This window comes from Solimonas terrae (genome assembly GCF_011067135.1).
In the GTDB taxonomy this organism is placed as follows: Bacteria; Pseudomonadota; Gammaproteobacteria; order Nevskiales; family Nevskiaceae; genus Solimonas; species Solimonas terrae.
Genome location: NZ_JAAMOW010000007.1, coordinates 113648 through 171318, shown reverse-complemented (window position 1 = coordinate 171318; position 57671 = coordinate 113648). Strand labels below are relative to the sequence as shown.

Annotated in this window: 52 protein-coding genes (2 of these 52 running past the window's edge); 38 read left to right on the top strand and 14 right to left on the bottom strand. The window is 62.8% G+C overall.

Annotation, left to right across the window (positions count from 1 at the left end; translation table 11 throughout):
• The 3 genes in view from G7Y85_RS14200 to G7Y85_RS14190 are tightly spaced (at most 39 nt apart) and all read left to right on the top strand, a layout consistent with a single transcriptional unit that may run on beyond the window.
• Nucleotides 1–532, top strand: partial view of a bifunctional 3-(3-hydroxy-phenyl)propionate/3-hydroxycinnamic acid hydroxylase gene (locus tag G7Y85_RS14200; protein WP_166258389.1) — the 3' end only. Its footprint begins 1076 nt before the window's first position; 532 of the gene's 1608 nt are visible here — the last part of the coding sequence; its start codon lies off the left edge, out of view; its stop codon occupies nucleotides 530–532.
• A 39-nt stretch (nucleotides 533–571) separates the two neighbouring features.
• Entirely contained in the window at nucleotides 572–1459 is an 888-nt protein-coding gene (locus tag G7Y85_RS14195) for a fumarylacetoacetate hydrolase family protein (protein WP_166258386.1), read from the top strand.
• Nucleotides 1460–1476: 17 nt separating this feature from the next.
• Nucleotides 1477–3462: an acetoacetate--CoA ligase gene (locus tag G7Y85_RS14190; RefSeq protein ID WP_366514976.1), complete on the top strand. Its 1986-nt coding sequence runs from the start codon at nucleotides 1477–1479 to the stop codon at nucleotides 3460–3462.
• 94 nt (nucleotides 3463–3556) lie between these two features.
• Here the strand turns inward: G7Y85_RS14190 and G7Y85_RS14185 are convergent, their stop codons facing one another.
• Nucleotides 3557–4138 (bottom strand): nuclear transport factor 2 family protein, encoded by a 582-nt coding sequence (locus tag G7Y85_RS14185; RefSeq protein WP_166258380.1) that lies wholly within the window; start codon nucleotides 4136–4138, stop codon nucleotides 3557–3559.
• A gap of 342 nt (nucleotides 4139–4480) precedes the next feature.
• On the opposite strand from G7Y85_RS14185, the gene G7Y85_RS14180 reads away from it, so the two are divergent.
• The 25 genes from G7Y85_RS14180 (at nucleotide 4481) to G7Y85_RS14060 (ending at nucleotide 33751) form a co-directional block, all read left to right on the top strand.
• Complete coding sequence (locus G7Y85_RS14180) at nucleotides 4481–5644, top strand: VOC family protein (protein WP_166258377.1); 1164 nt, start codon at nucleotides 4481–4483, stop codon at nucleotides 5642–5644.
• A 179-nt stretch (nucleotides 5645–5823) separates the two neighbouring features.
• Nucleotides 5824–6072, top strand: coding sequence for a response regulator transcription factor (locus tag G7Y85_RS20670; protein ID WP_166258374.1), 249 nt, complete (start codon nucleotides 5824–5826; stop codon nucleotides 6070–6072).
• A 148-nt stretch (nucleotides 6073–6220) separates the two neighbouring features.
• Nucleotides 6221–7126 carry a LysR family transcriptional regulator gene (locus tag G7Y85_RS14170; RefSeq protein WP_166258371.1) on the top strand — a complete coding sequence of 302 codons (906 nt, stop codon included), beginning with the start codon at nucleotides 6221–6223 and terminating at the stop codon, nucleotides 7124–7126.
• Between the two features lie 18 nt (nucleotides 7127–7144).
• Nucleotides 7145–7390 (top strand): EexN family lipoprotein, encoded by a 246-nt coding sequence (locus G7Y85_RS14165; protein ID WP_166258368.1) that lies wholly within the window; start codon nucleotides 7145–7147, stop codon nucleotides 7388–7390.
• Between the two features lie 187 nt (nucleotides 7391–7577).
• A complete protein-coding gene (locus G7Y85_RS14160; protein WP_166258365.1) occupies nucleotides 7578–9560 on the top strand; it encodes a conjugal transfer protein TraG in 1983 nt (660 codons plus the stop codon).
• On the top strand, nucleotides 9557–10018 hold the full coding sequence (locus G7Y85_RS14155; protein WP_166258362.1) for a CopG family transcriptional regulator: 462 nt from the start codon (nucleotides 9557–9559) through the stop codon (nucleotides 10016–10018). Before G7Y85_RS14160 ends, G7Y85_RS14155 begins: the two co-directional genes overlap by 4 nt.
• 32 nt (nucleotides 10019–10050) lie before the next feature.
• Entirely contained in the window at nucleotides 10051–11022 is a 972-nt protein-coding gene (gene trbB / locus G7Y85_RS14150; protein WP_166258873.1) for a P-type conjugative transfer ATPase TrbB, read from the top strand.
• Nucleotides 11019–11345 (top strand): TrbC/VirB2 family type IV secretion system protein, encoded by a 327-nt coding sequence (locus G7Y85_RS14145; RefSeq protein ID WP_166258359.1) that lies wholly within the window; start codon nucleotides 11019–11021, stop codon nucleotides 11343–11345. Before trbB ends, G7Y85_RS14145 begins: the two co-directional genes overlap by 4 nt.
• Nucleotides 11342–11608 (top strand): VirB3 family type IV secretion system protein, encoded by a 267-nt coding sequence (locus G7Y85_RS14140; protein WP_166258356.1) that lies wholly within the window; start codon nucleotides 11342–11344, stop codon nucleotides 11606–11608. The genes G7Y85_RS14145 and G7Y85_RS14140 overlap by 4 nt, the downstream gene beginning before the upstream one ends.
• 3 nt (nucleotides 11609–11611) lie before the next feature.
• Nucleotides 11612–14038: a conjugal transfer protein TrbE gene (gene trbE / locus G7Y85_RS14135; protein ID WP_166258353.1), complete on the top strand. Its 2427-nt coding sequence runs from the start codon at nucleotides 11612–11614 to the stop codon at nucleotides 14036–14038.
• The gene (gene trbJ, locus G7Y85_RS14130; RefSeq protein WP_166258350.1) at nucleotides 14035–14757 is read left to right on the top strand and encodes a P-type conjugative transfer protein TrbJ; all 723 of its coding nucleotides are present in this window, start codon (nucleotides 14035–14037) and stop codon (nucleotides 14755–14757) included. Before trbE ends, trbJ begins: the two co-directional genes overlap by 4 nt.
• 12 nt (nucleotides 14758–14769) lie before the next feature.
• Nucleotides 14770–16086: a P-type conjugative transfer protein TrbL gene (gene trbL / locus G7Y85_RS14125; protein WP_166258347.1), complete on the top strand. Its 1317-nt coding sequence runs from the start codon at nucleotides 14770–14772 to the stop codon at nucleotides 16084–16086.
• 11 nt (nucleotides 16087–16097) lie between these two features.
• On the top strand, nucleotides 16098–16805 hold the full coding sequence (gene trbF, locus G7Y85_RS14120) for a conjugal transfer protein TrbF (protein ID WP_166258344.1): 708 nt from the start codon (nucleotides 16098–16100) through the stop codon (nucleotides 16803–16805).
• Nucleotides 16802–17791, top strand: coding sequence for a P-type conjugative transfer protein TrbG (gene trbG / locus G7Y85_RS14115; RefSeq protein WP_166258341.1), 990 nt, complete (start codon nucleotides 16802–16804; stop codon nucleotides 17789–17791). The genes trbF and trbG overlap by 4 nt, the downstream gene beginning before the upstream one ends.
• Nucleotides 17788–19053, top strand: a complete 1266-nt coding sequence (locus G7Y85_RS14110; RefSeq protein WP_166258338.1) for a TraB/TrbI/VirB10 family type IV secretion system protein — start codon at nucleotides 17788–17790, stop codon at nucleotides 19051–19053. The genes trbG and G7Y85_RS14110 overlap by 4 nt, the downstream gene beginning before the upstream one ends.
• A complete protein-coding gene (locus tag G7Y85_RS14105; protein WP_166258335.1) occupies nucleotides 19050–19304 on the top strand; it encodes a DUF2274 domain-containing protein in 255 nt (84 codons plus the stop codon). The genes G7Y85_RS14110 and G7Y85_RS14105 overlap by 4 nt, the downstream gene beginning before the upstream one ends.
• Before the next feature lie 162 nt (nucleotides 19305–19466).
• Nucleotides 19467–20594 carry a cysteine desulfurase family protein gene (locus G7Y85_RS14100; protein ID WP_166258332.1) on the top strand — a complete coding sequence of 376 codons (1128 nt, stop codon included), beginning with the start codon at nucleotides 19467–19469 and terminating at the stop codon, nucleotides 20592–20594.
• Between the two features lie 39 nt (nucleotides 20595–20633).
• The gene (locus G7Y85_RS14095; RefSeq protein WP_166258329.1) at nucleotides 20634–21566 is read left to right on the top strand and encodes a DUF4007 family protein; all 933 of its coding nucleotides are present in this window, start codon (nucleotides 20634–20636) and stop codon (nucleotides 21564–21566) included.
• Nucleotides 21563–24868, top strand: a complete 3306-nt coding sequence (locus G7Y85_RS14090; RefSeq protein WP_166258326.1) for a mitochondrial porin family protein — start codon at nucleotides 21563–21565, stop codon at nucleotides 24866–24868. The genes G7Y85_RS14095 and G7Y85_RS14090 overlap by 4 nt, the downstream gene beginning before the upstream one ends.
• A complete protein-coding gene (locus tag G7Y85_RS14085; RefSeq protein ID WP_166258323.1) occupies nucleotides 24865–25704 on the top strand; it encodes a phosphoadenosine phosphosulfate reductase family protein in 840 nt (279 codons plus the stop codon). Before G7Y85_RS14090 ends, G7Y85_RS14085 begins: the two co-directional genes overlap by 4 nt.
• A gap of 37 nt (nucleotides 25705–25741) precedes the next feature.
• A complete protein-coding gene (locus G7Y85_RS14080; protein ID WP_166258320.1) occupies nucleotides 25742–28150 on the top strand; it encodes a sensor histidine kinase in 2409 nt (802 codons plus the stop codon).
• Nucleotides 28147–30174: a hypothetical protein gene (locus G7Y85_RS14075; RefSeq protein ID WP_166258317.1), complete on the top strand. Its 2028-nt coding sequence runs from the start codon at nucleotides 28147–28149 to the stop codon at nucleotides 30172–30174. The genes G7Y85_RS14080 and G7Y85_RS14075 overlap by 4 nt, the downstream gene beginning before the upstream one ends.
• Before the next feature lie 162 nt (nucleotides 30175–30336).
• Nucleotides 30337–31905 carry a recombinase family protein gene (locus tag G7Y85_RS14070; RefSeq protein WP_436286638.1) on the top strand — a complete coding sequence of 523 codons (1569 nt, stop codon included), beginning with the start codon at nucleotides 30337–30339 and terminating at the stop codon, nucleotides 31903–31905.
• Nucleotides 31902–32807: a plasmid partitioning protein RepB C-terminal domain-containing protein gene (locus G7Y85_RS14065; RefSeq protein ID WP_166258311.1), complete on the top strand. Its 906-nt coding sequence runs from the start codon at nucleotides 31902–31904 to the stop codon at nucleotides 32805–32807. The genes G7Y85_RS14070 and G7Y85_RS14065 overlap by 4 nt, the downstream gene beginning before the upstream one ends.
• On the top strand, nucleotides 32804–33751 hold the full coding sequence (locus tag G7Y85_RS14060; protein WP_166258306.1) for a plasmid partitioning protein RepB C-terminal domain-containing protein: 948 nt from the start codon (nucleotides 32804–32806) through the stop codon (nucleotides 33749–33751). Before G7Y85_RS14065 ends, G7Y85_RS14060 begins: the two co-directional genes overlap by 4 nt.
• Before the next feature lie 165 nt (nucleotides 33752–33916).
• Here G7Y85_RS14060 and G7Y85_RS14055 read toward each other — a convergent pair whose 3' ends face one another.
• From G7Y85_RS14055 to G7Y85_RS14045, 3 genes are read right to left on the bottom strand one after another with little or no spacing between them, the layout of a single operon-like run.
• The gene (locus tag G7Y85_RS14055) at nucleotides 33917–34258 is read right to left on the bottom strand and encodes an addiction module antidote protein (RefSeq protein WP_166258303.1); all 342 of its coding nucleotides are present in this window, start codon (nucleotides 34256–34258) and stop codon (nucleotides 33917–33919) included.
• A complete protein-coding gene (locus G7Y85_RS14050) occupies nucleotides 34255–34578 on the bottom strand; it encodes a type II toxin-antitoxin system RelE/ParE family toxin (protein WP_166258300.1) in 324 nt (107 codons plus the stop codon). The genes G7Y85_RS14055 and G7Y85_RS14050 overlap by 4 nt, the downstream gene beginning before the upstream one ends.
• Nucleotides 34579–34631: 53 nt before the next feature.
• Nucleotides 34632–35921, bottom strand: coding sequence for a tyrosine-type recombinase/integrase (locus G7Y85_RS14045; protein WP_166258297.1), 1290 nt, complete (start codon nucleotides 35919–35921; stop codon nucleotides 34632–34634).
• A 473-nt stretch (nucleotides 35922–36394) separates the two neighbouring features.
• Here G7Y85_RS14045 and G7Y85_RS14040 point away from each other — a divergent pair, with 473 nt between their 5' ends.
• The 7 genes from G7Y85_RS14040 (at nucleotide 36395) to G7Y85_RS14010 (ending at nucleotide 44678) form a co-directional block, all read left to right on the top strand.
• Nucleotides 36395–38725, top strand: a complete 2331-nt coding sequence (locus G7Y85_RS14040; RefSeq protein ID WP_436286639.1) for an alkaline phosphatase family protein — start codon at nucleotides 36395–36397, stop codon at nucleotides 38723–38725.
• A gap of 119 nt (nucleotides 38726–38844) precedes the next feature.
• Nucleotides 38845–40242, top strand: a complete 1398-nt coding sequence (locus G7Y85_RS14035; RefSeq protein WP_166258291.1) for a cytochrome-c peroxidase — start codon at nucleotides 38845–38847, stop codon at nucleotides 40240–40242.
• Nucleotides 40243–40275: 33 nt separating this feature from the next.
• Nucleotides 40276–40908 (top strand): hypothetical protein, encoded by a 633-nt coding sequence (locus tag G7Y85_RS14030; protein ID WP_166258288.1) that lies wholly within the window; start codon nucleotides 40276–40278, stop codon nucleotides 40906–40908.
• Between the two features lie 74 nt (nucleotides 40909–40982).
• On the top strand, nucleotides 40983–41624 hold the full coding sequence (locus tag G7Y85_RS14025) for a hypothetical protein (protein ID WP_166258285.1): 642 nt from the start codon (nucleotides 40983–40985) through the stop codon (nucleotides 41622–41624).
• Nucleotides 41625–41628: 4 nt separating this feature from the next.
• A complete protein-coding gene (locus G7Y85_RS14020) occupies nucleotides 41629–42501 on the top strand; it encodes a 2OG-Fe(II) oxygenase (protein ID WP_166258280.1) in 873 nt (290 codons plus the stop codon).
• A 102-nt stretch (nucleotides 42502–42603) separates the two neighbouring features.
• On the top strand, nucleotides 42604–43347 hold the full coding sequence (locus G7Y85_RS14015; RefSeq protein ID WP_166258277.1) for a response regulator transcription factor: 744 nt from the start codon (nucleotides 42604–42606) through the stop codon (nucleotides 43345–43347).
• A complete protein-coding gene (locus G7Y85_RS14010; protein WP_166258274.1) occupies nucleotides 43344–44678 on the top strand; it encodes a sensor histidine kinase in 1335 nt (444 codons plus the stop codon). The genes G7Y85_RS14015 and G7Y85_RS14010 overlap by 4 nt, the downstream gene beginning before the upstream one ends.
• Before the next feature lie 8 nt (nucleotides 44679–44686).
• Here G7Y85_RS14010 and G7Y85_RS14005 read toward each other — a convergent pair whose 3' ends face one another.
• From G7Y85_RS14005 to G7Y85_RS13970, 8 genes are all read right to left on the bottom strand, one after another.
• Complete coding sequence (locus G7Y85_RS14005; RefSeq protein WP_166258271.1) at nucleotides 44687–45556, bottom strand: efflux RND transporter periplasmic adaptor subunit; 870 nt, start codon at nucleotides 45554–45556, stop codon at nucleotides 44687–44689.
• Between the two features lie 26 nt (nucleotides 45557–45582).
• Nucleotides 45583–45783 (bottom strand): DUF1656 domain-containing protein, encoded by a 201-nt coding sequence (locus G7Y85_RS14000; RefSeq protein WP_166258268.1) that lies wholly within the window; start codon nucleotides 45781–45783, stop codon nucleotides 45583–45585.
• A complete protein-coding gene (locus G7Y85_RS13995) occupies nucleotides 45773–47899 on the bottom strand; it encodes an FUSC family protein (RefSeq protein ID WP_166258265.1) in 2127 nt (708 codons plus the stop codon). Before G7Y85_RS13995 ends, G7Y85_RS14000 begins: the two co-directional genes overlap by 11 nt.
• Entirely contained in the window at nucleotides 47896–48411 is a 516-nt protein-coding gene (locus G7Y85_RS13990) for a MarR family winged helix-turn-helix transcriptional regulator (protein ID WP_166258262.1), read from the bottom strand. The genes G7Y85_RS13995 and G7Y85_RS13990 overlap by 4 nt, the downstream gene beginning before the upstream one ends.
• On the bottom strand, nucleotides 48408–49856 hold the full coding sequence (locus tag G7Y85_RS13985; protein WP_166258259.1) for an efflux transporter outer membrane subunit: 1449 nt from the start codon (nucleotides 49854–49856) through the stop codon (nucleotides 48408–48410). The genes G7Y85_RS13990 and G7Y85_RS13985 overlap by 4 nt, the downstream gene beginning before the upstream one ends.
• A 197-nt stretch (nucleotides 49857–50053) precedes the next feature.
• Complete coding sequence (locus tag G7Y85_RS13980; RefSeq protein WP_166258256.1) at nucleotides 50054–52117, bottom strand: M3 family metallopeptidase; 2064 nt, start codon at nucleotides 52115–52117, stop codon at nucleotides 50054–50056.
• Nucleotides 52118–52382: 265 nt separating this feature from the next.
• Nucleotides 52383–53312 carry a GIDE domain-containing protein gene (locus G7Y85_RS13975; protein WP_166258253.1) on the bottom strand — a complete coding sequence of 310 codons (930 nt, stop codon included), beginning with the start codon at nucleotides 53310–53312 and terminating at the stop codon, nucleotides 52383–52385.
• Nucleotides 53313–53329: 17 nt separating this feature from the next.
• On the bottom strand, nucleotides 53330–53902 hold the full coding sequence (locus G7Y85_RS13970) for a LemA family protein (protein WP_166258250.1): 573 nt from the start codon (nucleotides 53900–53902) through the stop codon (nucleotides 53330–53332).
• Nucleotides 53903–53993: 91 nt separating this feature from the next.
• On the opposite strand from G7Y85_RS13970, the gene G7Y85_RS13965 reads away from it, so the two are divergent.
• The 3 genes from G7Y85_RS13965 (at nucleotide 53994) to gpmA (ending at nucleotide 56397) form a co-directional block, all read left to right on the top strand.
• Nucleotides 53994–54971 (top strand): alpha/beta hydrolase, encoded by a 978-nt coding sequence (locus G7Y85_RS13965; protein WP_166258246.1) that lies wholly within the window; start codon nucleotides 53994–53996, stop codon nucleotides 54969–54971.
• Entirely contained in the window at nucleotides 54968–55504 is a 537-nt protein-coding gene (locus G7Y85_RS20665; protein ID WP_166258243.1) for a gamma carbonic anhydrase family protein, read from the top strand. Before G7Y85_RS13965 ends, G7Y85_RS20665 begins: the two co-directional genes overlap by 4 nt.
• Nucleotides 55505–55644: 140 nt before the next feature.
• Complete coding sequence (gpmA, locus tag G7Y85_RS13955; RefSeq protein WP_166258240.1) at nucleotides 55645–56397, top strand: 2,3-diphosphoglycerate-dependent phosphoglycerate mutase; 753 nt, start codon at nucleotides 55645–55647, stop codon at nucleotides 56395–56397.
• A gap of 226 nt (nucleotides 56398–56623) precedes the next feature.
• Here the strand turns inward: gpmA and G7Y85_RS13950 are convergent, their stop codons facing one another.
• Complete coding sequence (locus G7Y85_RS13950) at nucleotides 56624–56920, bottom strand: hypothetical protein (protein WP_166258237.1); 297 nt, start codon at nucleotides 56918–56920, stop codon at nucleotides 56624–56626.
• A 401-nt stretch (nucleotides 56921–57321) separates the two neighbouring features.
• A protein-coding gene (locus tag G7Y85_RS13945) for a C40 family peptidase (protein WP_166258234.1) crosses the window boundary here: on the bottom strand, nucleotides 57322–57671 show its 3' portion. The gene runs 199 nt beyond the window's last position; only the last 350 of its 549 coding nucleotides appear in the window; the start codon falls outside the window, past its right edge; it ends in the stop codon at nucleotides 57322–57324.

The window sequence follows — 57671 nt, the reverse complement described above, 5'->3', positions numbered from 1 at the left end:
CATCATCCACGGATCGATGCGGCTTTTGCGAATAATTCCTCCCGTCCGACGCTTTCTAGAAGAGTTTGGTCCCAAGCCTCGGCCGGAATTCCCGAGCGGTCTTTTTGTCACCGGCTCAAAGGGGCTCAAGAAGGGCGCGATGCTGCCGCAGTTCTCCGTCGTTGATGCCGACGGAAAGGTGGTTCAGAGTGACGCCGTGTTGGGCCTATCTTTTAGCTTGGTTACGTTCGATGTCGACGTGTCGACCAGAATCAGCCCCGAGACACGTGCAGCCTGGACTGCCATTGGCGGCAACGTTGTCGACCTTCAGTCAAAGACTCCCTCTCGCGCTGGAGGGGGTGCGCTTCGAATCATCTCCGATAACCCGCTTTCGTCCAATGTTCGCGGCGGCTGGTGCGCCGTGATCCGGCCGGACCAGACGATCTTGCATGACGGCCCTATCGAGCGTGTCGACGACATCGTTCGCGAGGCGCTCGATCTTTTAACGCAAACACATGCTCAATCGCAGAGTGCGCTTGGTCCCGCAGCCTGACGCTTTGCATCATCTTTAAAACAGAGAAAGGAGACTGACGTGAAGCTGCTGAGCTACCGGCATGGAGAGCGCCAACACTTTGGCGCTTTGAAGAATGGCGCCATCGTTTGCCTTTCAGGTCAGGCGGACGGCGCGTATCCGGATATTAAGAGTCTGCTGAGCGACGCGAAAGGCATCGATTGGGCGCAACAGGTACTCGCGACACGCGATCCTGACCTGCAGCTCGCGGACGTGAAATTGCTACCAGTCATCCCCAATCCAGGCGCAGTCTGGTGTGCCGGTATGAACACGCACTCGCATTACGACGAGGCCAAGCATCACATGCACCTTAAGGAGAAGCCGGCAAAGCCGATACTCTTCCTGCGGAATACCGCAAGCTTGGTCGGATCGGGGCAGGACCTTGAGAAGCCGGCGCTCGAAAAGGCTTTCGACTACGAGGGGGAGATCGCGTTGGTCATTGGTCGCCGTGGTCGCAACATTGCCACGTCGGATGCGCTTTTTCACGTGGCGGGGTACTCGTGCTTCAACGACGCAAGCGCGCGGTATTATCAGATCAGTTCGTCGCAGATTACCGCGGGAAAGAACGCTTTTCGCAGTGGTGGTTTTGGTCCGGCGCTCGTGACTCCGGACGAAATTGACCTTGGTACGATGCGCATGACTTGCCGGCTCAATGGCCAGGAAATGCAGTCCATGGGCCTCGATGATCTGATTTTCAGCTTCGCGGAACTGATCAGCTTTATCAGCGAATTTGCATGGCTCGAGCCGGGTGACGTCATTGTCACCGGATCGCCATCGGGCATTGGCGCGCTGCGGAATCCGCCCGTTCTGTTGAAGGCAGGCGATCAGGTTGAGGTTGAAGTGACGGGAGTTGGTGTTCTGGTAAACGGGGTGCGCGACCAGAAACTCGATGTGGTCGCGGCGTCGTGACTCAGTCGAAGTTGAGCGTGGCCGAGGGTGAGCTTCTCTGGACGCCGTCGCCGTCTTACGTTGCAGCGTCTAACGTCAATGCGCATCTCGAATGGCTGCGCAAGAATCGTGGGAAAAACTTCACTGACTATCACGAGCTGTGGCGATGGTCGGTGGAGTCGCCGGATGAATTCTGGGCGGCATTGTGGGATTACTTTGCAGTTTTCTCCGACGCACCCTACGAGCGGGTTGTTGACCGGGCCCGGATGCCAGGAGCGAAGTGGTTTGAAGGCTCGCGTGTGAACTACGCTGAGCATCTTCTTCGTCACGAAGTTGGTGCCAGGGACAGGACGGTCTTTTATCACGCAACCGAGACTCGCGCGCTTGAACGAATTAGTTGGCGTGAGTTAGGTCGACAGGTGCGCATTGTGGCGACGCAGCTGCGTTCGCTGGGTGTCCTGCCCGGTGATCGTGTCGTCTCATACATGCCAAACGTACCTGAAACCGCTATCGCGATGATGGCGGCGACAGCAATCGGCGCTATCTGGTCATCGGCGGCGCCCGAGTTCGGCGTAAAGACTGTGGTCGAGCGCTTCTCACAGATTGAACCGAAAGTCCTCTTTGCGGCTGACGGCTATCGATTCGGCGGAAAGGAGTTCGATCGGCGAGCGCATGTGGGAGAAATCGTTGAGTCACTTCCTACGTTGGCAAAGGTCGTCTGGTTGCCATACATCAATCCCAAGGAGGGGCCCGCCGTCGAAGGGGCGACAAGCTGGGCGGAGCTTTTGTCTCATCCCGATATTTCCCGCGATGAGTTTCGTTTTGAGCGTGTTGCATTCGATCACCCGCTTTGGGTTCTTTTCTCCTCGGGCACTACAGGGCTACCGAAGGCTATTGTGCATTCCCATGTCGGAGTTCTCATGGAGCACCTTAAGTTGGTGCATTTCCATGCGAATCTGAAATCGCACAGTGTCATGTTTTTCTACAGCACGACCGGCTGGGTCATGTGGAACATCCTCCTGGCGGCCTTGTTGGAAGGTTCGGCTGTTGTCCTTTACGACGGCTCGCCCGTATACCCGGAGGCCGACTTCTTGTGGAAGCTGGCTTCGGATACGGGGGCGACGAACTTTGGGGTGAGCCCGACGTTCGTCCAGATTATGGAGAAGGCTGGGCTTAGCCCCGGAAAGCGATTTAATCTCTCCGCGCTTGAAGCGGTGCTGATTAGTGGTGCGCCGAGCACGCCAGAGACCTTTGCGTGGTTCTATCGCCACGTAAAGGAAGATCTCTGGGTTACGTCTCAATCCGGTGGAACGGAGATCGCCGGTGGCTTTGTAGGCGCATCACCGACCTTGCCAGTTCATGCGGGTGAGATCCAGACGCGAATGTTGGGGATGGACGTACACGCGTGGGACGACGAGGGCCAGGAGCTTATTGATGAGCTGGGTGAACTCGTCGTTACCAGCCCGTTCCCATCGATGCCGCTTCGGTTCTGGAACGACGTCGACGATCGCCGGTACCACGAGAGCTACTTCGCTGCATTTCCCGGCGTTTGGCGGCATGGCGACTTCATCAGAATCACATCAGCCGGTGGCTGCTACATCTATGGGCGGTCTGACTCCACCTTGAATCGCCACGGCGTGCGAATTGGCACCGCAGAGATCTACCGCGTCGTTGAGCAACTACCGGAAATTGCAGACAGTCTGATCGTCTGTTGCGAACTCCCGGGTGGCAAATTCTTCATGCCACTCTTCATCAAGCTTCGGACTGGCTTTGCACTGGACAACGCGCTCATCGCGCGCATCTCGACGGTGCTGCGCGAGGATTGCAGCCCCCGACACGTCCCAGATCGCGTTCTTGCAGTAGAAACGATTCCGTACACACTGACCGGCAAGAAGATGGAAGTGCCCGTACGCAAAGTGCTCATGGGTTGGCCGCTAGAAAAAGCCGCGAGTCGCGATGCGATGGTGGATTCACGCGCGCTTGACTGGTTTATTCGCTTCGCCGGGGAAGCACCGCTTCGCTGAAAGGGGTTAAGGCGACCGCTAGTCGTTGATCGCCTTGGTGCCTCGGGGACAAAAGAACTCAGGGCGCGGCGTCGCCACGCCCTGAGAAAGGAGTTCAGGAGCCCAATAGCCAATCGCTTCCGCCGCGATAGAGCTCGGCAAGCGCCGGACTCTTGTCCACTACGGTCGCGGGCGAGATTTCAATGCCTAGCTTGTGCAGACTGCTGGCGAGGAACCGGAGCTCTTCCGGGTATTGTTCGAGTCCTTTGTAGAAGACATCAGGCAGCGGCCCCTGGACCGGATCGAGACGATCTCGCTCATAGATGGCTGTGCGCTTGAGGATCTTCCACGATCCATTGCGCCGTTCTACCAGATCAAAGAAACGTGCATACGAAGTCGTGTCGACTTCGCCTGCAGGCGTCTTGGCGCGAAGCATGATCGTGACATTGGTTTCGCTCAGGGCGCGGTCTCCATTGACCTGAATCATGGGGATGCCGACATAGTGCTTTACGATCGCGTTCTTGCCCTTTGACGCGTTCTCGGAAGCGGCAACGAAACCTTTAAAAGGCCCCTGATACCAACTGAGGGAGATCGTGCCATCTTCGTGGAAGGTTCCAAGGAGAGAGGACCACGCCTCCTGATCGCGGAAAAATGTCCAGTTGTTAACGACCTCAGCTATTTCCGCTTTTGCTTCCATCTCGGTATCTCCTCGAAGTCTATGACTACTCAATGTGCTGCAGGCGGCCAATACACATACCGTCGATATCACTACCATCCGCAGAAGTCTCACTGCTTGCTCCCGTGCTGATAAAAAACATCTCGTGCAAATAATATTGACAGTATTATCAGAAGTGCGCATTATATCATCATTGTTCAGCGTGATGTGCGACTAGGTCAGCCCCACGGGCGAAAGCGAACTAAATGCGTAAGGGTCCCGCATCTTCCGGCCACTGAAGTGCGGTGCGAGATATGCACGCACAACTTGGCGCCGCAATCCCGTACACCTCTCGGCGCGCCTCTGCATTGGAGTGAGTTAATCATGACTTCCGACGTTCGTTACCCTGGGTGCGATCCGCAAAGCAAGGCATATCAGATGGCAGGCTCGGTGCGAATCGAGCGTGTTGAGCCGATCATCCGTGCGGACTCCCTGGAGTACATCCTTTTCAATAAAAAGGACCTCACCCGTCAGGCAGATTTTCTGGTCGATTTCGGAATGATGATCGCAAAGAGAACGGATGACGCGCTGTATATGCGCGGGGCAGGCACGTCACCGTACTTCTACGCCGCATTCAATTTCGATCGAGATCAAAAGAAAGGGGGCGACGCGATAAGGCGGGGATATTTTGGGATCGGTTTTGGTGTGAAAAGCCAAGTAGAGCTTGAGCTATTGGGAAGAAAACTCGGGAAAGAAATCGAGAGCGTTGACGGTCCGGGTGGTGGCAATCGTCTTCGGCTTCGTGATCCAGACGGATTCATAGTGGATATCGTGCATGGCAGAACGCGTGTCGAGCGGCTCGAATCTCGCACAGAGCCAGATGTCCTGAATACTCCGTTCAAGAAGAGCAGAATAAATGCGACCGTACGCCGGCCGATACAGCCTGCCACGCTCGAACGGCTTGGGCACTGCGTGCTATCGGTGTCCGACTTCTCCGCCTCTCTAAAATGGTACATGCGCCACATTGGTCTGATTCCGACCGATGTGCAGTGCCTGGAGGACGGCACGCCAGCACTCAGCTTCAATCGCCTTGATCGTGGAAACGAACTGACCGACCATCACTCGTTGGTTCTTGTGCAGAACGTGTCCGCGCACTACATGCATAGCGCCTATGAAACGCTCGATATCGACAGCATCGGGCAGGGACAGCAATACCTGTTCGCGAAGGGCTGGACGCACTTTTGGGGTATTGGCCGGCACATCCTCGGGAGCCAGATATTTGACTATTGGCTGGATCCGGAAGGCGATGAGCTAGAGCACTACGCCGATGGTGACGTGTTCGATAACCAAGCGCCGACAAGCTATCACCCGCTGGAGATCGGTGGACTCTGGGCATGGGGCGCAGACGTTCCGGACATGAAGCCGAAAATGACACCGCGTCAGCTGCTGCGTGTCGTGAAGGCAGTGCGAAGCGGAAAGCTTTCGACGCAGAGAATTGGCCTTATAAAGAAGGCGATGTCGTCCCGCCCAAGGCCATGGGCCAAATAATGCGAAGTAAAAGTGCTTGCTAGTGGTCTGTCGTGCGACATGCACTGCTTTTAACTAACGAACCGTCTTATGTGCTGAACCGATGGTCTGAGATAGACCGATTCTCGGCGAAGACCATGTTGATGGACCCATAAAGTCATTGCCGGAGTACAGGGTGTCTATGTCTTGGCCAGCAAGATATGAATGAAGAGCGAGATCAGCATTCTTCATATCCGGAAATTTTTAAGCATGTCAGCCCTCGTGAGATGCAGGTTATCTATCTTCTGATTCTCGGAAGAACTACGAGGGAAATCGGCGCGCAATTAGGGTTGTCCCCCCATACCGTCAATCAGTACAAGGTGGCCGTATACGAGAAGCTACACGTTAAAGGCGCGGTAGCCCTTGTTCGTCATGCTGTATTGGATGGCTGGTTGGGAGACATCGTATAAGGAAGTTGGGAGATCTTTCGATCTAAAGAGCGGAGAGACGGCAGTGTCGTCGGCGTTGGGGCGCCATGGACGAGCATGTTGGTCGCATGCATTCGAAGCATAAGGGCATGCAGAAGGGGGAGTGCCAGTTACATTGAAGAGGGCCGGTATGAACCTTCGTCATCTACGATATTTCGTTGCCGTCGCAGAGGAACTGCACTTCGCTCGCGCAGCGGAGCGTTTGCACATCGAGCAGTCGCCCCTGTCGCGGGCGATCAAGGATCTGGAATATGACCTCGGCGTGCAGTTGCTGGAGCGCTCGACTCGCAGCACGCGATTAACCTGGCCGGGAGAGGTATTTCTCGACAGCGCCAGGCGCGTTCTCGTCGCGGTAGAGCAGGCCAAGGCAAGTGCAAAGGCTGCTGCGTCAGGCTATCGCGGCACGTTGCGGATCGCGCTATCGGAAGGCATTGCGCAACCTCGATTGGCGACTCTTCTGACGCAATGCCGAGAGGAAGAGCCGGACGTTGAAATCAGATTGTTCCAGGTCCCGCGCGCCGATCAGATCAAGGGTTTACGTAGTGAGCTGTACGATGCCGGATTCGGCAAGTCCACCGATGTTGGGGACGGCATCGTAACCCAACCCGTCTGGCGCGATCCGCTGGTACTTGCAGTCCCCGCGCGGCATCCCCTGCTGGGCCACAAGCGCATTCCTCTCGACGAGGCGTTGCGTTACCCGCTAATCATCTGCGACCCCGAACTGTGCGAGGGCTGCTGGCAACAGATCGAGCCGGCGCTGCGGACGGTCGATGCCGTGCCCGTCATTGCCGAACGTGTCGCGTCGGTCGATCTCATGCTGACGCTGGTTGCGGCCGGCTACGGGCTGGGATTCATTACGACAGCACGGGCCGCAGTGCTCCGGCATCCGGATATTGTGTCGCGGCAGCTCGCCGGGCGTTCGCTGATGCTGACCACCTATTTGTTGCGGCCCGACAACGAGCCTTCGGAGCAACTGCAGCGCTTCATCCAGCGCGTGAGTCCGCCGGAGACGTCGTCACATGCGGCGCCGATTTGATCAAGCGAAGGTGAAGTGATGAAGCACGTTTCGATACTCCTCCCTCTTGTCATGCTTGCCGCCTGTGGGGTTTCGACACCCGCAGACACCGTGGATTCTCTCGTGGCTGATCCGCAACGGCTCAAGGAAGTGCAGCGTCTCTGCAAGGAAGATCACGCCAAGATGGGCGACGCCGTCTGCGTTGCTGCCGCCGTGGCGAACCGCCGGCGCTTTGTGGGTGACGGCACGGGCAAGTACACGCCGTCGTCGACATCACAGCATTGAATGTTCAGATACGCCGGAATGTGCCACGCATTGCGTGAATGTTCGCTGCTTTTCTGTAGCCGGTATTTTTTTGCTTTGCGTCAGTTGTCTCCTGAAATCGATCTTTGACCCTCGCTGATCCGGCGCCGAGTCTCGTGGCGGCGGTGCGCTGGTATGCGTGCCGCACGGGCTCGAAGCGGAGGCAGGGATGCAAGGTGGCAGCGTGTTGCTTGGGCAGGTGCTGGCGGTGTTCGGCATCGTCATCGCGGCGACCTGGGGCGCGACCCAGTGGACGGCCGCGCAGCTCGGCTATCAGTGGCGCCTGGGTGCACCGTGGTTCGACTGGCTTGGCGTGCCGGTCTATCGTCCGTGGCAGCTGTTCGAGTGGTGGTATTGGTTCGATGCCTATGCGCCGCGCGTGTTCGTGCGCAGTGGCGCGGTCGCGGCCGGCGGCGGCTTCGTGGCAGCCTTCGTTGCAATCGGCATGTCGGTATGGCGGGCGCGGCAGTCGCAGCTCGTCACGACCTACGGCTCGGCGCGTTGGGCCGGGCCGGCCGACATTCGCGCAGCGGGGCTGACGCTCGCAGCTGGTGTTCTTCTCGGGCGCCAAGACGGCGCGTACCTGCGCCATGACGGTCCCGAGCATGTGATGGCGTTTGCGCCGACGCGCTCGGGCAAGGGCGTCGGTCTGGTCGTGCCGACGTTGTTGTCGTGGACGGGTTCGGCGGTGATCCACGACATCAAGGGCGAGAACTGGCAGCTCACGGCCGGCTGGCGCTCGCAGTTCTCGCATTGCCTGTTGTTCAATCCAACCGACGCGCGCTCGGCGGCGTACAACCCGCTGCTCGAAGTGCGGCGCGGCGCACACGAAGTGCGCGACGTGCAGAACATCGCCGATATCCTGGTCGACCCCGAAGGCGCATTGGAGCGCCGCAACCACTGGGAGAAGACCAGCCACGCCTTGCTGGTCGGCGTAATCCTGCACGTGCTCTATGCCGGCGCCGACAAGACCCTGCGCGGCGTCGCCAACTTTCTCTCCGATCCGGCGCAGCCGTTCGAGCGGACGCTGCGGCGGATGATGACGACGCCGCACCTCGGCGAGGCGCCACATCCGGTCGTGGCGTCCGCGGCGCGCGAGGTGCTCAACAAGTCCGACAACGAGCGCTCGGGCGTGCTGTCGACGGCGATGAGCTTTCTCGGGCTCTACCGTGATCCGACCGTGGCCGAGGTCACGGCGCACTGCGACTGGCGCATCGCCGATCTGCTCGATGCGGAGCATCCGGTCTCGCTGTATCTCGTCGTGCCGCCGTCCGACATCAGTCGCACGAAGCCGCTGATCCGCCTGATCCTCAACCAGATCGGCCGGCGCCTCACCGAATCGCTCGATGGCTCCGATGGCATCGCGCGGCGCCACAAGCTGCTGCTGATGCTCGACGAGTTCCCGGCGCTGGGTCGGCTCGACTTCTTCGAGTCGGCGTTGGCGTTCATGGCGGGCTATGGCTTGCGCGCGTTCCTGATCGCGCAGTCGCTGAATCAGATCGACAAAGCCTACGGGCTCAATCACTCGATTCTCGACAACTGCCATGTGCGCGTCGCCTTCTCCAGCAACGACGAGCGCACGGCCAAGCGCATCTCCGACGCGCTCGGCACGGCGACCGAGCTGCGCGCGCAGCGCAACTACGCGGGCCACCGGCTCGCGCCGTGGCTCGGGCATCTGATGGTGTCGCGCCAGGAAACGGCGCGGCCGCTGCTGACGCCGGGCGAGGTGATGCAGCTGCCGCCAGACGACGAAGTCGTGATGGTGTCGGGCCATCCGCCGGTGCGGGCGAAGAAGATCCGCTACTACCGCGATGCGAACTTCCGGCGGCGCGTGGCGTCGCCGCCGCGGCTGGCGGCAGGCCGCTACGCCGATCGGCCGCCGCTGCGGGCCGACGACTGGAGCGCTCTGGCGGTTCCGCCGGCGCCCGAGGTCTCGGAGCAGTCCAATTTTTCGGATCTCGACGACGGCGGCCTGCGGCAGCAGCCTGAACTGGCGGAAGTGTCGCTGCCGCTACCGGAGCCTGTCGTCGACGATCTGGCCTTGCTCGACGACGACGATCTGCCGTTGCCGCTGCCGGCACAGCGCGAGCCGCGCCTGCAGCGCAATGCGCGGCTCGCGGCGCTCGATCCCGACGACGGCATCGCGCTATGAGTCGCGCGCGCCTCAACCTGTTCATCGAGCCCGAGCACGCCAAGCGGCTCGATGAGCTGGCCGTGCGCAAGGGCGTATCGAAATCGTCGATCGTGGCGCTGGCGCTGTCGACTTGGCTGGCGCCGCAAGGCGGCGATCCGCGCGAAGCGATGATGGCGCGGCGGCTCGATCGGCTCTCGCATCAGTTTGATCGGCTGGAGCGTGATCAGAACATCCTGATCGAGACGGTGGCGCTGTACGTCCGCTACTTCCTGACCGTCAGCGTGCCGGTGCCGGAAGCGCATCAGGACGCGGCACGCGCACAGGGCCGCGCGCGCTTCCGGCAGTTCGTCGAGCAGCTCGGCCGCCATCTGATGCGCGGACACAGTCTCGTGCGCGACGTGGCCGAGGAAGTGAGTCCTGATCAGCGCGAGCTGTTCGGCGCGGAGAAGCGCAAGGCGCCGGAGGAGGCGTCGTGAGCGCGGTGCTGCGCGAATCCGCATCGGTGGCCATGGACCGGCGCATTCGCATGCTGCGCACAGCGATGGGACCGGCGATCGCCGCGGCGCTCGACGATCCCGACATCGTCGAGGTCATGCTGAACCCGGACGGCTCGCTGTGGGTGGACCGGCTCGGCAGTGGCCGCGAGCCGCTCGGCATCTCGCTGTCCGCGGCCGACGGCGAGCGCATCATCCGCCTGGTCGCGGCGCATGTGCGCGCCGAAGTGCATGCCGGCAAGCCGCTGTTGACGGCCGAGCTGCCGGAAACCGGCGAGCGCTTCGAAGGCGCGCTGCCGCCGGTGGCGCCGGGCCCGGCGTTCGCACTGCGCAAGCGTGCGGTGGGCGTCATCAAGCTCGACGGCTATGTCGCCGACGGCATTCTCAGCGACTGGCAGGCGGCGTTTCTGCGGACTGTTGTGCGCGAACGCCAGAACCTGTTGATTGCCGGCGGCACCAGCACCGGCAAGACCACGCTCGCCAACGCGCTGCTCGACGAGATCGCGGCGACGGGTGATCGCGTGCTGATCCTCGAAGACACCGTGGAGTTGCAGTGTGCGGCGCGCGACCACGTGCCGCTGCGCACGCGTGCCGGCGTCGTGACGATGGCCGAGCTGGTGCGCTCGACCTTGCGCTTGCGTCCGGATCGCATCGTCGTCGGTGAAGTGCGCGGCAGCGAAGCGCTCGACCTGCTGAAGGCTTGGGGCACCGGCCATCCCGGCGGCATCGCCACGATCCATGCCGGCTCGGCGGAGGGCGCGCTGCTGCGTCTGGAGCAACTGATCCTCGAAGTCGCGGTGACGCCGCCGCGTGCACTGATCGCCGAGGCCGTCAACGTCATCGTCTTCATCGCCGGTCGCGGCCGTGCGCGCCGCGTGCGCGAGATCGCGCGCGTCATGGGTTACGACGAGCGCGGTTACCGGCTCAGCACCGAGCTGATCCTTTCCTCCTCAGCTGTTTCGACGCTTGCCGGAGAACCGTCATGACGCATGCCCGCATTTCAGTAAATCCGCTTCGGCGCTTGAGCGGGGCTTTGCTGCTGCTGCTCGCAGCACCGGTCGCACAGGCGGCCGGTACCAGCATGCCGTGGGAAGGACCGCTGGAGGCGATTCTCGAGTCGATCCAGGGGCCGGTGGCGCGCATCATCGCCGTCATCATCATCATCACCACGGGCTTGGCCCTGGCGTTCGGCGATACGTCGGGCGGCTTTCGCAAGCTGGTCCAGATCGTGTTCGGCTTGTCGATCGCGTTTGCGGCGTCCTCGTTCTTTCTGTCGTTCTTCTCGTTCTCGGGTGGAGCGCTGGTATGAGTGACAACGACACGCCGGGTTTCGAAGTGCCGCTGCACCGCTCGCTGACCGAGCCGATCTTGCTGGGAGGTGCGCCGCGCACGGTGGCGATCGCCAACGGCACGCTGGCCGCCGCCGTCGGCCTGGGCCTGCAGCTCTGGGTGCCGGGCCTTGTGCTCTGGCTCGTCGGTCACTCGCTGGCGGTCTGGGGCGCGCGCGTCGATGCGCAGTTCCTGCCGGTGTTTGCGCGGCATCTGAAGCAGCGCGCGCTGCTGGACGTTTGAGCCGTGCTGAAACTCGCCGAATACCGCCGCCGCCCGGCGCAACTTGCCGACTGGCTGCCGTGGGCCGGTCTGGTTGCGCCGGGCGTCGTGCTCAACAAGGACGGCTCGTTCCAGCGCACCGCGCGTTTCCGCGGTCCGGATCTGGACAGCGCGACGGACAGCGAACTGGTCGCGGTGTCGGCGCGGCTCAACAATGCGCTGCGCCGCTTGGGTTCGGGCTGGGCGCTGTTCATCGAAGCCGAGCGCCGCGAAGCGGTCGGCTATCCGGCATCGGTGTTTCCTGATCCGCTGTCGTGGCTGGTCGACGAGGAGCGGCGCGCGCTGTTCGAGGAAGCCGGCCGGCACTTCGAGAGTGCCTATCACCTGACGCTGCTGTACCTGCCGCCGGAGGAAGCCGCGGCGAGAGCGGCCCGGTTGCTCTACGAGAATCACCGGCCCGGCGCGGCGGACTGGCGCGAGCGGCTGGAGGCGTTCGTCGCCGAGAGCGAGCGCTGCTACGGGCTGCTCGAAGGCGTGATGCCGGAACTCGCCTGGCTCGACGACGACGAGACACTGGCCTATCTGCATGGCTGCGTGTCGACGCGCCGCCATCCAGTCACGGTGCCGGAGGTGCCGATGTATCTCGACACGCTGCTCGCCGACGTGCCGCTGACCGGCGGTTTGGCGCCGCTGCTCGGTGATCGGCACCTGCGCGTGGCCTCGGTGCGCGGGTTTCCGACCTCGACGTGGCCGGGCCTGCTCGACGAGCTGAACCGACTTGGCTTTGCCTATCGCTGGTCGACGCGCTTTCTTTGCCTCGACAAGTCCGAGGCTGAGAAAGAGCTGACGCGCCTGCGTCGGCACTGGTTTGCCAAGCGCAAGAACGTCCTCGCTCTGCTGCGCGAGACGGTGTTCCAGCAGGAGAGTCCGCTGGTCGACACCGATGCCGCCAACAAGTCGGTCGACGCAGATGCGGCGCTGCAGGAGCTTGGCAGCGATCAGGTTGCGTACGGCTACGTCACCGCGACGGTGACGGTGCTCGACGCCGATGCGGAGGCGGCCGACGACAAGCTGCGCCGCGTTGAGCGCGTGATCCAGGGCCGCGGCTTCGTGACGATCCCGGAAACGCTCAATGCCGTGGATGCCTGGCTGTCGTCGCTGCCCGGACATGCCTATGCCAACGTGCGCCAGCCGCTGGTTTCGACCCTGAATCTCGCGCATCTGATGCCGCTGTCGGCGGTCTGGGCCGGGCCGGAGCGCAACGCGCATCTCGACGGCCCGCCGCTGGTCGTCACGCGCACCGCCGGCGCGACGCCGTTCCGGCTGGTCACGCACGTCGGCGACGTCGGGCACACGCTGGTCGTCGGGCCGACCGGCATGGGCAAGTCGGTGCTGCTGGCGACCTTGATGCTGCAGTTCCGGCGCTATGCGGGCGCCCGCATCTTCGCGTTCGACATGGGCCGCTCGCTGCGTGCGACGGTCCTCGGCTTGGGCGGCGAGCACTACGATCTCGGCGCCGACGGCACGATCGCCTTTCAGCCGCTGGCGCGCATAGATCGCGAGTCCGATCGCGCCTGGGCCGCCGAATGGGTCGAAGGCCGATTGATCCAGGAGGGCGTTGCGGTTGGCCCGGCGGGAAAGGACGCCGTGTGGTCGGCGCTGTTGAGTCTGGCCAGCGCGCCGGCCGAGCAGCGCACGCTGACCGGCCTGTCGGTGCTGCTGCAATCGAATGTGCTGCGCCAGGCCTTGCAGCCGTACGTGCTCGGCGGTGCGCACGGCCGTCTGCTCGATGCGGAGACCGACCGGCTGGGCACGGCGGCGGTGCAGGGCTTCGAGATGGAAGAGCTGATGGCGAGCCGCGCGGCGGTGCTCGCCGTGCTCGGTTATCTGTTCGCGCAGCTGGAGAAGCGCTTCGACGGCGCGCCGACGCTGCTGGTCCTTGACGAGTCCTGGCTGTTCCTCGACGACCCGGTGTTCGCGGCGCGCATCCGCCAGTGGCTGAAGACACTGCGCAAGAAGAACGTGAGCGTCATCTTCGCGACGCAGTCGCTGGCCGACATCAAGGACTCGGCGATCGCGCCGGCGATCATCGAGAGCTGCGCGAGCCGTATCTTTCTCGCCAACCCGCAGGCGCTGGAGCCGCAGCTGCGGATGGTCTACGAGGGCTTCGGCCTCAATGCGAGGCAGATCGAGATCGTCACGCAGCTGCAGCCCAAACGAGACTACTACTACCAGTCGCGCTTGGGGAATCGCGTGTTCGATCTCGGCCTCGGACCGATCGCGCTGGCCTTCGCCGGTGCGGCAGGCCCGGTCGATCAGCGCGACATCGACGCACTCTGCGCGTCCACCGCTTCTTCTGAATTCGCACCGGCCTGGCTGCGCCGTCGCGGCTTGGGCTGGGCGGCCGAACTGCTGTCCGCATTTCCGCATGCCGAGGAGAAAATGCCATGAAGAAGGCTGCATCTGTGAGCGTTGCGATCGTGTTGGCCGTCCTGTCGTCGGCGGCGCAGGCCCAGTGGGCGGTGATCGACGCCGGCAATCTGGCGCAGAACGTGTTGATCGCCGCGCGCACGATGGAGCAGATCAACAACCAGGTGCTGCAGCTGCAGAACGAAGCGCAGATGCTCGTCAACGACGGCCGGCAGCTGACGTCGCTCGATTTCAATGCCCTGAGCCAGCTGCGCGCGACGCTGGCGACGACCGATCGCCTGCTGGCCGAGGCGCAGGGCCTGGCATTCAACGTCTCGCAGCTCGACACGGACTATGCGCGGCTGTACCCCGATGCCTACGGCGCCGGCACCAGCACCCGGCAGATGGCCGACGATGCCCACGCGCGCTGGCAGAACGCGCTCGACGCGCTGCACACGTCGATGCGCCTGCAGGCGCAGGTCGTGCAGAACCTGCCGGCCGACGAGGCGACGCTCGCTGATCTCGTCAACCGCAGCCAATCGGCGGTCGGTCAGCTGCAGGCCACGCAGGCGACCAACCAGCTGCTCGCGCTGCAAGCCAAGCAGACGATCGACGCGCAGCAGCTGCGCATCACGCAGGATCGCGCCGCCGCCGCCGAGCTCGCGCGGCAGGCCGCGGCGCAGGCACGCGCGCTGGAGGTGCGCCGGCGTTTCCTGGGTGACGGCACGCCCTACACGCCGCAAGCGATCGCGTTCTACTAAAGGGCCTGCGTCATGGACGACCTGTCGGTCATCGACCGCTTCCTCGACGTCTTCTCGCGCTATATCGACTCGGGCTTCGGTCTGCTGCACGGCGAGGTCGCGTTTCTGACGGCGACACTGGTGGCGATCGACATGACGCTGGCGGGCCTGTTCTGGGCGATGGGCGGCGAGGACGTAATTGCGCGGCTTATCAAGAAGACGCTGTACGTCGGCGCCTTCGCCTATCTCATCGGCAACTTCAACGCGCTGGCCGGCATCGTGTTCCGCTCGTTCGCCGGACTCGGCCTGCTGGCGTCCGGCTCGGCGCTGACGCAAGCGCAGTTCCTGCAACCGGGGAGGCTCGCCAAGGTCGGCGTCGACGCCGGCGCGCCGATCCTGCGGCAGATCGGCGAAATGACGGGCTTCCCCGAAGTGTTCGCGAACCTCGATCCGATCGTCGTGCTGTTCATCGCCTGGCTCGTCGTCATCGTCAGCTTCTTCGTGCTCGCGGTGCAGCTGTTCGTGACGCTGATCGAGTTCAAGCTGACGACGCTGGCGGGTTTCGTGCTCGTGCCGTTCGCGCTCTGGAACAAGACCGCGTTTCTGGCCGAGAAGGTGCTCGGCAACGTCGTCTCGTCGGGCATCAAGGTGCTCGTGCTGGCGGTCATCGTCGGCATCGGCTCGGGGCTGTTCGGCGAGTTCCGCATCGCGCCCGACGAGCCGTCGCTCGACTACGCGCTGGCGGTGATGCTGGCGTCGCTGTCGCTGCTTGGTCTCGGGATCTTCGGACCGGGCATCGCGACCGGCCTGGTGTCCGGCGCACCGCAGCTCGGCGCCGGCGCTGCGGCCGGCACGGCGCTTGGCGCGGCGGGCCTGGCGGTCGCCGGCGGCGCGGTGGTGGCGACCGGCGGCGGCGCGGTCGCGGCCGGTGCGCGCATGGCGCCCGGTGCAGCGCGCGCCATGGCCGGTGGCGCGGGCAGCGTCGCACAGTCGACGGTATCGATGGCGCGCGGCGCGCGCGAGGCCTATCAGATCGGCGCGAGCACCTCGGGCGCCGGTGGCCTGCGCGCGGCCGGTGCTGGTCTCGCGAACGTCGCGCGCACCGGCGCCTCTGCCGCCGGCGAGCACATTGCCGCCGGTGCCAGGCGCATCGGCGAGACATTCCATGCCGCTGCTTCATCTGGTTCGACGGCCGACACGGCGCCTGCGGCAGCGCCGGCCTGGGCGCAGCGCCTGCAGCAGCGGCAGCGGCTCGCGCACAGCGCGTCGGTTTCGGCGCACGTCCTGCGCTCGGCCGACCACGGTGGCGGCGGCACCGGCCCGAGCCTGCGCGATCCGTCGCACGACTGAGGAGAAGCGTCATGCGATTCAAGCGTGCACAGCTGCGGTATTCCGAGACGCCGGAACCGGTGACGCCCTATCAAGCGGCCGGCCAAGCCTGGGACCAGCGGCTCGGCAGCGCGCGCGCACAGGCCGCGAACTGGCGGCTGATGGCGTTCGGCTGTCTGCTGCTGGCGCTGTTGATGGCGGGTGGTCTGGTCTGGCGCTCGGGGCAGTCGCTGGTGACGCCGTACGTCGTCGAGGTCGACAGCGCGGGCGAGGTCCGTGCGGTCGGCGAGGCGGCTACGCCGTACCGGCCGGCCGACGCGCAGATCGGCTATCAGCTGGCGCGCTTCATTACGCTGGTGCGCTCGCTGTCGATCGATCCGGTCGTGGTGCGCCAGAACTGGCTCGATGCCTACGACTACACCACCGACCGTGGCGCCGCGACGCTCAACGACTACGCGCGCACGCACGATCCGTTTGCGCACGTCGGCCAGGAGTCGGTAACGGTGCAGGTCACGAGCGTGGTGCGTGCCAGCGACTCTTCGTTCCAGCTGCGTTGGACCGAGCAGCACTACGTCAACGGCGAAACGTCGAGCGTGGAGCGCTGGACGGCGATGTTGTCGATCGTCGTCCAGCCGCCGCGCACCGAACAGAAGCTGCGCCGCAATCCGCTCGGGATCTACGTCAACGGCCTGTCGTGGAGTCGTGAGCTCGATGCCAGTGAAGGAGCCAGAAAGCCATGAAAGCGTTTTTCCGTATTTGTGCCTTGTCGGTTTTGCTGACGGGCTGCGCGACGCAGGGTCGGCCGCCGCCGGCGATCACGCTGGACGAGCCGGTGCAAGCGCAGCCGGTGCCGGAGCCGCCGAAGCCGGTGGAGATCGTCGAGGTGCCCAAGCCGCTGCCGCTGCCCGATCAGCTCAAGCCCTTGCCCGACGAGGCGCCGCCGCCGGCGCCGGCGACTGGAGACGACGTGACGGCACGCATCGCGCAGGCGAACGCGCAGGCGCGCGTGCCGCCGGCGAAGGACGGCTACGTCAACGCCGTGCAAGTCTGGCCGTATTCGGACGGTGCGCTGTATCAGGTCTTCACCAGCCCGGGCCGCGTCACGACGATCGTGCTTCAGCCCGGCGAAGAGCTCGTCAACGTTGCCGCCGGCGACACGGTGCGCTGGATCGTCGCCGACACGGCAAGCGGCAGCGGCGCCGAGCGACGCGTCAACGTGATGGTGCGGCCGACCCGCGCGGGCATTCGCACCAATCTTGTCATCGTCACCAACCGCCGCAGCTATTTTCTTGAGCTTTCGGGCACCGAGAACACCTGGATGGCATCGGTGTCCTGGGACTATCCGAAGGACCGCATGCTCGCTCTGCAGAAGCAGGCGCGGCAGGCCGACGCGGCGGCACCGATCGATACCGGCTTGTCGCTTGAGCGCATTCGCTTCCGCTATGCGATCAGCGGCGACGCGCCGTCGTGGAAGCCGCTGCGCGCGTTCGACGACGGCGAGAAGGTTTACATCCAGTTTCCGGCCGGCATCGCGCAGGGCGAGCTGCCGCCGTTGTTCGTGATCGGCGCGCAGGGTGACGGTCAGCTCGTGAATTACCGCTACCGGGCGCCGTATTACGTCGTCGACCGTTTGTTCGGGGCAGCGGAGCTGCGCTTGGGCGGCGACAAGGCGGAGGTCGTGCGCATCGAGCGCACCGACGGCGTCGTGAAGAACGGTGGGTCATGAGCACGGAGGCCGCGCCGCCGAAGGCCGATCCCGAGAGCCTGTCGTTGCGCGCATCACCGCGACCGGTAATGCGACTGAGCCGGCGCATGCTGGCGGTGCTCGCCGGCAGTCTCGCCGCGCTGGTGCTCGGCGCAACGCTGTGGTCACTGCGGCCGCGCGCGCGATCGGCTGACGCGCCCGCGGCGTCCGAGCTCTACAACGTCGACCGCGTCTCGCGCGCCGAGAATCTCGACGAGCTGCCCGCGAACTACGCGCAGCTGCCGCCAAAGCCGGTCGCGCCTCCCGCTCTGGGTGAGCCGCTGCCGGGCGATCTGGGCCCGGCCGTCGTGCATGCACGCTCGGCGGGCGTCGGCAGATACGGCGGATCGGCCGGGCCGGACGAAGCCGAAGCGGCGCGACATGGGGCGTTGTTCTTCCGTGCGGCGAATCAGGCTTCGCGTGCTGCTGGTGCTGCTGGTGCTGCTGTTGGTGCCGCGGCTAAAGCTGAAGAATCAGTTCTCATGCCGTCGGCGAACCTATCGCTTGGTTCGACTGCGGTGGGGCCAGACACTCAGACGGCTGATCCGACGACGGTGCAGAATCGGCAGGAACAGAAAGAGGCGTTTCTGGCCAAGGCCAGCAGCGGCGGCACCCGCAGCTTAGGCGGTTTGCAGTTGCCCGCCTCGCCGTATCAGGTGATGGCCGGCACGGTGATCGCCGCGGCCCTGATAACAGGCATCCAGTCGGATTTGCCGGGCGACGTGGTGGCGAGCGTGACGGAGCCGGTCTACGACACGGCGACCGGCCGCTTCGTGCTGATCCCGCAGGGATCCCGATTGCTTGGCCGCTACAACAGTCAGGTGAGCTACGGGCAGAGCCGCGTGCAGGTCGTTTGGAATCGCATTGTCCTGCCCGATACCTCGTCGTTCGAGCTCGACAACCTGGTTGGCACCGATCCGGCGGGCCATGCCGGCCTCGAAGACGGCGTCGATTGGCACGGGGATCGCGTGTTCGCCGGCGCGGCGCTGACGACGCTGCTTGGCGTCGGCGCCGAACTGGCCGCACCGGAGAACCGCAACGACGGCAACCGCGTGATCGTCGCTGGCCGCGATAGCGCGCAGGATTCGGTCAACCAGGTCGGCCAGGAGATGACGCGCCGCAATCTCAACATCCAGCCGACGCTGACAGAGCGGCCTGGCTTGCCGGTACGCGTGATCGTCCATCGCGATCTCGCGCTGCGACCGTACCAGCCGCTGTTCTTTCAACGAGGAGAATCGCCATGAGCACGACGGGCAAGCTGCGGCTCGGGCCATTGCCGAAGGCCGAGACGGTAAAGCTGACCATTGGACTGACGGTGGCGCTGAAGGCCGAGCTGGATCGCTATGCGGCGCTGTATGCGCAGACCTACGGCGAAGCGGTGGATGCGGTGACGTTGATCCCGGATATGCTGGAGGCATTTATGGCTCGGGACAGGGGCTTCAAGCACACCGGCTCGCAGCGTTCGAGGGGATACAGAGAGACGCCGTCCCAATGATTGCAAATGTTTCACTAGTTTTCTGAAAATTGTTATATAAACAACAATATAAGTTAATTTTCCTGTATGTGGGCAATATGCGGTCCTCGCGCGAACGCCGAACGGCGGCGAAGATAGCTTGGCACAGCCGCATGTTGTTTCAATGATGAGACGCTACGAGCAATGCCAATTTACTTAGACGGACACGCCACGACACCAATCGCACCGGAGGCCCGGGACGCGATGATGGCCGCGTGGCATCGCGTCGGTAACGCTGGTTCACCGCACTCTGCTGGCTTGCACGCATCTGTCTCGGTTGATGCTGGGCGCGCCGCCGTGGCTAAGCTCATCGGAGCTGATGCGTCCGAAGTTGTTTTTACGTCTGGGGCCACCGAAGCCAACAACATAGCAATACTTGGCGTGGCAGGGCGTATGGGTTCGGCGGACCGCCCACGTATCGTCGTATCGGCAATCGAACACAAAGCTGTGCTGGAGCCCGCCAGATCCCTCCGTTCAAAAGGTTTCGACGTTGTTGAAGCTCCCGTGGATCGTCAGGGCAGGATTGATCTCGATGTGTTGCGTACGCTCATCGATGATCGAACGCTATTAGTCTCGATCATGGCAGCCAACAATGAAACCGGCGTCCTTCAGCCGGTGGCTGAGGTTGCAGCGATTGCACGAAAGACAGGCGCTCTTATTCATTGCGATGCGGCTCAAGCGGTAGGGAAACTTCCCCTCGATGTGTTTGAGCTCGATGTGGACTATTTGAGCTTATCGGCGCACAAGCTCTATGGGCCGTTGGGTGTCGGCGCACTCTATGTCTCGGCGGCCGCCCCAAGGCCGAATGCCTTGGTTTTCGGCGGTGGGCAAGAAGGTGGCTTGCGTGCTGGAACGCTGCCGGCACCGCTCTGTGTCGGGTTTGGAGTTGCCGCTGAGCTCGCCGCTCGACGCTTGGCAGCGGATGCTATACACGTGCATGGCCTTAGCGAGCGGTTCCTCCGTGGCCTCAAAGCGCGGCATGTTTCTTTCAGCTTAACCGGGGGGGGCGCCGAGCGCCTGCCGGGTAGCACCTCCTTGATGGTCGAGGGAATCGATGGCGAACAGCTTGTCGATAAGCTCGGCCGAGATCTACACATATCTACGGGATCGGCATGTAACTCCGGTCAAATACAGCCATCGCATGTATTACGCGCGATGGGGCTTAGCTCAACAGAAATGAAGTCGAGCGTGCGGATCTTGTTCGGCCGGTACAATTCAACCGAAGATGCGGAGGCGGCGGCCGGGCTATTCGCTGCAGCTTGTGCTGCCTGATCCCTTGCCACTGGTGGAGGCCACCAGTAAGCTCCCTTCATGAGGGATACATTCGAACTATGGGAAGGGCGCGGTCAATTTGCAGGGCACGAGACCTTTCCGCTGCGTCTGCTGTGGTTAAAAAAATCCTACGATGCCGTCCGAGGCGGAGTTCCGATTGGAACATTCCATGAACCTGAGGCAATCGTGCGCTTCGGTGTGGGGCGCAACATGGCGGTTTCGATGCGCTATTGGGCGACCGCGGCGGGGATAATACACGACTCCAATTCTGCATTAATGCCGACAGAGCTCGGCGACGCCATCTTCGGCGACAGCGGTACTGATCCTTTCATCGAGCGTACAGCGACACTTTGGCTCGTCCATTGGAATTTCGCGTCCGAACCATCGTTGACCACGACGATTTTTTTTGCTTTTAACGGAATTTCCGGTACGGAATTCGATGTCGCGTCAATCAACAATGAATTAAGTGCCGTCGTTAACGCCCGCGGATGGCGGGCGGCTCCGGTCACTTTGCGACGCGACATCGACGTGTTCCTTCGTAGCTATGTGCGTAGGGATGACATAGATGTCGAAGATGCTGCCGAGCCCTTGCTTGCAGAGCTTGGCTTGGTTCGTGACATGCGGCCGGGTGCTTGGTTCGAATTCGTTCGCGGCCCCAAGCCTACCTTGCCCAACGCGGTATTCGCGTATGCACTCGGCCAATTTTGGCAGCGGAACTACCCTGCATTAGCCACACTCTCTGCCGAGCAGATCTGCTACGCCGTGGGTTCCCCGGGCCGCGTCTTCAAGTTGGACGAAGATAGCGTGGTGAACCACCTAATGCGACTCGAGGAATTAACTGGCGGAGTATGGGCCTGGACTGATACAGCTGGTCTGCGACAGGTACAGCGTCGAGGTCAGCTCGATTTAATGCAATTGCTTTTGAACGCCTATCCGCCACGGCCGCAACGTAATCGCAGACGTGTAGCATGAGTACGCTCGCCGACCATGTCACCATTGAGCGCCGCTTTGCGCGCTCGGCGCGTCTCGACGCCGATCTCAAAGGGACCCCCCCTTTGGTCGGATATGTACTTCAGGCCAGCACCCACAAGGCCTTAAGCGCAATGGCTATGGCGCAGTGCGAAACAAAGCAAGGCGCTTATACCTGGACTGGACCCTACGGTGGGGGAAAATCGAGTGCAGCACTGCTGGTAGGGAACTTGGTTGGCGGTAAGAGTAGCGGCCGCACAATCGCGCGGGAGCTGGCAGGACAGGAACTCTCGACATTGTTTGGTCAAGCGTTTCCGGATCGCGGTAAGCAGCGCTGGACGGTCGTGGCAGTGACGGGAAGCCGTTCGGATATGAGCGAGGCGATTGTCGAAGCTTCGAAGGAGACCTTGTCTTGGGACAAAAGGACGCTCGTTCGTGCGCGCCGAAACAACGCGGGGCTCGCCGGTGCGCTTGTGGAATCTGCCAATTCGCACGCGGGCGTTTTGCTCATCATCGATGAGCTTGGAAAATTCCTCGAGCAAGCGGTTGCGAATCAGGGCGATATCCACGTCCTTCAAGATCTAGCTGAATTCAGTTCGCGGAGCGGCGGGCGCCTCGTTGTCATAGGCATTCTGCACCAAGCCTTTGATCAGTATGCCGGCCGTTTGTCGCGTGAGGCGCGGCAGGAGTGGGCGAAAGTTCAAGGTAGGTTTCAGGACATTTCCTTCCTCGCGGGTGCTGACGAAACAGTCGCTTTACTCGGCCGAGCGATACAGGTCGACTATCGGCCAAGGCAAGCCGCGGCTCTTGCTGCGGCCGTAGCGAAAGCTGTCGCCGCTCGTAGACCCACAGATGTCGGAGTGCTCGCCAATGCATTGGCGGATACGTGGCCGCTAAACCCAGTGACGGCCTTACTGCTTGGGCCTGTATCGCGGCAACGCTTCGCGCAGAACGAGCGGAGTGTCTTCGGGTTTTTAAGTTCGGCGGAGCCACATGGATTCGTCGAATTTTTGAAGAGTGAACCAGCAAAGTCGGTTACGACATACGGTCCGGACCGCCTATGGGATTATCTTGCGACGAATTTTGGAATGGCATTGGCGTCCGGACAGGACAGCGCGCGGTTCAGTCTCGCTTTCGAGGCGATAGATCGAGCTTCGGCAAAGGGCGGCTCGCTGCATGTCGCTGTTGCGAAATGTGCCGCGGTTATCGAGTTCTTCCGTAATGGTTCAGGCGTTGCGGTTGCGGCTGAGTTTTTGGCAGCTTCGCTTCCGTATGAATCACCCGATAAGGTCCGGCGGGTGATTGATGACTTGGTCGAGTGGGCGATCTTATTGCGCCAGCCCCGGCTCGGCGGCTTTGCAATTTTTGCCGGAAGCGACTTTGATCTCGATCAAGCTTTGGACAAGTCTCGTACAGCGCCGTCTGCAGACGACCTTGCAACGCTGCCTCGACGTGTAGGCTTGCCATTCGCTACAGCAAAGAGACATTACTTCCGCACGGGGGCATTGCGTGCCTTCGATATCGTCCTTCAACCCTTCGGCGTGAATGATTTGGATGAGGCGTTAGTGTCGCGTCTCCATTCGCGATCGATTTGCGGCAGTGGCTCGATGTTGTTGCTCTTGGCTGATACTTCGTTGAGTCACCAGGATGCCCAACGTAGAGCCCGAGCAATTGCAAAGGCGATGCGTTCAAAGGGCGTAATTGCCGCTGTTGCCGCGGTCCCAGCAGAAAATCGTTTGCGCGATACTGCGGCCGAAATCTTGGCATTGGAGCGGGTGGTCAAAGAGCACCCGCAACTTCAGGGAGATCGGATTGCGCGACGAGAAATTGCTGCTCGGCGATCGAGTTACTTAGACGCCATCCAGCACGACCTGCGTGAATCTCTCGACGAAGCAGTGTGGTCGCTCGGCCCGACCGGAGAAAGTCTTCAAGAGACGCTATCCGTAGTAGCAACGGCTTTGGCCGATGCTGCATTTCCGATGGCTCCGCATCTCAAAAGTGAGCTCGTCCAACGTGATCGACCATCATCTAGTGCGATGGCAGCGATCCGTGAGCTAGGCCATGCGATGTTATCTGGCGAGTCGAAAGAAAATCTTGGGCTAACTGGATATCCTGCCGAGATGGGCCTGTATCTCACGCTCATACAGCGATTCGGTCTACACAGGGAGGCTGAGCCCGGCGTCTACCGGTTCATGGCGCCCGATAATTCGGAAGACGGTAATAGCCTACAGCAAGCCTGGAACGTTTTTGAAGAAAGTTCGGAGTGCACATTAGACGAAGTGTATGCGACGTGGTCTAAAGCGCCATTCGGACTGAAGGCTGGGGTTATGCCTATTCTCTCGCTAGCGAGCATTCTCTCTCGGCGAGAGCGGCTCGCAATATACGTTGATGGCGTATTTCAGTCACAAATTACGGACATTTTCTTCGACAAGCTGCTACAGAATCCGAAATCGATTCGTCTACGAAAAATCGATCGAAGCGTACGGGAGGTTGGGTTGCTTGCCGGGCTTGGTGCGGGGCTTGGCATTGCGCACGAACCCACTTCTCTCGTCGTTGCACAAACCTTGTTTCAGCGATTCCAGACGCTGCCAATCTACTCTCAGCGAACACGCAATTTATCCGAAACGGCATGTGCTGTTAGAGCTGTCGTATTGAAGTCGACTGATCCGGAAGCGCTGCTCTTTCAGGAGCTGCCGAAGGTGAAGTTTGAAGGTGATCCTTCAACCGCAGTCGTTTCGGCCCTAAGCGAAGCGGAGCGTGCGTACGATGCCCTGCTGTCCGAGCTCACTTACAACTTGAGCCGTGTCCTAGGGGTCGATGCTGTGACGTTTACCGGAATCGCGGATCGAGCCGAAGTCGTGAAGGGGCTGACGAACGATTTGCGCTTCGATGCCTTCGCTATGCGGGCAGCTCAGTTCGAGCGCGGCGAAGGCGATATCGAAGGGCTTGTAAGCATGTTCGTTCACAAGTCCCCGTCCAATTGGTCTGATCGTGATCGCGAGCAGGCATTGCTCGAATTGGCAAGATTCGGTCGGCGCTTTCGTGAGGCCGAGGCACTCGCTGTTGTTCGTGCTCGTCGATCAACGACTGAAGCACTCGCTTTGGTGGTTGGTCTTGATCCTAATACGCCGGCTGTGGTGACCAGTTTCGAGCTTACAGACCGCGAGAAGAAACAGGCTGAGGGTCTCGCAGAACGCGTTCTCGATCTGCTCGAATCGAAAGGCGGAAACAGAACAATTCGGCTTGCGGCACTGGCACGAGCGGTCGCTAGCCTCGCGGCCGATGCTGAGCTGGAGCCCGCATGAGCGCGCGCGAACGGCACATTCTGGGATTGTCGGGTGGACGCGACAGTGCGGCGCTCGCGGTTTTCATGCGCCAGACCCAGCCGCAACTCCCCATCGAGTATTTCTTTACCGATACCGGGAAGGAGCTGCCAGAAGTCTATGACTTTCTCGATCGCCTCGAAGGATTTCTCGGCTGCCGAATTGTGCGGCTCAATCCGGATAGGGACTTCGATTTCTGGCTTGCCGAGTATGGTCATTTTCTGCCGTCACCGAAGACACGTTGGTGTACTCGACAGTTGAAGCTCCGGCCTCTTGAACGCTGGTTACGGGATGATCTAGAGAACGGGACAGTCGTCAACTCCTACGTCGCCATTCGTGCAGACGAACCTGCACGAGAGGGTTATCAGTCTACGCACCCCAATATGCACGTTCACCTGCCTTTGAAGGAAGCGGGTATCGATCGTGCAGGCGTTGTAGATATCTTGAGGGATGCTGATGTTGGGGAGCCGGCCTACTATTCTTGGCGTTCACGGTCGGGATGCACGTTTTGTTTCTTCCAACAGAAGATCGAATGGGTGCGATTGTCTCGGCAGCATCCTGCGGCGTTTGAGGAGGCAAAGGCATATGAAAAGAACGCCAAGGAGCACGGCTCGCCCTTTACTTGGAGCCAAGGCGAGAGCCTAGACGAACTCGCACAGCCGGACCGTGTAGCAAGTATAGAAGCCGAGTATGAGAAAAGACGGCTCAGGTTTCTCGCGCGAAGAGTGAAGAACCCACTTTCCGCTTTGACTGTACAAGACGACGAAGAAAGCTACAGTGACAGCGCGGAATCGGCCTGCATCATTTGTCACAAGTGAAGGGCAATGGTTCTATCACTAGGGAGGTGGTCATTCAGTGTTTAAAGTTACCGCCCGCACGGTGCTAGAACTCGGTGCTGAGCTCATTAGTTCTGACATTATCGCTTTTTACGAGTTAATCAAGAATGCCTTCGACGCGAATTCCAAGTCGGGAGCTGACATTCGATTTAATATCGTCCTGAGGCGGAATGAGTATTTGCGTGTCCGAACTCGTGCGCTGACAGGAATCGCCGATGAAGCTCAAAAAGCTACGAAACGCCGCCTCGAAAATGAACTTTTAGCGGAGCTTAAAGGTGCTTTGTCGTCGCATCTCGATATCAGTGCGGGCATTGATACGGTGGCTGCGTTTCAGAAGTTGATTTCCTCTGCGGAGGATGTGCCGAGTTTCATCGATAAGCTCGATGAAGCGTATCGATCGTTAAATGTCATTGAAATAAGCGATACAGGCTCCGGAATGTCGATGTCGGAGCTGACTAATAATTACCTCACAATTGGAACACCCTCGCGCAAGCTTGAAGTGGACCGTGTCATTGCTGCAGGAGGAAAGAAAGCACCTTACTTAGGAGAGAAGGGTATTGGCCGACTTTCTGTGATGAGACTTGGGGACTGGTTGCGCTTAGAAACAGCTCGTAGCGAAGATGCATATCTAAATATTCTCGAAATTGATTGGCGGCTCTTTGATGATCTCAACGCTATGGTCGAGGACGTACCTGTAGAGCCCAAGAGGGGGGCGCGCAAGGAGGCGGCGCAATGGAGTGGGACGCGGCTAACCGTCGGAGACTTGGCCGAGGACTGGACGGAAAGAAGAGTGCGAGCTGCTGCTGATTACGACTTCGCGCGCCTAACAGACCCGTTTGTGGATCCGAAATCGAAGCCTAGAATTGCGTTGTATTGGAACGGTTCGCGTGTTGCGATTCCTTGGATGGATCGAACACTCACTGAACACGCGCATGCCGTATTCAAGGGGAAATACGTCAGTGAGGGGAAGGAACCGACACTTCAAGTGCGGATGGAGGCCTTCAACCTTGGGTTCAAGCATCCTCACGAGGTTGATACAGTCACACTGACATTGCCCGATCTGGAAGGACTACTTTCGGGAACCTCACAAGAAGTGCCACTATCGGCATTGTTTACAGTCGGCTCTTTTGAATTCGAAGCGTACTGGTACAACCGTCGATACCTTGTAGGAATCGATACCATTGGTAACCAGCGCGCAGTGCGAGAGCTGCAGAAGAAATGGTCTGGAATACTCCTGTTCCGAGATGGCTTTCGGGTCTTCCCATATGGCGATGATGAAGACGATTGGCTCGGACTTGATCGCAAGGCTTTAGGACGACCGGGATACGTCTTGAACAAGGCGCAGTTTGTCGGCCACGTACAGATATCTCGCGGACGAAATCCTGGACTTGTCGATCAGACGAACCGGGAAGGACTTCGGTCAACCCCGGAGCAGCAAGTATTTATTGCGGTTCTCCAGCATGTGGTTCGTGACATGCTGTGGGATTTCTTTCGCGACGTTGATCAACGGCATCGCAAGTTGCCATTGGACCTCGGGGACGTAAAAGCCGAGATCAATCGACTAGAGACGCGTGCGAAGTCTGCCCTCTCCCGAGTCCGTAAGCTGGTCCCTAAGGATGAAGTTGAAGTCGTAGAGGACCTGCAACATGCATTCACGGAATTCCATGATTTATCGACAAAGGCTCAGCAGCGAATAGAGGAGGTAGAAGCAGACAGTCGACAAATGGTGCAGATGGCAGGTGTTGGGCTAATGGTTGAAGTAGTCGCCCACGAGTTGGCGAGGGCATCTGAAAGTGCATTGGAAGCTCTGGAAGCGTTGCGTGGAAAGGAAATGCCGGCGGAAGTTCGTTCAAGGCTAGAAACCTTGCGGGCGGAGATGAAAAGCGTCTCTAAGCGGCTGCGAGTGCTGGATCAGCTCAGTGTCTCGGGCCGTCAGCGTTCGGAGATATTTGATCTCGGGGAGCTCGTTGATGATCTAAAAGAGGGACACGCGCCGCAGTTTCGCAGGCACAACATCATGCTGACGGTTGACAAGCCAAGCGATCCGCTGCGGCTGAGAGCGGTTAAAGGAATGGTTGTGCAAATTCTGGAGAACTTGCTCTCGAATTCGATCTATTGGACGCAATTGAGGGCCGGTCGTGAATCACGTTATGTCCCTACCATAACGATTCGAATCGAGATGAATCCTCCGACGATTTACTTTCGCGACAATGGACGAGGTATCTCGCCTGAGCACCGCGAGAAGATTTTTAGACCATTCTGGTCATTGAAGGAAAAAAGCAAACGTCGCGGATTGGGATTATTTATTGCGCGAGAAAATGCGACGTATTTAGGAGGACGGCTAACCCTATCGGATTCTGCCGACGAGCAGACGGAGCGCTTGCATGAATTCGTTCTCGAGCTTCCAGAAGGGTTGGCAGTGAAATGAGCGTAAAGGAACTCCTTGCACAGCGTAACTTGACGTCGGCGCTGATTGTTGATGATGCCTATGACGCGGCACCGCGCGCTGAAGATCTAGTCGCGGATGACGACGCTTGGGCGAATTTTATTGCCGATATCGGTGATGACGCCGCGCTGCTGCGAGAGGCGTTCCCGAAATTTGACGAGCTTGATGCCACGGCCCTTCGTCGCTCGGATGAGTTCGTGGCAGCCGCGTACGGTTTGAAAGGTAAGCTGAGAGAGGAGCTTTGGAAGCTGCTCTTTGACGCCTATGAGCAGGGGGCCACCTCCGATCGCGGATTTCTCACTCGACTGGAGGACGCGCTTAAGGCCCTTGGTGTGGAGGTGCTGACAGCTGGGAGGACGGTCCCGGAGAATGGGAGCCAGCCAAGCATCATATTCGCCGATTTGTTCCTCGGCGCTGCGCAATCTGATCCCGACATGGAACGCTCGCTTGAGCGATTGAATGCCCTGATGAGAGGCAGAGAGGCCAATCCTCCGCTTGTGATTCTGATGTCACGAAGCAATTTGTTGGAGGACAAGAAGGTGCATTTTCGAGACAGCGCAAAGCTGCTCGGGGCCATGTTTCGTGTCTATAGCAAGCTGGCCCTTCTTGAAGGTGCGACGCTGGAACGCACTTTGGAACGGCTGGCGTTGCATCACATTGATGCAAAAATTGTTGCAGGGTTCGTGCACGCGTGGGATGCGGGACTTAAAGCTGCGGCTGAACGATTTCTCAACGGAATTCGTCGACTCGACCTCTCTGACTATAGCCAAATTCGACAAGTGTTGCTCAATTTTGATGGCCAACCGTTAGGCAGCTATTTGCTGGATGTGTTTGACCGGGTCCTTCAACATGAGATTGAGGGCGATGCGATGACGATAGCGGCGGCGGCGGCATTAAACAGAATCGATACAGAGCTATATCCTCCTCCTTACATCGCCGGATCAGCGGATTTGCAGGATCTTGTGTATCGCTCGATCTGGCAACATCCAAAACGGCTCGAGGTCGAAGCTAACGAGAGTGGAGCACCGGTGAGTTTCGGAGACGTCCTGCTCCGACGCTCAATTCTCGATCCTCAGTCAGCAGCGGGTGCGCTTGAAGCAGATGCTCTTATTGTGCTGACTCCTGCTTGCGATTTGGCGCGTGGGAATGGCGCTAAGCGAATCATGTTAATGGCGGGCTCGCTTGCTGACTTGACGCCAAAGACGTGGACGTACAAGGGGGCAATGGTCAAAACACCGATCGTTGTTCTTCCGTCTAAGAAGCGCATGTGGATTCAGTGGGATGTTAAGGACGTTCGAACTCTTCTTCCGGACGAGATCTCGCAACTTTTGGCGCCTGATAGTTCTTATTCGGTCCCTTTACGTCTTCGAGAGAGTCATGTGCTTGAACTTCAGCAAAAGTTGCTTTCGGACATGGGGAGGGTCGGTCTAGTTACACAGATGCCGGCTACGTTCCCGGTTAGCGTCGCGGCTTTCACGGTTGGCACCGACGGTGTGCTGCAATCCGTCGCGCTGCCGGCGGCTGAGCGTGATGGCGGGGTTTGCTTTTCTGGGCGGGATTCGGACTCCAATCCAATGACACGCCTAGTATTGACGGATGATGTCGTAGATGAATTATTAACAGCTATCTCTAGGCTGGACGAGAATACACTTCATACGAAAGCACGCGATACGCTCAAGAAGTTGAAGGCGTCGGCGTCATTTGCAATAAATCTTCAGCGTGGAGTCGATGCCCCAGACGCGAACAAATCGAATCTTCAACAACTCAAGGCACGGTGGGTCGAAGACGGCAAGTCTATGTCGGAGACAGTGGGTATGATCGTGCGGAATCCTCCTAGTTTGGAAGACATTAAGGGAAACTTACTCAACCAGTATGGCGCATTAGTTTTAGTCCTCCATGACTCTGAACAAGGCGCTGCGCTGGTCAGCGCTCTGGCAGAAGAAAGTACGATAGAAACTGCTTCAGCGGCCGGAGAGGGGGCGATGGATGTGCTGCCGGAGAGCTAATTGAAGAACTCGGATGACGGATAATTAATGAGTCCGTTAGAGCGCGGGTTGCCTGTCAAAGAATCGAAGCGCATTCACTCGCCGCTTTTTCGCGGTGTCATTGTTTGGTAACGAGCCAGTAATAACTTTTGGCGATCGGTGATACTGCTCGCTTGAGGTTAATTGTCCTCCGAAAACGCATGCGAAAGGCAGAGCGACTCTTCCGACGGCTTGGTGCCGGCGGCGGAGTACGTTCGCATGTCTACTGACCATCAACGTTATTCGACAACGAACCAATCCGAAGCAATACACAGCTACGCAGCGAGTCATGGGCTGGCGGTCGTCCGGACGTATACCGACGACGGCAAGAGCGGATTGGACATTGGGGGCCGAGATGCACTGCGCCGTCTACTCGAGGATGTTCAGAGCGGACGAGCGAATTTCCGGGTCATCCTGGTTTACGACATAAGCCGCTGGGGGCGATTCCAAAACGCGGACGAAGCGGCGCACTACGAGTATCTGTGTACGAAGGCCGGGATTCGCGTCATTTATTGTGCAGAGCCGTTCGAGAACGATGGGTCGTCACTGGCCACCATCGTCAAGAACGTCAAGCGTGCGATGGCCGGCGAATACAGCCGAGAATTGTCGACAAAGGTGTTTGCCGGGCAGTGTCGCCTTGTGCGCTTGGGATTTCATCAGGGAGGTTCAGCCGGCTACGGTCTCCGGCGAGTGCTCCTGAACGAGCACCGAGCCTCCAAAGGCGAACTCGGTTTCGGAGAACACAAGAGCATCCAGACCGACCGCGTAGTTCTCGCGCCAGGACCGCAAGGCGAGATCGATACGGTTCAACGCATCTATCGCGACTTCGTCGACCTCGGCATGAACGAGCGCGAGATCGCCAACGCGCTCAATGCGGAAGGCCTCTCGACGGATATGGCACGGCCATGGACGCGGGGAACGGTGCATCAGGTGCTGACGAATGAAAAGTACGTCGGCAACAATCTCTACAACAGAACTTCGACCAAGCTCCGGCGGCGGACCGTGCGCAATGCGCCGGAACACTGGATCCGATGCGAGGGGGCGTTCCAAGGCATCGTCTCGGTCTCGCTGTTCCAGCGAGTTCGTGAAATCGTCGAGCAGCGTTCGCGCCGCCTCGATGATGCGCAGATGCTGGCTATGTTGCGTACGCTGCTGGACCGTGCCGGGGCTCTCTCCGGTCTCATCATCGATGAGCAGGACGATATGCCCTCCAGTACCGCCTACCAGAATCGGTTCGGTGGACTGGTGCGGGTCTATGAACTGATTGGGTACACGCCCGAGCGGGACTATCGCTATCTGGCGATCAATCGTGCTCTGCGTGCTTGGCATCCTCAGGTGCTGGCGGAGATCGTCGAGCGCTTTGAAGGTGTTGGGGCGGAAGTGAAGCGTGACGCCGGCACTGATCTGCTCACGATCAACGACGAATGGACGGCGTCGGTGGTCGTGGCTCGCTGCCAGGCGACGGCCGCCGGCAGTTTGCGATGGAAGGTGAGGTTCGACACGGTCCTTTCGCCGGATGTCACTCTCGCGGTGCGGATGGACCGCAGCAACTCTCTGGCAAAGGACTACTACCTGATCCCCCGGCTCGATACTGGCGCTTGGCCGCGACGTCTCGGCGAAGACAACAGCGCCATCATCGACAGCTACCGATTCGAGACTTTGGACGTACTCGGCAAGTTGGCCGAGCGAGTTTCATTGAAGGAGGTTGCATGACGCAGGTTACGCATACGCGCGAGCGCGTCGAGATGATTCGCATCGACGAAATCCATGTTCTCAATCCGCGTACTCGCAGCAAGAAGGGGCATCGCGAGCTCATCGACAACATCCGTGCGGTAGGGCTGAAACGCCCCATCACCGTAAGTCGAAGAAGTGCGCCCGCCGCAGGCCGGCACTACGACCTGATATGCGGGCAAGGACGCTTGGAAGCATTGCAAGCGCTGAGGCAAACGGAGATTCCTGCCTTCGTCCTCGATGCCACCGAGGAAGACTGTCTGGTGATGAGTCTGGTGGAGAACGTCGCGCGACCGCAACACCGGCCTATCGACCTGATGAAAGAAGTGGGCCGGCTCCGCGAGCGCGGCCACAGCGATGTGGAAATCGGCCAAAAAATCGGCGTCACTGCTTCTTGGGTCAACATGATTGGAGGGCTTCTGGAACGCGGTGAAGAGAAGCTGCTTTCGGCGGTCGAGACGGGACTGATTCCGTTGAGCATGGCCACCGACATTGCGCGGAGTTCGGAATCCGAGATCCAGAACCTGCTCGCCGAAGCATATGAGCAGGGCTTTCGCGGCAAGAAGCTGACGACGGTCAGGCACTTGCTGGAGCGAAGGGCGAAGCGGCACAAGCTTGTGCGCGGCAATCCGCTTGGGGGCGGCAAGCACAAGAGGAAAACAATGACCACTGCGGATCTTCGTCGACTGTTCGAGCGTGAGGCCGAAAAACAGAGACTCACGATCAAGAAGGCTAGCTTCACCAGCAACCGGCTGATCTTCGCAACCGAAGCCTTGAAGGAGCTGATGGCGACGCCGGAATTCTCGCGACTGCTTCGAGTCGAGCGACTGGATTCGTTGCCGAGGCTGCTGCAGGACCGTATCCAGAGCGGAGATCGCCCATGAAACAGGCCAAGAGCTTACTGCCTCAGGACGATGATGTTGCGGCTACGAAATCCGCTTTCCTTTCCGACTGCGTGCGGGTGCCGATCGCCAATCTGATGCCTCTGAAGACGATGCGACCTTCGGTGAAGAGCAGTACCAAGTATCTGCAGATACTAGCATCGGTTCGCGAGGTGGGCCTCGTGGAGCCACCGGCGGTGAGCCCGGTGCCTGACCGGTCCGGTCATTACTTTCTTCTCGACGGACATCTCCGCGTCGAGGCGCTCAGAGACGTTGGCCAAACCGTGGTGGATTGCTTAGTTGCAATCGACGACGACACTTATTCGTACAACAAGCGGATCAATCGCCTGTCGGCAGTCCAGGACCACAAGATGATCGTCCGGGCGATGGAGCGAGGCGTTTCCGCGGAACGTCTCGGAAAGTCCCTGGGGCTTTCGCCTCTGACGATCACCCATCGCTTCCGCCTGCTCAATGGCATCTGCGACGAGGCCATCGAACTGCTCGCGGATACCTCATGTCCGGGTAAGGTGTTCACCATCCTTCGGCAGATGAAGCCACTGCGGCAGATCGAAGCCGCCGAGTTGATGACGGGCAACCGGAACTTCTCGGTCATGTTCGCCAATGCCTTGCTGGCGGCGACACCGGCGAATCAGCTGGCCACGCCGCCCAAGGTGGCGGTCGAGCAGGTGTCGGCGGATTCAATCGCGCGTATGGAGCGGGAGCTGGCGGCGCTTCAAATGCAAATCAAGATCGTAGAAGACAGCTACGGCCCGGATGTTCTGCACCTTACGGTCATCAAGGGGTATCTCGCAAAGCTGTTGGCCAACGCTGCGGTGGTCCGCTGGTTGGCCAAACATCAGCCCGAATACTTGAAGGAGTTTCAGAGCATCACGGAGATGAGCGGTCTGGTAGCTGAGAGCGCGATCAGAGAACGACAAGAAGCCTGAGCCCTGAGACTTTCGCTGCTGAGGCGCTGGTTATGTTCAATCTTGCGGTTATCAGAGCTGAGGACATCAGGGCCGATGCCGAGCAGCGAGTGTCAAGCGCCCCCGACGTTCCCAGCGTTACAGTAGCGTGCGAATTCCCGTTGATTACGAGAATGCGGCGAGGAATCAGGCGTGCGCAGTCTCAGGTTCGGCAGGCGTCACTGATAGACGCATGCCAACAGCATGAAGCACTGCCAATAACGTCTTGAGTGTAGGATTCCCTGTCGGCGACAGCGCGCGATAGAGTGCTTCGCGGGTAATGCCCGCCGCCTGAGCAATGGTCGCCAGCCCGCCATAGGCTTCGGCCACATCCCTCAAAGCCAACAGGCCGACAGCGCGATGTTCTGGATCATCGAGCTCTTCCAATGCGGCCTTCAGGTACTCGGCAGCGAAGGCGCGATCTGCCCGCAGTTCTTCGATTGTGGCCTCAACGTGAGAAATCGAAGCTGTTAGCTTGCGCTTACTCATGTATTTCTCCGCTTCCAGTCGTGCCAATACTCTTTGGCCCGTCGTATGTCCGCATCCTGAGCTCGCTTGTCACCGCCACATAAGAGGATGACCACAGTGGTGCCGTGCCGGGCAAAGTACACGCGGTAGCCGGGACCAATGTCCTCTCGCAATTCCAGAACGCCTTCTCCGACAGGCTTGACGTCACCGAACATGCCCGCAGATACGCGACGAAACCGGATTTCCAACTTGGCCCGGGCACGCGCATCGCGTAGGCCGGCGAGCCAGACGGTCAGCGGGATATCACCAGTGGCGAGCTGATATCGACGGACCTCAATCACGGTCGTGCCTCCATTGTAACTTATAAGTTACAGTCGTCAACATGTCCGGACCTTCACGCCGCAGCCTCGGCCGGGGCCGCCGCGTTTATAGCGAACGCCGTCCCGAGGAATGGAATGTCGGATTTCGGAAAATGCGGTTCTGGTCCCGATGCCGGTGTACGCTGGCGGCAACAGTCCAGATAGTCGGCCCAATGTTGAAGCATGGCCCGTCGTTCCGATTGATATCGGTGGCGGTTGTAAGCGGCGCGGATAGGGTCCTTGGGCGCGTGCGCCAGACAGAGTTCGATGACATCCGGGTTTTCGCTGATGCTATGGAAGTACGTGCTGAACATGGCGCGCATTCCGTGGGGAGTTCCCTGCTTTGCGAATCCGAGCCGTTCAAACACTGCGTTCAAGCTGCGATTGGCCATTGGTCTCTGAGGATCGCGACGATTCGGGAAGAGGTGCACCCGATTGGGTTCGGAAATTTCACGGAGGCGCTTTAACAGGTCCATCGCCTGGCGCGACAGAGGCACCCAATGGGGCGCGCCACCTTTCATGCGGTCTGCGGGTATCGCCCATTGCGCTCGGATCAAGTCGAACTCGGTCCAACGAGCCTCGATCACTTCTGCTTTTCGGCATGCGGTCAATAGCAGCAAGAGCATGGCGATCCGCGTCAGCTCGGTGAGCGCTGTGTTTGCCTCCAAGGCTCGGAGAAACTCACCGATGCGATGGTCTGGCAAGGCAGCATAGTGTTGTTGCCGACGTCTTCTCATTACCCGCAGCGGCGGTGTCGGGTTCTGGTCGATCAGGCCGCAGTCGATCGCGTGCTCGAAGATTCCGAAGATGTAGCCGCGTAGATTGCGGGCGACTTCGGGAGCACGCGCCTCAACCCCTTTCAGAACTGTCGTGAGTTCCAGACGAGTGATTTCCTGGATGGGGCGATTCTTTAGCTTGGGCAGCAGATCATTGGTGATCTCGCGGCTGCGCTGTTTGATGGTGGCCTTGCGCAAGGACGCCTCCGTTATTGCTCTCCATCCGGCAACCATTGTCGAGAAGACTCCCGTCGTTCGCTCAAGATCGGCCTGCTTTCGCGATTGCTCTTCCCGCCGGCGAGCTGCTACAGGGCTGATGCCCTGTGCCACCAGCTTTCGGGAATCTGCATGCCGTTCTCTTGCTTCGGCCAAGCTCACTTCAGGGAAAGCGCCTAGCGATTGCTTGCCTTCAATGCCGCGGATTCGAAATTTGTAACGCCACAGCTTCGATCCGCTGGGCTGCACCAGCAGATATAGGCCTTGTTGGTCGCTCAGCTTGTATGGCTGCGCGCGCGGCTTTGCTGACTTGATGCCGAGGGTCGAAAGCATGCCGAATCTCCAGCTGCGAGGCCCCCAATGAGGCCCCCAGAAGCGCGCGATGACTAGGGACGTTCCGAGACATCGCGAGATCGTCCTTTCCCTCAAATGCCTGATTCAGATGAATCTTAGGAGAGAAAAGTGACGTAGTGAGATTCTATGAAGCGTCGCTACGAGGACCAGGTGGCGATGCGCATCGGCAAGTTCGGATCGGGACAGGGCGCTTGATTCTAGGGCGGATCGGTCGCTGCGATCGGCGCCGGCGGCCAAGGTTAAGAAATGTAAAGCGCCGGCGGATGAAACAAATGCGTCAAGCCCGCTACCTAGCATCTGCCGCTCGATACGCCGTAGCGGCTTCACGCTGGCCGTGACGGCGACCTTACACCCCACGCTGAACGAGGGAGCGCATGAACAAGCAGCCGTCGCAGGTATTCCGTAAATCGTCCAAGGCCCTGGCCGAGGCCTCGCTGGTCGCCGCGATCTGCATGGTGGCGGCCTGCAACAGCACCCACGACAAGACGCTCGCCGGCGTGGTCGCGGCCAGCGCCTACGTGCCGGGCAGCACGACCGGCGATCCGACGATCAAGGCGGGCTACTACAAGGGTGCGACCGTCTTCCTCGACGAAAACGGCAACGGCGTGCTGGACAGCGGCGAAGACTCGGCGACCACGGACGCGACCGGCAAGTTTTCGCTGAAGGTCGATCACAATGCCAGCGGCCAGCTTGTCGCCGACATCACGACGTCGGCGATCAACACCGCGGTCAACGCGGCCGCGCCCAGCCATCTGATCCTGCGTGCTTCGGCGGCTCAGGTCGCCGATCAGGGTGAGGACAAGATCGTCATCAGCCCGATGTCGAGCGAAGTGCAGCGTCTGGTCGAGGCCAACGGCAGCAGCTATGCGGCCGAGAAAGCCAATATCGCCACGCGCCTCAGCGTGCCGTTCAACAGTGCCGCCGCCCTGAGCGTCAGCGGCGCGGACGCGCTTGCCGACGTCAACACGCTGAGCGGCAACGAGCAGGCAGCCGTGCTGTTCGAAGACAACGCCCTGACCAATCGCTACACCTACGCGACGACCAAGCTCGACCGCGGCGACAAGTATCCGGATGCGCTCGCGGTCGCCGGTGGCGACCCGACGCTCGCCGACACCGCGGGCATCACCTCGGGCGAGACCATCCCGGCCGATACGCGCACGACCATCACCTTCGCGCAGGCGCAGCAGGCCGCCTTCAACATCGAAGGTGTGCCGGCCTACGACAACATCTTCATCATCATCGAAGAGAACAAGTCGACGGATGCCGTCGCCGGCAACCCGCGCGCGCCGACCATCAACGACATTCTCGACAACTACAACAAGCTGTCGACCTACTACGCGACCAGCAACCCGTCCGAGCCGAACTACACCGCGCTCGGCGGCGGTGACGACTTCGGCGTCACCGACGACAACTGGTTCGGCTGCGGCGCCAGCGGCCAGTACGCGCCGACCGACGTCGCGTTCGCCGGCGGCACGGCTTCCGACGGCCAGGTGATCCCGGCGTTTGCCGCGCTGCCGCCGGCCGACAGCGCGCGCCGCGCGGGCTATTCGCCGACCAGCGCGACCTGCGGCGACGCGCCGACCCAGGGCGCCGTCCACAACATCCCGGGCGACAACCTGTTCACGGTGATGTCCAAGGCGGGCATGACCATCCGCACCTACAGCGAGTCGATGAATCCGGGGCAGGACCCGCGTGCCGACAGCATCGCCGATCCGGCCGTGGTCGGTCTGTATGACGAAACCGACGGCGACGGCACGGAGGTCAAGGACACTCAGGCCTGGCCGGTCAGGTCTCAGCTCTATCGCGTCAAGCACGGCCCGTCGATCGACTTCCAGGCGGCGCGCAATCTGCCCGAGTTCTATGCCGACAATCGCACGATCTTCGGTACGCAGTACACCGAGGCTGACTGGAAGAAGCAGACGGCCTATCCGGACTTCGACGCGTCGAACTGGAACTACGACCAGTTCGGCACCGACCTTGCCACCGGTGACGTGGGCAACATCAACTTCGTCGTGCCCGACCAGTGCGACGACATGCACAGCGTCGGCAAGAGCGGCGTGGACGGCGAGTCCTGCGCGATCGGCAGCTCCAACGGCAACAACGGCCAGAACGCCGGCATCACCCGCGCCGACATCTACGTGAACAAGGTGGTGACGGCGATCAAGAACTCGGCGCTGTGGAAGAACAAGCAGCGGCGTGTGGCGATCGTGGTGATGTTCGACGAAGGCGAAGGCGGCAACAACGGCTCGTGCTGCGGCTGGAACGCCGGCGGCCCGAACTCCGGCGCGGCGCCGGTGACGGTGGATGCCGACGGCAAGGCGACGGCGACCACGGCGCCGACCAACTATGCCCAGGGCAACTTCGGTCACGGCAACTCGATCTTCGGCATCGTCACCAACCAGCAGGATGTCGGCACCGCGAAGAAAGCCGTCACCGACAGCGACGCCTACAGCCATTTCTCGTTCCTGCGCACGATGCAGGACATGTTCGGTGTCGCCGACCCGGCCAGGGATGCTTCGTATCTGAACCGCGCCAAGTACACGGAGAAGTTCATCGCCGAGAACATCATGGCACTGCCGGAGTACACGGACAGCGCGGACACGCACTTCGATGCGGTGCGCCCGATCAACCATGCCTACAAGATTCCAGACACCTACGTGCAGAAGCTGTATCCGGGTGACATCACCGGCGTGGTGAATCCTGACACCGGCATGGTCGAGGGCGCCATCACGCCTCAGGTCGGTCCGGACAGCAGCCAGGACAACGTCTGGGCGACGAAATAAGCACTACACCGCTGCGCGCAGAGGCGGTCCGCCGCCTCTGCGCCGTCGGCGGTGACGGATGCGTGACGGGCCGTTCGTTCGACGACGGCCCGTCTTCATTTGCGGATGGGACAACACAGATGGGCAAGCGACTTCCTCTCGGCACCGCAATCGGTGCGGCGCTGCTGGCGCTGACGGCTTGCGGCGGCGGCAGCGGCGGTACGCCGACTGTCGCGCCGCCTGGCAATGCGGCAAAGCTCAGTCTCGCGGCACAGGTCGGACAGAAGGCGTTCTTCGACAAGAACCTGTCGGGCGGCAAGAACATGGCATGTTCCGGCTGTCACGATCCGCAGTACGCCTATGGGCCGCCGAACAGCCTGTCGGTGCAGCTCGGCTCCGATCCGGCGCAGTCCGGTGCGCGCGCCGTGCCCTCCTTGCGCTACCGCGAATCGACCCCGGCCTATGACGACCATGCCGCCAATCCCGACGGCGTCACCCTGGCGTCGGCCGGCGGCGGCTTCATGTGGGACGGCCGTGCGGCGTCGATGGCGGAGCAGGTGGCGCTGCCGCTGCTCAATCCGCTGGAGATGAACAATGCTTCGAAGGCCGACGTGGTGCAGGCCGTGCAGAACGGCAGCTACGCCGATCTGTTCGAGCAGGCGTTCGGCGCCGACGTGTTCGCCGACACCGACACCGCGTTTGCCGACCTCGGTACCGCCATCCAGGCCTTCGAAACCGAGGACCTCAGTTTCCATCCGTACAGCAGCAAGTACGACCTCAACATCTACAACAAGATCGGCGGCACGCTGACCGCGGCGGAAATGCGCGGCCTCGTCGTGTTCCACAGCAGTGCCGTCGGCAACTGTTCCGCCTGCCACTATGCCGGCGTCAACTTCGCCGGCAATCAGGGTCTGATGACGGACTTCACCTATCAGGCGCTCGGCGCGCCGCGCAACGACAAGTCGATCCCGGGCAATCCCGATCCGATCCCGGCCAACGACGATCCGGCGTACTACGACATGGGCCTGTGCGGGCCGTACCGCAGCGACCACACGCCGGCCGAACTCGGCACGCCGGACCCGTATTGCGGGCAATTCAAGGTGCCGGTGCTGCGCAACGTCGCCACACGCGGCGCGTTCTTCCACAACGGCGTATTCCATTCACTGGTGCAGGTCCTGCATTTCTACAACACGCGCGACACGCATCCAGAATACTGGTATCCGGCGAGCGGTGGCAGCGGCACGGCGCAGGACAATCCGAGCTGGGCACTGCAGCCGACCTATGTTCCCGGCGCGACCGTCGCCAGGTTCAACGATCTGCCAGCCGACGAGCAGGGCAGCGTCGACGAGGAAGTGCCGCTCGGTACGGGCGAGGGCGGCGACAACACCCTGGGCGGCGGCACGCAGGCCCGCGCGGCCGGTTCGGCGCCGGCAATGACCGAGCAGCAAATGTCCGACCTGATCTGCTTCCTCAATACCCTGAGCGACGGCTATCAGGTGCCGGAGACGGCGCCGACCAGCGGTACCTGCGTGAACTGATGCGCGAGCGCGCATTGCGCCATGATTGCGACCATGAAAATCCTGCCGATCAGCCGGCGTTCGTTCGCCGTCATCTCCGCCCTCGCGCTGCTGCTGTTTGCCGGCTGCGCCGACAAGCAGACGCAGCTGCCGAGTCGCGCGAATTTCACGGCCGCGCTCAACGATTTCCTTGCGCAGCGCGGCCACCTGTGCCTCGCCAAGTACGACTGGCCGATCACGGTTGCGAGCGATGCTCAGGATGCGGGCGCACGGCAGTTGGCGGTACTCGAAAAGCTCGGCCTGGCCGCCAGCAAGGACGCGGGCGGTGCGGCGCCGCCGGCGCGCGAGTACACGCTGACCGCGGAAGGGCAGAAGTATTACCTGCATGTGCCGATCGTGATCCGCACGGCGACGCAGAACGTCACGCACCCGGCCGACTTGTGCGCGGCGACGCTGACGCTCGATCGGATCATCGGCTGGGACCCGCCGCAAACCCGCGACGGCCGCACCGCGACCTCCTTGCTGTTCACCTACCACATCGCACCGGCGCCATGGGCGCGGACGCCGGAAGTGCTGCATGCGTTCCCGGTACTGGCGCGCGCGATCGAAGGTGAAGGCACCACGCAGGTGCGCATCGGCGTGCACCTGACGCGGCATGGCTGGGTCGTCGACGAGCTGTCGCCGTAGCGGCCGGATTGTTCCGCCGAGTCGACGAACAGCGCCAGTCCACCACGTTCTACACCTGACGACCAGCGAGTGACATGAAATTTCCGTACCGCGGCATCCCGATGCTGGCAGCCCTGATCCTGTTGCCGGCCTGCAGCCGGCATGACGATCCCGCAGCGCCGACGCGTGCGAACTTCACGCTGGCCCTCGACGACTATCTCGCACGGCACGGGGATCTGTGCCTGGCCATGTTCGACTGGCCACTCGATCTGACACCGGCCGAGGCCGGCAACGGTGCGCGGCACGCGCTGCAAATGCCGGTATTCGAAAAGCTGGGGCTGGTGAGCAGCACCGTGGTGTCGGTTGCCAGGACCGACGACAACCCGCAGGGCGTGGTCAAGCGCTATGCACTGACCGACGAAGGTCGCAAGTACTACAAGCTGCACGACTACAAGAGCCGCGACGGCGTCGATCATCCGCGCGATTTCTGCGTCGCGCAGATCACGCTCGACAAGCTCGTGCAGTGGCAACTGGACACGCACGACGCGCAGCATCCCACCGCTGTCGTCAGCTATACCTACCGGATCGCGCCGGCACCGTGGCTGCAGGACGCCGATGCGCAGCGTGTGTTGCCGATGGTCGTGCGCATCGTCAATGGCGCGGGCGGGCACCTGCAGCTGCACCAGGGATTCAGCCTGACCGAGCACGGCTGGGAAGCGACTCCCGGACCGGTCTGAACGCATGGCGACGCTGATCCGCTTCGCACCCGAGCTGCGCAGCTGGCTGATGCAGCATCTCGATCGCGGCCGGACACCCGACGCGCTGGTCGGCACGATGCAGCAGCGGGGCATGGAACCGCGTGCGGCGCGCGCCATCGTCGAGGCCTTCGTTGCGGCGCGACTGGGGCAAGGGCCGATGCCGGACGACAGCATCGAAATGCCGGACCAGGCGTCCGAGCCACCGCGACTGCCGAACGGGACGCGTCTGAAGGTCGACGGGCGCAGCGTGCCGGTGCTGGCGCGTGCGCTGCAGCCGACGCTGGCGGTGCTCGGCAACGTGCTCGATGCCGACGAATGTCGGCAGTTGATCGAACTGGCGCGACCGCGGCTGCAGCCCTCGACCGTGGTCGATCCGCAGACCGGCCGCGACGTCGTCAGCACGGGGCGCAGCAGCTACGGGATGTTCTTCCGGCCGGCCGAAACGCCGCTGATCGCAAGGCTCGATCGTCGCCTGTCGGCACTGATGAATCTGCCGATCGAGAACGGCGAGGGCCTGCAGATCCTGCACTACCCCTGCGGCGCCGGCAGCGAGCCGCATTTCGACTTCCTGCGGCCGGACAATGCCGCCAACCGCGACTCGATCGCACGCAGCGGCCAGCGTGTCAGCACCCTGGTCTGCTATCTCAACGACGTGGCCGGCGGCGGCGAGACCTTGTTTCCGGAGACCGGCTGGGCGGTCGCGCCGGTGCCCGGGCACGCCGTCTATTTCGAGTATTGCGACAGCCGCGGCCGCGTCGAGCCGCGCTCCCTGCACGCCGGCGGCACCGTGACGCAGGGCGAGAAATGGGTCGCCACCAAGTGGATGCGACAGCGTCGTTTCGTGTCGGCCGGTTGAGGCCGGACGGGCGGCGGCTGGCACAAAGCTGTCACATGGTCTCGGCATAGTAGGCCGTTGCGCCGATCACCCCCGTGATCCGGCATTGCCGACAGGACTGCGATGCTGTTTCAGGACGAAACCCCCACGACCGTCGCGACGCGGGCGCCGTTCCGCGTACTGATCGCCGACGACGATCACGAACTCTGCGAGCTGCTCGCCGACTACCTGCGGCTGGAAGGCTTTGACGTCGATACCGTTGCCGACGGCGTCAGCGCGATGGCGCGACTGGCGCATGCCGGCGCCTGCCCCGATCTGCTGATTCTCGACATCACCATGCCCGGGCCGGATGGCCTGCAGACCTTGCGTGAACTGCGCCTTCACTATCAGCTGCCGGTGATCATGCTGTCGGCACGCGGCGAGGCGATGGATCGCGTCACCGGCCTCGAATTCGGCGCCGACGACTACCTCGCCAAACCCTGCCTGCCGCGCGAGTTGCTGGCGCGTGTGCGCGCGCAGCTGCGTCGCCAGCTGGCGCCGGCCGTTTCGGAAAACCCGGTGATCGGCGTGCTGCAGATCCACGCCGCCGCGCGGCGCGCGCGCGTCGGCGAAGACGAGCTGCAACTGACCGCCGCCGAGTTCGGCCTGCTGCTCGCGCTTGCGCGCCAGGCCGGTCGCGTCGTCGACAAGGCGGAGCTGACGCGCAAGGTGCTCGGCCGCGACATCGAGCGTTTCGATCGCAGCCTCGACGTGCATGTCAGCCGCCTGCGCCGCAAGCTCGCCGATGCCTCGCCGCTGGCGCCGGCGATCGAAGCGGTGCGTGGCGCCGGCTATCTGATGCATGTGCCGGCCGGCGTCGCCGCTTGAGTCGGCTGTACCGACGCCTGTTGCTGTGGTTCTGTGCCGCCAATGTCGCGACGTTGCTGGTCAGCGTCGGCGCCAGCAACGCGATCGCCTGGTACACCTATGGCCGCGCAACCGATTGGGCGAAGCTGGCGCAGGACGCCGATGCGCAGTACATCGGGGGCGGTCGTGACGGGCTTGCGCAATGGGCGGAAGCGCGCCGTCTCGACGTCCGCCTGGAAGCGACCCTGTTCGAGAATGGCCAGAGTGTGCTCGGTGGCCCGCTGCTGCCGGAAATCGAGGACCAGCTGCCGCGACTGCTCACCGGCGAGCACGTCGCCCTGCAACTGACGCCGCATCTGTTGCTGATCGGCGAGCGTGTCATCGGCCGTGACGGTGTGGCACGCCAGCTCGTTGGCCTGCGTGGGCCGGCGCCGTTTCACCTGCGTCGCGAAACCATGCTCGGCGTGCAGATCGCGCTGTCGCTGCTGGTCATCGGTGCGGTCGGCTGGGCGTTCGCGCGCGGCATCGCCGTGCCGCTGGCAGCGCTGCAAGCTGCCGCACAGCGCATGGCCGGCGGCGACCTGGCGGCGCGCGTCGGCGCCCCGTTCGATGCCGGCAGCGACGAACTGGCCTTGCTGGCGCGCGAGTTCGACCGCATGGCAGAACGCATCGAGGCACTGGTCACGCACGAGCGCCGCCTGCTGCAGGATGTCTCGCACGAGCTGCGCTCGCCGCTGGCGCGCCTGCACCTGATCCTCGAATTCGCACAGCGCGAGCGCGCGCAGGGTGCCGACGCCGATGCGCAGTTCGCACGCGCCGAGCAGGAGATCGCGCGCCTCGATCATCTGATCGGCGAACTGCTGGCCCTGTCGCGGGTCGACGCCGAACTGCCGTCGATGCCGATGCAGGCCGTCGATCTGGTGGCGATCGCCGGCGACGGGCTGAAGCGCGCCGAACTCGAAGCCCGTCAGCGCGGCTGCACGCTGCAGCTCGAAGCACCGGCGACGCTCGAAGCGGTCGGCGATGCACGCCTGCTGGCGCGGGCGCTCGACAATCTGCTCGGCAACGCGATCAAGTTCGGTGCCGGCGCGGCGATTGTCGTCAGTGTGCGGAAACGTGGCACGCAGGCCGAACTGGACGTGCGCGATCACGGGCCGGGCGTCCCCGAGCCGGATCTGCCGAAGCTGTTCCGGCCGTTCTACCGCGGCAGCAATGCGGCTCGCACCGGCGGCTATGGCCTGGGTCTAGCGATCGTCGAGCGCGTGATGCGCGCGCATCACGGTGCGGCGCGTGTCGACAATGCCGAAGGCGGCGGCCTGCGCCTGGTGCTGTCGCTGCCGCTGACGACCTGAACCGCGCGTCAGCGCGCGCCGTGCTCGTCGATCACCACTGAACAGGTCTGACCGGCGACGAGCTGCGTGCCGTCCGGCACGGTGTCGATATGGACGCGCACCGGAATGCGCTGCGCGAGCCGCACCCAGTTGAAGGTCGGATTGACGTCGGCCAGCATCGACCGACCGACGGCATCGTTGTGATCGTTGATGCCGTGCGGCACGCTTTCGACGGTGCCGCGCAGTTCGCCGCCGTCCATCAGGCGCATGTGCGCGGCGTCGCCGACATGCAGCTTCGGCAGCTTGGTTTCCTCGAAGTAGCCGACCACGTAATACGAATGCGCGTTGATCAACGCCAGCACCGGTTTGCCGACCGAGGCGTAGTCGCCGACCTGCGCAGTGAAATTGGTGACATAGCCGTCGACCGGTGCATGGACCTCGGCGCGCGCCAGATTCAGGCGTGCGACGTCGAGTGCGGCCTGCGCCTCGTCATACTGCGCGTCGGCCGCCGCCGCCTGCGAGGCCGTGGTCTCGCGGCTTTCGCTGGAGATCACCAGCCCGTCGAGCTTGGCACGACGCGCGGCTTCGCGCGCGCGCAGGCGGCGGTCGACATCGCGCGCCTTGAGCGCCGCTTCGGCCTGCGTGACGGCGAGCCGGTAGCGCTCGGGATCGATGCGCAGCAGCAGATCGCCCTGGTGCACGAACTGGTTGTCGCGCACCGCGATCTCGGTGACGAGCCCGGCGACATCCGGCGCGATCGCGACGATGTCGGCGCGCACGCGGCCGTCGCGCGTCCACGGCGCGAGCATGTAGTGATCCCACAGGGCGATGCCGATGAGCACCGCGGCAACGCTGATCGCCAGCGTCATCAGCACGCGCAGGGCCTGGACAGGGTTCATGGCAATACTCCGGAAACGAAAAGGGCTCAGCCGTAGATCAGCAGGCCGCCGCCGCCGAACAGGCAGACGAACAGCGCGAGGCGGAACAGGGGCGGACGCCAGACATGACGGTAGAAACCGAACCGCGCGAACAGGCCATCGAGCAGCCAGGTGAGGCTGGCGCTGATCAGCAGCACCGGCAGCAGGCTCGGAAACAGGATGCCGGCGAGGGCGAATTCACGTGGCATCGGCGGCTCCGGCAGGCCGTTGTTCGCTGACGGCATTGTGTTCGAGATCGAGCAGGCCGCTGCGCACGCGATGCAGCGCCGCGATCACGCGCAGCAGCGCCGGGCGCGATGGCGACTCGGCCGTGCAGGCGCCGTCGAAGCGCGCGATCAGCGCGGCGAGCTGGCCCTGTACTGCCGCGCGCGTCGCGCTGCCCGGCATGTCGCAGAGCTCGGCGACGGCGTCGAGCAGCGGCAGCAGCGCCAACCGCCAGGCCTGCAGCTGGCTGCTGTCGGCGATCGTGCTGCGCGCCTCGATCAGCGCGTGGCCGATGTCGAGTGCCGACAGGCCCGAGTTCTGCGCGGCATGCAGGCGTGCCGGTGTCGCGCCGACCGTCGTCTGGATCTGCAGCAGCAGATCGCGGCACTGGCTCTGGAAGCGTTGGCGCAAACCGCCCGGCGACGCGCGGCAGGCGTGCTTGATCTGGCGCCGCAGCGCCTGTTGCAGGCGTTCGAGCCGTGCATCGCCTTCGGCCGGCAACAGCACGCCGAAGGTGACGCTGCCGACCGCCATGCCGATGATCAGCGCGAGGCCCTGATTGAGCAGGAACGCCGGATCGTGGGTCGGCGGATTCTGCGGCGAGACCAGGGTCGTGAAGAAAATGAGGAAGCCGGCACCGACGCCGGCCGATGCCGCCTGCGACGCGATCCACAGGCCGAAAACCAGAAATGGCGTCATCGCGAGCACCAGCAGCGCGAAGCCGTCCACCTTCGGCAGCACCAGCAGCGCACAGACGAAGCCGAGCACGACGCTGAGCGCGACCCCGACGATCATCTGACCGATCGCGAAGCGCGGCGTCGGTGCGGCCGCAAACAGACAGCAGACCACGGTCGCGGTCAGCGCCGCGACCGCGCCGTCCGGCCAGTTGCTGGCGACCCAGAACGTGCAGACGATGACCAGCGCCAGCGCCGCGCGCAGACCGGTCACGAACGCGGTCGGCAGATCGGCATGCGGCGTGAAGCGTGCGCCGGAAATCAGTTTGGCGTCCTGGTCCTGGATCTGCAGCGTTGCCAGCGACGCGTAGACGCGGGTGTAGGCGATCAGCTCGGCGGCGAGCTGACGCAACAGTTCGAGGCCGCTGACGTATTCGAGGCGCAGGCCGGGCTCGCCGAACCGCGGCGTCGTCGACCGTTCGATCGCCTGCGCGGCCTCGTGCAGCGGCGCGATCTTGCGTGCCGCCTCGGCCGCCATCGTCGGCGGATCGGTCAGCGCTGCCGCCAGCGGCGCCGCGAGCTGCATCAGCGCGATGCGCACCGGCTCGCCATCGGTCCGGCGCAGGCGCACGAGCAGGCGCTCCAGCGCGTGGAACGTGGTCAGCGCCGCCATGAAATCGACATTGAGCTGCTGCAGGCGACTGTTGCGCACGCGTGCTTCGGCATCTTCGAAGAACACCGCGCCGCGCAGCGATTCCAGCTGCAGGATGTCGGCCGCAAGCTGGGCGTGGGTTTTCGCGTTGCGCGTGTCCGGATCATCGCCGCGCAGGGTGTCGGCGACCAGTAGCGCGAAGTCGCGATAGCGCGAACGCACCAGTGCCACCAGCAGCGGCGCGAGGCGCTGCGGGGCGATGACATCGGACACGATGCCGGCGCAGGCGATGCCGAGCAGCACTTCGGAAACCCGCGACAGCGCAACGTCGAAGGCGGCGCCGGTCTGCAGCGCCGCGGGAAAGCCGATCAGGCACGCGGTGTATCCGGACAGCACGAAGGCATAAGCCTTGAAGTCGCGAAAGCGCGCCGCGCCCATCGCGCACAGGCCCACCCACAGCGCGACCGCGCCGATGAACAGCTCGCGCGACTGCGAGAACCAGAGCACCAGCAGCAGCGTCGCGGCCGAGCCGACCAGCGTGCCGGCGGCGCGATAGGCGCTCTTGGCCAGCACGAAGCCGCTCTGTGGCTGCGCGACGATGAACACGGTCGCCATTGCCGTCGCCGGCTTGTCGAGGCCGAAGCGCATCGACAGCCACAGCGCCAGAAAGCCGGCGAACAGCGTCTTGAGAGTGAACAGCAGCTGCTGGCGCTGCGCCTCGCCGATCGTGAACACGGCGCGCCATGAAAACGCGGCGGTGGCGGGCGCGTTCACTGCTCCTGCCCCGCGGTCGCCAGCAACTGCTTGCCGAGCAGGGCCTGCAGCTGTCGCAGCTCGGCGTTCGTGAAGCTGCCGTACAGCCGTTCGACGACGGCCCAGATCTGCGGCTGCACGCGCTCGGCGAGCTTTTCGCCGCTGCGCGACAGGCGCAGCAGCACGCGTCGGCGATCGTCGCTGCAGGGCTGGCGCAGGATCAGCTTGCGCGCCTGCAACTCGTCGCAGACGCGCGTCAGATTGGTCGGCCGCTCGCCGGTGGCCTGCGCCAGCTCGCTGGCACTGAGCCCTTCGCCGTCGGCACCGAACAGCACCATCAGCACCGAGTAGCTGACATAGCTCAGGTCATGGGCCTTGAGCACGGCGTTGCTCAATTCCTGCGAGTGCTTGTGCGCGTGCAGCATCAGGCGCGCCGCCAGCAGGCGGTCATAGGGCAGTTCGGGCAGACGGCGGCGGACACCGTCGAGCGCGCGTTCGATCGCCAGCTGGCGTGGATGTTTGCCGGCGCTCATGGCGTCGCGTCGTCCGTGGCCGGCGGCAGACCGCCGCCGATGGCGGCAATCAGCTGCGCATGTGCGGCCAGCCGGTGCAGGCGCAGGCTCGCGGCGCGATCGCGCTGGGCGAGCAGGCCGGTTTCGGCATTGAGCACGTTCAGATAGTCGGTCAGGCCGGCGCGATAGCCGCGCATCGCCAGATCGTGTGCGTGCTGGGCGCTGGTGACGGCGGCGTCGATCTGCACCTGCTGCCTTTCCAGTCCGCGGATGGTCGTGACCTGATCGGCGATCTGCTGCAAGGCCTGGATCAGCGTCGCGTTGTACGCGCCGACCGCTTCGTCGTATTGCGCGCTGCGCGCATCGAGATTCGCGCGCAGCTTGCCGCCGTCGAAGATCGGCAGCGAGATGGCCGGGCCGACGTTCGCCGCCAGCGCGTCGTCGGTGAGGAAGTGATGGAAGCCCAGCGACTGCAGGCCGACCGCGGCGACCAGATCGATGTTCGGATAGAAGCGCGCCCTGGCGACCTTGATCGTCTGCGCCGCGGCCTCCAGCTGCCAGCGCCGTGCCGCAATGTCCGGGCGTCGCGCGATCAGTTCGGCCGGCAACTGACTCGGCAGCAGGCTGCCCTGCGGCAGCTGCAGGTGCGGCGGCGTCAGCGCGTCGCCGGCATCCGGACCCTGGCCGCTGAGTGCGGCGAGCTGGTGGTGCAGGATTTCGATCTGCTGATCGACGGCATCGATCTCGGCCTGCGCGACCGGCACGCCGGTCTGCGCCTGCGCGAGTTCCAGCTCGGTGCCGATGCCGGCGGCGAGTCTCTGCCTGGCGATGTCGACCAGCTGCTGGCGGTTCTGCAGGTCCGCGCCGAGCACGTCGCGGCGTTCGTATTGCAGCGCGAGCTGTGCGTAGGCCTGCACGATAGTGCTCTGCAGACTCAGGCGTGCCGCCTGCTCGGCAGCGGCGCTGGCCAGCGTGTTGGCCTTTGCCGACTCCAGGGCCGCGGCGTCGCCACCCCAGAGATCGAGGGCGTAGTGGAAGTCGAGCGCGGCGTCGTTGCTCCACCAGAAATTGCCGGCGTACGGTGGGGGAATGAAGCTCTGCCGGGTGAACAGCGTGTCCTGCGCCGAAGCCTTGGCATCGATGCCCGGCAGCGTGCCGGCATGCGCGGCGCTGGCTTGCGCGGCGGCGAGACGCACGCGTGCGCGCGCCACGGTCAGATCCGGATTGCCGGCGCCGGCGATCTCGATCAGACGGTCGAGCTGCGGATCGCCGAACGCCTGCCACCAGCGCTGCTGCGGCCAGGCGGCGGCAGCTTCCTGACGCATTTGCGCATCGGGCTGCAGCGCTGCGGCGCTGGCCGGCGTCGCGTCCGGCGCGATGCCGTGCATGCTCGCGCAGCCGGCGAGGATGCCGGCACTGCTCAGCAGCACGGCGCCGATCGCGAAACGTGCGGGCGCCGGCTTCATCCGGAAAACATCACAAATGAATAGTTCATAAATGAAGTATATAGTCCGGAAAATGCCCGCGCAAGGCGGGCATGGAATCCGGGTCGCCGGTCGATTCAGGCGGTTCTGCAGGAGCGGCACGAGCCGCGACGGGTCGGCGAACTCCAGTCGCGACTTGCGTCGCTCCTACGAAAGGCAAAAGCGGCGATGCAAGCGTGTCAGGCCGCTTCGCCGAGTCCGCTGTGCCGCAGCAGCGCGTCGATGCTCGGCTTGCGGCCGCGGAATTCGACGAACAGGTCCATCGCTTCGCGAGAGCCGCCCTGCGCCAGGATCGTGTCGCGGAAGCGCCGGCCGATCTCCGGCGCGAACTGGCTTTCCTCGAAGGCCGCGAACGCGTCGGCCGACAGCACTTCGGCCCACTTGTAGCTGTAGTAACCGGCCGCGTACCCGCCGGCGAAGATGTGCGAGAAGCTCCACGGCATGCGGTTGAACGCCGGCGGCTTGCTGACCGCGACTTCCTCGCGCACGCGATCGAGCAGTTCGAGCACGCGCGCGCCGTTCTCGGACTTGGCGGCCGGATCGAAATCGCGGTGCAGGCGCAGATCGAACAGTGCGAACTCGAGCTGGCGAACGGTTGCCAGGCCGGCATGGAAGCGGCGCGACGCGCGCAGCTTGGCCAGCAGTTCCCCGGGCATCGGCGCGCCGGTCTGCCAGTGCCGCGCGAAGCCCTGCAGGGTCGCCGCGTCGTAGCACCAGTTCTCCATGAACTGGCTCGGCAGCTCGACCGCGTCCCAGGCAACGCCGTGGATGCCGGCCACCGCGGCTTCGTCGACGCGCGTCAGCAGATGGTGCAGACCGTGGCCGAATTCGTGGAACAGGGTGACGACTTCGTCGTGGGTCAGCAGTGCCGGCTTGCCCGACAGCGGCGGCGTGAAATTGCAGGTCAGGTACGCGACCGGCTGCTGCAGGCCCTGCGCGGTGCGACGGCGATTGATGCATTCGTCCATCCACGCACCGGAACGCTTGTCGGCGCGTGCGTACGGGTCGAGGTAGAACAGGCCGAACGGCACGCCTTCGCCGTCCTTGAGCACGTAGGTGCCGACATCGGCATGCCAGGTCTCGATGTTGCCGACCTGTTCGACGCTGACGCCGTAGAGCTTGTTGACGACATCGAACATGCCTTGCACGACCTTGTCGAACGCGAAGTACGGGCGCAGTTCCTCGTCGGACAGGCCGAGCTTCCGTTCCTTGAGCTTTTCGGCGTAGTAGGCGGCGTCCCAGGGCGCGAAGTCGTCGATGCCGTCGCGCTCGCGCGCAAAGGCCTTGAGCTCGTCGAGATCGGCCTGCGCGCTGGGCCGGGCGCGATGCGCGAGATCGACGAGGAAGCTTTCGACTTCATCCGGCGACTCGGCCATCTTGGTGGCCAGCGACAGTTCGGCGTAGTTGCGATAGCCGAGCAGCTGCGCCATCTCGTGGCGCAGTGCGAGGATTTCCTCCATCAGTGCGCTGTTGTCGAACTGGCCGGCCTGCGGACCCTGATCCGAGGCGCGGGTGACGAAGGCTTCGTAGATTTCGCGGCGCAGCGGACGATGATCGGCGTAGCTGATCACCGCGTCGTAGCTCGGAAAATCAAGCGTCAACCACCAACCTTCGAGATTCTTCGCCCTGGCGCGTTCCTGTGCTGCCTCGCGGGCCTCGTCGGTCATGCCGGCGAGCAGCGCGGCATCCTCGACCTGCTTGCCCCAGGCCTGGATCGCGTCCATCAGGTTTTCCTCGAACCTGGTCTGCAGTTCGGACAGGCGCAGCGAGATGTCCTTGTAGCGCGCCTTCTGCTCCGGCGGCAGGGCGATGCCGGACAGGCGGAAATCGCGCAGCGCGTCGGCGATCACCTTGCGGCGGGCGCCATCGTAGGTCTGGTATTCGGCGGATGCGGCGAGCGCCTCGTAGGCGCGGAACAGCGGTTCGGACTGCGAGACCTCGACACCGTACTCCGTCAGCTTCGGCAGGCAGGCGTTGTAGGCCTTGCGCCATTCGGTGGTCGAGGTGACGCTGAACAGGTGCGACACCGGACCCCAGGCGCGCTGGATGCGGTCGCTCATGTCTTCCTGCGGTTCGATCAGCGAATCCCAGGTCGGCGCCGCATTGCTCGCCAGCAGTTTCTGCAGATCGGCGCGGTTGTGCGCCAGCACCTCGTCGAGCGCGGCTTCGGCATGTTCGGGGCGGATGGCCGCAAATGCGGGCAGCGGCTGCGCGAGCGCATCGCGTAACAGTGGGTTTTGCATGGCGGTCCGAGACAGCGAAGGGGCGGCTATTCTGGGGATGCGTCCCGGCCATTTCGAGGACCGCGCAGACAATCACTTGATATCGCGAGCTATTTTAAAGCCGAACCGGCGCTGTCGATCGGCCGGACGGACAGCCGCCGTGCCAAGCGGAGTACTTTCTGCGGGAGCGGCGCAAGCCGCGAATGCCATGCTAGCGGGCGAGAAAAGTTCGCGGCTCGCGCCGCGCCTGCAGAACCGCGGGAACGCGATCGTTTGCCGGGCGCCGTCAGAACAGGCCGCGCAGTACCAGCAGCCAGACCGCGGCCAGGCCGCTGAGCAGCGACACGCCGAGCAGGGCGAGGGCGCCGTGGCGCAGGCGATCGACCAACTGCTCCTGCGAGAGCGTCGAGATCAGGAAACGGCGCTGATCGGGTGGTTTGCAGAGTACGTGCAGGTCCGGTTGCAGGCTGCGTTCGAGCTGCCCGGCGCGCACCTCCGCGAGCGCCGCGGTGCGTGCCGCGTCCCACTCGCCAACGTCGATCTCGCCGTCGCCGTTGGCGTCGAAGCGGCGCAGCAGTTCGCGACGGTCGCGCTTCCAGTCCTGCAGCAGCTCGCGCACGTCGCCGGCTTCGTCCTCGCCCAGCACGCTGGTCTGGCTGCGGAACAGGCCCAGCGCGTAGAGCGGATCGCCGACGCAGATCAGCTCTTCGGTGTAGCGGAAATTGCCGAAACCGAACCACGGGGTCCGCGCCGGAACCTCGATCGGCCGCGGCGAATTGCCGCGCCAGCGGCGTTTCAGGCTCGGCATGGTCTGCGCGCCGTGCGGATCGATGATGCAATTGCCGCTGCCGTCCGCGAGCATGAACAGCTCGTCGGAACTGGCTTTCTCGATCACCTGCCACTCGCTGCCGCGTCGGCTGTCGCTGCGTTGGTCGCGATGCTCGATCACATAGCGCCACCACACGCAGCGTGCGCGTGACAGCGGCGAGATGATGTCCGGACCGGGCATCAGGCGCGCATAGCCTTCGAGCTCGACATAACCCTGCGCCGCGGAGCGCACGCGCGAGGTCGGCGTGTCCTGCATCAGCCGCGCTTCGCGCAGGCGGCCGAAGGCCAGCAGGAAGCACAGCGGCGCGGCGCCGCCGAGAATCACCACCACGGTCCAGAACGAGCCCGGTGCCGCGGCGGCGATGCTGCGGCCGAAATCGATCAGCATGCCGCCGCGCGTCCGGACTACTGGCTGAACAGTGCGTGCAGATCGACGTCCGCGGTTTCCTCGGCGCTGAAATGCAGCAGTTCGGCCGGCTTGAACGCGAACATGCGCGCGATCATCACGTCCGGGAAGGTCTCGATGCGCACATTGTTGAGATTGACCGTCTCGTTGTAGAACTCGCGACGATCGGCGATCGCGTTCTCGAGGCCGGTGATGCGGCCCAGCAACTGCTGGATGCTCTGGTTGGCTTTCAGTTCCGGATAGGCCTCGACCGTCGCGATCACCGAGCCGAGCCCGCCGCGCAACGCGCTCTCGGCGCGACCGACCGCTTTCACGTCGCCCGCTTCGCGCGCCTGCTGCGAGCCGGCACGCGCCGCCATGATCTTTTCCAGTGCCGAGCGCTCGAACTGCATGTACTGCTTGCAGGTCTCCACCAGTTTCGGCAGCTCGTCGTGACGCTGCTTGAGCAGCACGTCGATGTTGCTCCAGGCCTTGCCGATCGCGTGTTTCAGATTCACCAGACCGTTGTAGACGATGACGCCGTAGGCCAGCACGGCCAGTCCGACGGCGAGCCAGATGAAGACAAGCAGCATGTTTCCCCCCAAGGAAAGCTGAACGCGCAGAGGATGCGGGAATTCAGGCACGCACGCTACCATACGCGCCTTCGTGCAACCGACCGAGACCATGTCCCGAATGCTCAAGCTGGCTGCCGTGTCGCTGCTGGCGCTCGTCGCCCTCAATGCCTGCACCTCGCGGACCGTGCTCAATGACCTGACCACGGACAAGGGTTACACCCTGACCGCCGACGTTCCCTACGATCGCGCCCACAATCTGACGCTCGACGTCTACAGCCCCGACAACGTGCAGAACGCGCCGGTCGTGGTGTTTTTCTTCGGTGGGCGCTGGCAGGAAGGCGACAAGTCGCAATACAAGTTCGTCGGCCAGGCGCTTGCCGCGCAGGGCTTTCTGGCGGTCATCCCGAACTACCGCCTGTATCCGCAGGTGCGCTTTCCGGACTTCGTCAAGGACGGCGCCAATGCCGTGAAGTGGGCGCGCGACAACGCCGCGCGCTACGGCGGCAGCGCCGGCAAGCTGTTCGTGATGGGCCATTCATCGGGCGCGCACATCGCCGCGATGCTGGCGCTCGACGAGGAATTTCTCAAGGGTGTCGGCGGTTCGCGCAGCTGGCTGCGCGGCATGATCGGCCTCGCCGGGCCTTACGACTTCATGCCGATCACCGCGCCGGACCTGCGCGACATCTTCTCGCCGGTCGAACGCTTCGCGTATTCACAGCCGATCTTCTTCGTCGACGGCCAGAATCCGCCGCTGTTCCTCGTACACGGCGAAGACGACAAGATCATCGACGTCGCCAATACGCGCAAGCTCGCGCAGGCGGTGTCGAAGGCCGGCGGTCCGGTCGAAACGCTGATCTATCCGAAGCTGTCGCACGACCTGGCGATCGGCTCGTTCTCGTCGGTGATCAGCAACCACTACGACGTCCTTCAGCAGGTCGCCGATTTCATCCGCCGCAAATCCGCCGCCAATGCGAGCAACCGGCCGAGCACGATCCGCGCGGCGCCGCTGACGCAGAATCCTGCGCCGGCCGACGGCCAGGTGTTCACCGACTCGATCGAAGACACGCCGCCGGTGCCGGTGCAGTGATCCGGCGCTTCGCCGGAAAGGTGCCGCAGCTCGGCAGCGGCGTCTATGTCGACGAGCAGGCTGCCGTGATCGGCGAGGTCGCGCTGGCGGACGACGTTTCGGTCTGGCCGTTCGCGGCGGTGCGCGGCGACGTCAATCGCATCGAGATCGGCGCGCGCAGCAACGTGCAGGACAACGCCGTGCTGCACGTCACCCACGACGGCCCCTACACGCCGGGCGGTGTGCCGCTGCTGATCGGCGCGGACGTCACCGTCGGCCACGGCGTCATCCTGCATGCCTGCACGATCGGTGATCGCTGCCTGATCGGCATGGGTGCGATCGTCATGGACCGCGTCATCGTCGAGAGCGACGTGCTGATCGCCGCCGGCAGCATGGTGCCGCCGGGCAAGCGCCTCGCCAGCGGCTGGCTCTACCGCGGCTCGCCCGCGCAGCCCGCGCGCGAGCTGACGGCCGCGGAACTCGAGAACTTCCGCTATTCGGCCGCCCACTACGTGCGCCTCAAGAACCGCTATTGCGCCGCGGACGCCGAATAGGCCGCCGTACCGGTATCGCACGCACGGTGCTTGCGCGATCCGCCGACCGACGTCTGCTGCGTCCGCTCTGCCGCTTCAGCAAATCCCGACGCGGTCTGGCGTAAAATCCCCCACCTTTTACTGCTGCGTCCGGAGCCTCAATGACCCGCAAACTCGTGCTGCTGCGCCATGGCCAGAGCCAGTGGAATCTCGACAACCGCTTCACCGGCTGGGTCGATGTCGACATCACCGAAGCCGGTCGCAAGGAAGCCGTCAACGCCGGCCAGCTGATGCGCGAAGAGGGGCTGATGTTCGATGTCGCCCATACCTCGGTGCTCAAGCGCGCGATCCGCACCAACTTCACCGCGCTCGACGAGATGGACCAGCTGTGGGTGCCGGTCTGCAAGAGTTGGCGCCTGAACGAGCGCCACTACGGCGCGCTGCAGGGCCTCGACAAGGCCGAAACCGCCGCCAAGCACGGCGAGGCGCAGGTCAAGATCTGGCGACGTTCGTATGACATCCCGCCGCCGCCGATGGCCGACAACGACGGCGGCCATCCGAAGTTCGATCGCCGCTACATGAAGCTCGACGAACATGCGCTGCCGGCCACTGAATCGCTGAAGACCACGCTCGAACGCGTGCTGCCGTACTGGCACGACGCGATCGCCCCGCAGCTCAAGAGTGGCAAGACCGTGCTGGTGACTGCGCACGGCAATTCGCTGCGTGCGCTGTACAAGTACCTGAACCAGATCGCCGACGATGCGATCCTCGAAGTGAACATCCCGACCGGCATTCCGCTGCTGTTCGATCTGCACGAAGACCTGCGCGTGAAGTCGTATCGCTACCTCGGTGATGCCGAAGCGGCGAAGAAGGCCGCCGAAGCGGTCGCGAATCAGGCCAAGACGCGCAGCTGAGTGCGCAGTGACAAAAAGGCCCGCAGCGTGCTGCGGGCCTTTTTGTGCATCACGTATCTATTGTGTCCGTCGCATGCGGCACGAATCGCCATCCACTGATCATCGCGTTGAAGCGGGGCAGATCTCGTGATTCTCCGGCTGCGCGGCGACATGTGAGGCTCGTCGATTCGTGTCGGCCTGACTGGCTGCCCGGCGAAGCAATGAGAACCACGCCAGGCCGTGGGACCTATACGCCCGGATCATGGTTCGCCGAGCCGGCATCAGCTTGCGAGATCGCCATGCTTGCGGCTTCGTCATCCGAAATCGTGGTCCATCGCTCGCCGGATTTCGATCTTGACGGATGTTGCTGCGCCTTTCGAATCGCCATGGTCAGAACGGCGCCGACGACAGGCAGTACCAACACCAGGAAGATTTGCGCAGCTTTCTGCTTTTTCCCGAGAGCGCGATCACGAACCACAGCGAATGTTCCGGCGCACGCGAGAGTCGCGGCGAGCAGCAAACCGGAAATAACGACGTCGTTCATCGGTTACGGCGCAAATCGACTGGCGCGATAATGTTCACGAATCGGGCAAGGTGTCCAACGATGTAGTGAGGACGCCGCGAGCAATGTCGCGAAGAATCGACGCCGGGTGGATTGCAGTTCACCGGCAAGGTGATGGTGCGTGAAAGCCTCGGCTTTCCGTACGCCAGAGATCGCGCGACATCGGTTCTGATCGTCAGCGAAGGGTGATGCTGCGTCTCTCGCGTGCTGCCGGCCCGCTTCGACGATGACCTTGCCAAGCGCCACGCCGAAGGGGGCGGCCCGTTTTGCCGCATCGCGGCGTCTCTCGTCGCTCATGTTACGTCAAGTACACCTCGCTCCTCGTTCCTTGCGCTGCGGCAAAACAACCTCGGCTGCAGTGACGCCATTAGCGTTAACAGGCTTTAGAGCAGCCTTCGGATGGCCACCAGATGTCGGCGCCATTGCGCATCGAGTTCGGTGACGATGACGCGGCCGACGCTCGGCGACGCGTGCACGATGTGGCCGTCGTCGAGGTAGACGGCGACATGCAGCTGATGGCGCCGCCAGCGATACAGCAGCAGATCGCCGGCGCGCAGCGGCGTGTTGCGGACGCTTTCGCCGACCTTGAGCAGCTCGCGGGTGGTGCGCGGCAGGGCCATGCCGGCGCTGCCGAAGATCTGCTGGACGAGCGCGGAGCAGTCGACCGTGCCGGCGTTGTTGCCGCCGAATTCGTACTGGGTGCCGAGCATCGCCATCGCCTTGTCGAGCACGA

Coding starts and splice junctions, on each gene's coding strand:
- G7Y85_RS13985 (WP_166258259.1), bottom strand. CDS start 49,856: ATGAAGCCGGCGCCCGCACGTTTCGCGATCGGCGCCGTGCTGCTGAGC.
- G7Y85_RS14165 (WP_166258368.1), top strand. CDS start 7,145: ATGAAGCACGTTTCGATACTCCTCCCTCTTGTCATGCTTGCCGCCTGT.
- G7Y85_RS14155 (WP_166258362.1), top strand. CDS start 9,557: ATGAGTCGCGCGCGCCTCAACCTGTTCATCGAGCCCGAGCACGCCAAG.
- G7Y85_RS13980 (WP_166258256.1), bottom strand. CDS start 52,117: ATGCAAAACCCACTGTTACGCGATGCGCTCGCGCAGCCGCTGCCCGCA.
- G7Y85_RS13970 (WP_166258250.1), bottom strand. CDS start 53,902: ATGCTGCTTGTCTTCATCTGGCTCGCCGTCGGACTGGCCGTGCTGGCC.
- G7Y85_RS20670 (WP_166258374.1), top strand. CDS start 5,824: ATGAATGAAGAGCGAGATCAGCATTCTTCATATCCGGAAATTTTTAAG.
- G7Y85_RS13965 (WP_166258246.1), top strand. CDS start 53,994: ATGTCCCGAATGCTCAAGCTGGCTGCCGTGTCGCTGCTGGCGCTCGTC.
- G7Y85_RS14015 (WP_166258277.1), top strand. CDS start 42,604: ATGCTGTTTCAGGACGAAACCCCCACGACCGTCGCGACGCGGGCGCCG.
- G7Y85_RS14105 (WP_166258335.1), top strand. CDS start 19,050: ATGAGCACGACGGGCAAGCTGCGGCTCGGGCCATTGCCGAAGGCCGAG.
- G7Y85_RS13990 (WP_166258262.1), bottom strand. CDS start 48,411: ATGAGCGCCGGCAAACATCCACGCCAGCTGGCGATCGAACGCGCGCTC.
- G7Y85_RS14025 (WP_166258285.1), top strand. CDS start 40,983: ATGAAATTTCCGTACCGCGGCATCCCGATGCTGGCAGCCCTGATCCTG.
- G7Y85_RS14140 (WP_166258356.1), top strand. CDS start 11,342: ATGAGTGACAACGACACGCCGGGTTTCGAAGTGCCGCTGCACCGCTCG.
- G7Y85_RS14075 (WP_166258317.1), top strand. CDS start 28,147: ATGAGCGTAAAGGAACTCCTTGCACAGCGTAACTTGACGTCGGCGCTG.
- trbJ (WP_166258350.1), top strand. CDS start 14,035: ATGAAGAAGGCTGCATCTGTGAGCGTTGCGATCGTGTTGGCCGTCCTG.
- G7Y85_RS14160 (WP_166258365.1), top strand. CDS start 7,578: ATGCAAGGTGGCAGCGTGTTGCTTGGGCAGGTGCTGGCGGTGTTCGGC.
- G7Y85_RS14030 (WP_166258288.1), top strand. CDS start 40,276: ATGAAAATCCTGCCGATCAGCCGGCGTTCGTTCGCCGTCATCTCCGCC.
- G7Y85_RS14035 (WP_166258291.1), top strand. CDS start 38,845: ATGGGCAAGCGACTTCCTCTCGGCACCGCAATCGGTGCGGCGCTGCTG.
- G7Y85_RS14040 (WP_436286639.1), top strand. CDS start 36,395: ATGGTGGCGGCCTGCAACAGCACCCACGACAAGACGCTCGCCGGCGTG.
- trbG (WP_166258341.1), top strand. CDS start 16,802: ATGAAAGCGTTTTTCCGTATTTGTGCCTTGTCGGTTTTGCTGACGGGC.
- G7Y85_RS14020 (WP_166258280.1), top strand. CDS start 41,629: ATGGCGACGCTGATCCGCTTCGCACCCGAGCTGCGCAGCTGGCTGATG.
- G7Y85_RS13950 (WP_166258237.1), bottom strand. CDS start 56,920: ATGAACGACGTCGTTATTTCCGGTTTGCTGCTCGCCGCGACTCTCGCG.
- G7Y85_RS14100 (WP_166258332.1), top strand. CDS start 19,467: ATGCCAATTTACTTAGACGGACACGCCACGACACCAATCGCACCGGAG.
- G7Y85_RS14095 (WP_166258329.1), top strand. CDS start 20,634: ATGAGGGATACATTCGAACTATGGGAAGGGCGCGGTCAATTTGCAGGG.
- G7Y85_RS14005 (WP_166258271.1), bottom strand. CDS start 45,556: ATGAACCCTGTCCAGGCCCTGCGCGTGCTGATGACGCTGGCGATCAGC.
- G7Y85_RS13975 (WP_166258253.1), bottom strand. CDS start 53,312: ATGCTGATCGATTTCGGCCGCAGCATCGCCGCCGCGGCACCGGGCTCG.
- G7Y85_RS14000 (WP_166258268.1), bottom strand. CDS start 45,783: ATGCCACGTGAATTCGCCCTCGCCGGCATCCTGTTTCCGAGCCTGCTG.
- G7Y85_RS14185 (WP_166258380.1), bottom strand. CDS start 4,138: ATGGAAGCAAAAGCGGAAATAGCTGAGGTCGTTAACAACTGGACATTT.
- trbL (WP_166258347.1), top strand. CDS start 14,770: ATGGACGACCTGTCGGTCATCGACCGCTTCCTCGACGTCTTCTCGCGC.
- G7Y85_RS14065 (WP_166258311.1), top strand. CDS start 31,902: ATGACGCAGGTTACGCATACGCGCGAGCGCGTCGAGATGATTCGCATC.
- trbB (WP_166258873.1), top strand. CDS start 10,051: ATGGACCGGCGCATTCGCATGCTGCGCACAGCGATGGGACCGGCGATC.
- G7Y85_RS14055 (WP_166258303.1), bottom strand. CDS start 34,258: ATGAGTAAGCGCAAGCTAACAGCTTCGATTTCTCACGTTGAGGCCACA.
- G7Y85_RS14180 (WP_166258377.1), top strand. CDS start 4,481: ATGACTTCCGACGTTCGTTACCCTGGGTGCGATCCGCAAAGCAAGGCA.
- G7Y85_RS14085 (WP_166258323.1), top strand. CDS start 24,865: ATGAGCGCGCGCGAACGGCACATTCTGGGATTGTCGGGTGGACGCGAC.
- gpmA (WP_166258240.1), top strand. CDS start 55,645: ATGACCCGCAAACTCGTGCTGCTGCGCCATGGCCAGAGCCAGTGGAAT.
- G7Y85_RS14145 (WP_166258359.1), top strand. CDS start 11,019: ATGACGCATGCCCGCATTTCAGTAAATCCGCTTCGGCGCTTGAGCGGG.
- G7Y85_RS14170 (WP_166258371.1), top strand. CDS start 6,221: ATGAACCTTCGTCATCTACGATATTTCGTTGCCGTCGCAGAGGAACTG.
- G7Y85_RS14090 (WP_166258326.1), top strand. CDS start 21,563: ATGAGTACGCTCGCCGACCATGTCACCATTGAGCGCCGCTTTGCGCGC.
- trbF (WP_166258344.1), top strand. CDS start 16,098: ATGCGATTCAAGCGTGCACAGCTGCGGTATTCCGAGACGCCGGAACCG.
- G7Y85_RS14045 (WP_166258297.1), bottom strand. CDS start 35,921: ATGCTTTCGACCCTCGGCATCAAGTCAGCAAAGCCGCGCGCGCAGCCA.
- G7Y85_RS14060 (WP_166258306.1), top strand. CDS start 32,804: ATGAAACAGGCCAAGAGCTTACTGCCTCAGGACGATGATGTTGCGGCT.
- G7Y85_RS14110 (WP_166258338.1), top strand. CDS start 17,788: ATGAGCACGGAGGCCGCGCCGCCGAAGGCCGATCCCGAGAGCCTGTCG.